This window comes from Sphingomonas olei (genome assembly GCF_045369765.1).
GTDB classification, from domain to species: domain Bacteria; phylum Pseudomonadota; class Alphaproteobacteria; order Sphingomonadales; family Sphingomonadaceae; genus Sphingomonas; species Sphingomonas panaciterrae.
Window position 1 is genome coordinate 1 of the sequence record NZ_JBIQEU010000016.1, and the last position, 55,247, is coordinate 55,247.

A 55,247-nucleotide genomic window follows, 5' to 3' on the forward strand; every position below is an offset into this window, starting at 1 on the left:
ATGCGTTCGCCGCGCGAGCATCGCGCACTGGTTTCTGCAACCGCTTAAATCCGTCCGGCGAAACGGGGGCCAGATCAGGCCACTGGCGCTACGCAACGGTGGTCGCCGCGGGAATGAACGGGGCTATCAGCCCGGGAAGCGCATGGTCCGCGGCTCGGCCTGGTCCGACGCGCGGGCGCCAAGCGGCTTTCGCGCGCGCTGCGGATCGATCGGCCGGTCGAAGGCGATCCCTGCCCGCCCCTCGGTCTGCCACGCCACGCGGCCGGAGACGAGGCCAATCCCGCGCAATTCGATCTGCACCGCAGACTCAGGCGACACAGGTTCGGGCAATTCCGCCATCAGGCCGCCGGCAGAAAGATTGCGAACCCGGACCGACAGGTCGTTCGGCATTCCTTCCACCTTCAGACGCGCCAGCAGCAACAGGCTGTCCCGACCACGATCGCCCGTGGCAGGCGTTTGGGAATCGTCGAGGAAGATGCTCGCGGAAGGGGAGTCCATGGGCGAGGATTATTCCAGCATGTGTTTACGAATTGCAAACAAACAGCCGTCAGACTGTCCCATTTAGGACCAATCCATCGTCTTTCGCCAACCGCCGGGCGGGTGGATGATCCCGCCGGAACCGCAGTCGGCTCAATCCTCGCGAGAAACCTTTTCGTTGCGCTCGTGCCGTTCCTGCGCCTCGACCGTCATGGTCGCAATCGGCCGCGCCTCAAGCCGGCCCAGGCTGATCGGCTCGCCGGTCACCTCGCAATAGCCATATTCGCCATCATCGATCCGGCGCAGCGCCGCCTCGATCTTGCCGATCAGTTTGCGCTGGCGATCGCGCGTACGCAGCTCGATCGACCAGTCGGTCTCGCTCGACGCGCGATCGTTGAGATCCGCCTCCCGCAGCGAGTCGACCTGAAGCTGTGACAGCGTGCCCTGCGATTCCCGGAGGATCGCGTCCTTCCAGGCCAGTAGCTTGGCCCGGAAATATTCCTGCTGTCGAGGGTTCATGAACGGTTCGTCCGGGCTTGGACGGTAACCGTCGTCGTTTGCAGCCCCTAGGTCTGCTGGGTCTATCTGATCCACGCGATTGTACGCCGTCGCCATCGACCTATCTCCCCGCCCGCGTCAGGGTGTCGTAGCACCACCGCGCCCCGGAAGGGGCCTATAGACGCGGAGCAGACAACCGACAAGCACTCGCAAGCGTATAAAAGTGCTTATTTGATATTCGGTTGCGACGACATGAACGAATTAACCGATCGCTGGATGTCCCGGAGTGACACGTCCGCCCCAAATTGTGCGCTGCACCTCATGTTTTTCGCGGTTATTGGATACAGGGACGAACCATTGCTGTTGTGTTTAAGGCTTTGTTCGGCACCTTGAGCCCACAAGGGCAGCAACGCCGTTGAAGAACAGGTGGCCCCTGGCCTCCAGCAGAATGAGAAAGTGACATCATGTCGGTGCGGATGGCTTTGGCGAAACTCTGCGCGTGCACCGTTGGCGGTGCAATCGTCGGCGGAGGCGCAGTGCATGTCGCCCAGACACAGAAAGCTCGCAGTTCCTATACCAAGTTCGTGAAGCAGGCGCCCAAGAAGGTCGTCCGGCGCCCACGGCCGACAACCCCCGTACGCCGAGTCGTTCAGGCTGCCACGCCGCCGACCTGCGCGCCGGCCGTGGTGACGGTCGCGTCGCAGGCAGCGCCCGTTCCGGTGCCGCTGCCCACGGCCCCTTCCGTCGTGTCCGGCGGCGGTGAGGTCGCGCCGATCGTCGGTGGTGGCTGGGGCGGTGGCTTTGGCGGCGGCGGCTTCTTTGCCGGCGGGTTCTTCGGCGGATCGGGCGGATCGGGCGGATCGGGCTCCAGCGGAATCGTGATTTCCTCGACGTCCAGTTCGAGCGGCGGGTCGACCTCCACGTCGTCGGGTGGCTCGTCCACCTCGACCGGCGGCTCCTCGACGTCGACCTCCACGGGCGGCTCGTCGACGTCCACCTCGACTGGCGGTTCGTCCACCTCGTCATCGACCTCTACCGGGTCGTCCACCTCCTCCTCGACATCGTCCTCCACCTCGGGCTCGACGTCGAGCTCCTCCTACGGTTCGTCGTCCAAGGGCTGGGGCTCATCGTCCAAGGGCTGGGGCTCGTCCTCCAAGGGGTGGTCTTCGAACGGCGGGCATCCCGGCACCAGCAGCGGCAACCCGTCGCCGGTTCCTGCTCCGCCGATGATGATCCTGTTCGGCGCAGCGGCGGCAGCGCTGATCGCCCGTCGAGGGTTCGCGAAGAGAGCGCAGCCGGCGGACTGACGGGGCAATCCCGCCGCGCCTGCCCTGACACAATGAAGGCGGCGTATCCCGTGGTGGGTACGCCGCCTTTCCTTACTTCTCTTCCGGGCCCTGGCCTCAGGCGTCGAGCAATGCCTTTTCGATGTCGGCGATCGGGTGGCCGGTCAGATCCTTGGCCAGTTCGCCCGACAGGCGATCGGTCACTTCCTTGTGGTAGTGTTTGCGCAGTTCGCCGAGCGTCTTGGGCGGCGCGATGACGATCAGCGAATCATATTCATTGGAGAACGCCCGCTTCTTCAGCAGTTCAGCCGCGTCCGCGGCAAAGCGATCCTCCTCGAGCTGATGGTAGTCGGTTTCACCCAGCGAGCCGCGCGAGGGGGCGAATTGTGCGCCCGCACCTTGCGCGTGGTTGGAACCGTTGCGCGCGATGGAGGGCGCACCGGGGCCCGACTGCGTGGAGGACGCCCGGCCTGCCTTGTCGGTCTTCTGATCGAGATCCGACGGGTTGGGCCGCTCCTCGGCATGTTCGACGGTCAGATTGGGGTGCACTTCATCGCCTTCGTTGCGCAGGAAGAGCAGCTTGCGGCCATCCGCGACCAGAACGACGGAATTGTACGGCACGTGCATGAGCAAGGTCTCCTGTTTTGCTTGTCACGAGAAACAACGCGCCGCCGCCGGGCCGGGTTGCCTCGCTGATCGCTGCCCGGCATAGCCCCGCGCCATGCTCGACATTCGCCTGATCCGTGACGATCCCGCCGCCTTCGACGCCGCCATGGCGCGCCGTGGCAAGCCGGCGGATGCCGCCACCATCCTCGATCTCGATCGCCGCCGCCGCGAGGTGGTGACGGAGCTTCAGGTCGGCCAGGCGCGCCGCAACGAGGCGTCAAAGGCGATCGGCGCGGCCAAGGCGAAGAAGGACGAGGAAACCGCCGCGGCGCTGATGGCGGAAGTCGCCACACTGAAGCAGCGGCTGCCCGAGCTGGAGGCAGAGGAAGCCCGCCTTGGCGGCGCGCTCGACAGCCTGCTCGCTGGCCTGCCCAACCTGCCGCTCGCCGACGTGCCCGATGGCGCGGACGAGAATGACAATCAGCTGATCCACGAACGCGGTCAGCGCCCGATGTTCGACTTTGCGATCAGCGAGCATGATGCGATCGGCCCCGCACTCGGCCTCGATTTCGAGACCGGCGCTTTGCTGTCCGGCGCGCGTTTCACGCTCGTGCGCGGCCATGTTGCGAAACTTGCTCGTGCGCTCGGCCAGTTCGGCCTCGACGTGCTGACGCGCGACTATGGCTATGAGGAAGTGATCCCGCCGCTCCTCGTACGTGACGAGGCGATGTTCGGCACCGGCCAGTTGCCCAAGTTCGCCGAGGATCTGTTCCGCACCACCGACGGTCGCTGGCTGATCCCGACCAGTGAGGTCAGCCTCACCAACATCGTGCGCGAGAAAATCCTCGCCGCCACCGATCTGCCGTTGCGCTTCACCGCGCTCACCCCGTGCTTCCGCTCCGAGGCCGGCGCGGCGGGGCGCGACACGCGCGGCTTCATCCGCCAGCATCAGTTCGACAAGGCCGAGATGGTCTCGATCGTCGAGCCCGATCAGTCGGAGGCGGAACATGAGCGGATGACGGCGATTGCCGAGGACGTGCTGACCCGGCTGGAGCTGCCGTTCCGCCGCATGAAGCTGTGCACCGGCGACATGGGCTTCTCGGCCGCCCGCACCTACGACATCGAGGTCTGGCTGCCGGGGCAGGATCGCTATCGCGAAATCTCGTCCTGCTCCACCTGCACCGATTTCCAGGCCCGCCGCATGAACGCGCGCTTCCGCCCGGAAGGCGAGAAGAACACGCGCTTCGTCCACACGCTCAATGGCTCCGGGCTGGTGATCGGCCGAACGATCGTCGCCATCCTGGAGAATTACCAGCAGGCCGACGGCTCGGTCGCGGTGCCCACCGTGCTTCAGCCCTATCTTGGCGGGCTGAACCGGCTGGAGCCGCGGCCCGTCCAGGGTTAATGCAGCGGTAATGACGAACCGTATCCCGCTTGCGCTGCCGCTCGCGATCGCGTTGGCGGGATGCATCCCTTCGGTCGACCGCCCGATCCGGCCAGCGCCCGCTGAGCCCGGCAGCAGCCCCACGCCGCACCGGGGCGGCGCGGCGCGTCCGCAGGATGAGGTGGAGCAGCTCCCCGCCCCGCCCCCGGCCTGGGAGCAGCGCGGCGTGGCCGGTGACGCGCGGCAGGTCGCCGAGCAGAGCTATGTCGTGCGCTCCGGCGATTCGCTGCGCGCCATCGCCGAGCGGACCGGCGCCGGATCGGAAGCGATCGCCCGCGCCAACGGCCTGTCCGCGCCGTTCGTCATCTACGCCGGCCAGCGGCTGCGCATCCCCGGCGGCCGCTATCACTTGGTGCGCTCCGGCCAGACCGGCATCGCCATCGCGCGCGCCTATGGCGTCGAATGGTCGCACATCGTCGCCGCCAACGACCTTAGCGAACCCTATATCCTGCGCACCGGGCAGCGTATCCTGATCCCGGGTGACGCACGCCCGCGCAGCGCCGCCGAGCGTGCCGCCGCCTTCCGCCTCGACATCGATGACATCATCACCGGTGGTGAGCCGGCGATCGCCGAGAACCAGGCACCGGCCAAGCCGGTCGCGACGCCGCGCCGTGTCCTGCCCGCCACCGCGGCGGTCGCGCCGCCCACCAGCAGCCCGGGCCGCTTCATGTGGCCGGTCGACGGTCGCATCGTCGGCCGCTTCGGCGCCGGCGCCAGCGGCCAGCGCAACAACGGCATCAAGATCGCGGTGCCGACCGAAACGCCGGTCCGCGCCGCCGCCGACGGAACCGTCGCTTATGTCGGCGACGGCATCGCCGCGCTCGGCGGGCTGGTGATCATCCGCCACGGCGAGAATTGGACCAGCGTCTACGGCCACGCCTCCAAGCTGCTCGTCCAGCGTGGCCAGGCAGTGAAGAAGGGCCAGACGATCGCGCTGTCCGGCGACACGGGCTTTGCCGATCAGCCCGAGCTCCATTTCGAGCTGCGCAAGGGCCGCAGCCCGGTCGATCCGGCGACTCAGCTCCCCCGGAAATAGCCGGCACACGCCTCCCGCTTGCGGGCGGGGCCGGGTGAGGGCATGTGCCGCTTCACTATGACCGACCATCAGTCCGATCTGCTCCGCGTCCTCACCGACCGCGGCTACATCCACCAGATGACCGACGCGGCCGCGCTCGATGCGCTCGCGACGAAGCAGGTGGTGCCGGGCTATATCGGCTTCGATCCGACCGCGCCGTCGCTCCACGTCGGCAGCCTCGTCCAGATCATGCTGCTGCGCCGGCTGCAGCAGACCGGACACAAGCCGATCGTCCTGATGGGCGGCGGCACCGGCAAGATCGGCGATCCGTCGTTCAAGGAAGAATCGCGCCAGCTGCTGACCGAGGACAGGATCGGCGCCAACGTCGCCTCGATCCGCCGCATCTTCGAACGCTTCCTGACGTTTGGTGACGGGCCCACCGACGCGGTGATGGTCGACAATGCCGACTGGCTCGACAAGCTCGAATACATTCCCTTCCTGCGCGAGGTGGGCCAGCATTTCTCGGTCAACCGGATGCTGTCGTTCGATTCGGTGAAGCTGCGGCTCGATCGCGAGCAATCGCTCAGCTTCCTCGAATTCAACTACATGATCCTGCAGGCCTATGACTTCCGCGAGCTGTCGCAGCGCCATGGCGTGCGGCTGCAGATGGGCGGCAGCGATCAATGGGGCAATATCGTCAACGGCATCGAACTCGCCCGCCGCATGGACGGGACCGAAGTGTTCGGCGTCACCACGCCCCTGCTCACCACCGCCGACGGGCAGAAGATGGGCAAGACCGTCTCGGGCGCCGTCTGGCTGCACGAGGATCAGCTGCCGCACTTCGATTACTGGCAGTTCTGGCGCAACACCGATGATCGCGACGTCGGCCGCTTCCTGCGCCTGTTCACCGACCTGCCGGAGGACGAGATCGCCCGGCTCGAAAAGCTCGAGGGCGCGGAGATCAACGAGGCGAAGAAGATCCTCGCCAACGAAGCGACCGCCATGTGCCGCGGCCGCGAGGCAGCGGAACAGGCCGCCGAAACCGCCCGCAAGACCTTCGAGGAAGGCGCCAGCGGCGACGCCCTCCCCACCTTCGCCGCCAGCGGAGAGGTGGCGCTGGTCGACGTCCTCGTCGGCCTCGGCTTCTGCGCCTCCAAGGGCGAGGCCCGCCGCCTGATCAAGCAGGGCGGCGCACGCGTCGCCGGCGAGAAGGTCTCCGACGAAGCCGCCACTGTCACCGCGGGCGGCGAGCCGGTCCGCATCTCCGCCGGCAAGAAGCACCACGGCCTGCTCGTCGCCGGCTGACCATCGGCGCCCTTCCCTCCTTACTCTGCGCGTTGCCGAGGCTTCACGGGAATGCGCAGATAGGTGACCCCATTGTCCGCCGCCTCGTGGAAGCGGCCGGCGCGGATGTTGACCTGGATCGACGGCAACAACAGCCGCGGCACGGCGAGGCCAGCGTCGCGCTGCTCGCGCATGGCGACGAACGCGTCCTCGCTTACCGCGTCATGAACATGCACGCTCGATCGACGCTGCTCGTCCACGGTCGTCTCCCAGCGATATTCGTCGCGACCGGACGCCTTATAGTCATGGCACAGGAACAGCCGCGTCTCGCCAGGCAGCGACAGCAGCCGGCGGATCGAGCGATATAAAGTACGCGCGTCACCGCCCGGGAAATCGGCACGCGCGGTGCCATAATCGGGCATGAACAAGGTATCGCCGACGAACGCGGCATCACCGATCAGATAGGCGACATCGGCCGGCGTATGGCCGGGCACGTGCAGCACCTCGACGGCAAGGTCGCCGATCTGGAAGCGCTCGCCGTCGTCGAACAGGCGGTCGAAATCCGATCCGTCGGTCTTCAATTCCGTCATCGCGAATACTGCGCGAAAGATGCGCTGCACGTCGCGGATGTGCGCGCCGATGCCAATCCATGCGCCCGTATGCGCCTTGATGAATGGCGCCGCGGACAGGTGATCGGCATGCGCATGGGTCTCGAGCACGATCGCGATCTGCCATCCGTCCTCATCGGCAAAGGCGAGGATCCGCTCTGCGGACCGGGTATCCACCTCGCCGCTCGCCAGGTCGAAATCGAGCACTGGGTCGATCACCGCCGCGATGCGCGTGGCCGGGTCGCCGACGAGATAGCTGATCGTGTTGGTCGGCTCATCGAAGAAGGCCTTGATAAAAGGCTGGGTCATATTCGGCTCCATCATGCCTTGCATATGTATTAGCGCTCTCTAAATTAGCAATATCTAATGGAGAAGCAGATGCTGAAGCCGCCGATGGATCTGGCGACGTTCGAGGAAAAGGCCGGCCAGGTTGCCGACACGCTGAAGGCGATCGGCAATCCCCGGCGGCTGATGCTGCTGTGTAAGCTGGTCGAGCATGGCGAGGTGACGGTCACCACCCTCGCCCGCGAGGTCGGCCTGTCGCAGTCCGCCTGTTCGCAGCATCTCGCGAAGATGCGGGACGAAGGCCTCGTCGCCTTCCGGCGCGAGAGCCAGACGCTCTGGTACGCGATCGCGGATCCCCGCGTCGAAACGCTTCTCGCCACCCTCTACCAACTTTACTGCAAGGACGTTGATTGATGCTTCCCACCCTGTCCCCGCGCGACGCGCGCGTCGCCCTCGATGGCGGCGCGCGGCTGGTCGACATCCGCGGCGCTGACGAATTCGCGCGCGAGCGCATTCCCGGTGCGGTCAATCTGCCGCTCGACCGCGTTGCCACCCTGCGGCGCGAAGAGCGCCCGGTGATCTTCCACTGCAAGTCGGGGATGCGCACGGCTGCCAACGCCAGCGCGCTCGCCGCCGCTGCCGCAGGCGCCCCGGCCTATATCCTGGATGGCGGCGTGGATGCCTGGCGCTCGGCCGGGCAACCGACGGTGGTCGATCGCGCCCAGCCACTTGAGGTCATGCGGCAGGTGCAGATCACGGCAGGCATGCTGGTGCTTGCGGGCGTGCTGCTGGGCCTGTTCGTCACTCCCGCCTTCTTCGGCCTGTCCGCCTTCGTTGGTGCCGGCCTGATGCTCGCCGGGGCGACCGGCTGGTGTGGGATGGCGAACCTGCTGCGCATGATGCCGTGGAACCGGCGCGCCGCGAGCTGAGCCGCTCATGACCGCCGCCGCCATCCTCGCCACGCTCGCGTCCGGCGCGGCGATCGGCCTGATCCTGGCGCTGGTCGGCGGCGGCGGGTCGATCCTCGCCGTGCCGTTGCTCGTCTATGTCGTCGGGACCGGGTCTGCGCATCTCGCGATCGGGACGGCCGCCGTTGCAGTCGCCGCCAGCGCGCTGGCCAGCCTTGCCGGCCACGCCCAGGCGGGCACGGTAAAATGGCCTTGCGCCACCGTGTTCGCGGCGGTGGGCGTCGCCGGGGCGAGCATCGGTGCGGAACTCGGCAAGGCAATGGATGGCGCGCGGCTATTGGCATTGTTCGGCCTGCTGATGGTCGGCGTTGGCCTCTCGATGCTCCGCCCCCGCAAGTCTGCGCCAGCGCGGGACGTTCGCCTGTCGCGAGAGTCCGCCGCGACGCTGCTGCCGAGGCTGATCCCGATTGGCCTTGGCGTCGGCCTTGCAGCCGGCTTCTTCGGTATCGGCGGGGGTTTCCTCATCGTCCCGGGCCTGATGCTGGCCACTGCCATGCCGATCGCCAACGCGGTGGGAACCTCGCTCGTGGTGGTGAGCGCACTGGGGCTGACCACCGCAGCGTCCTACGCCACCTCGGGCATGGTCGACTGGCCGATCACCGCGCTGATGATCGCGGGCGGCGCGATCGGCACCGTAGCCGGGATGGCCGCCGCTCGGGCCCTCGCCACGCGCAAGGGCCTGCTCGAACGCGGCTTTGCCGTGATGGTCATCGCTGTCGGCCTCTACGTCGCGCTGACCTCGTTCTGACGGCGCCGCTTGCCCGCGCATCCGGGACGCGGCGCGAAATCGTTGATCAGCCCGATCGCAGCAGGGCGACGCCGGCGTCGCGCTCGAACAGATACAGCGCCACCCGCGCCGCCTGCCCGCGCGGGCCGGAAAGCCCGCCGTCGCGATCGATCAGCAGCCGCGCATCATCATAAGCGATCGGCAGCAGCTCGTTGAGCAGTTCCGGTGTCGCCAGCCGGAACGCCGCCTCGCCCGATTGCCGCGTGCCGAGCAATTCGCCCCCGCCGCGCAGCCGCAGATCCTCCTCGGCGATCATGAAGCCGTCGTTCGTCTCGCGCATCAGCGCCAGTCGCGCGCGCGACGTCTCGCTCAGCGCATTGCCGCGCAGCAGCAGGCAGCGCGATTGCCCGCCGCCACGCCCCACCCGCCCACGCAGCTGGTGAAGCTGCGCCAGGCCGAAGCGGTCGGCATGCTCGATCACGATCAGCGTCGCATTGGGCACGTTCACGCCCACCTCGATCACCGTCGTCGCCACCAGCACGCCAAGCTCGCCGCCGGCGAAGCGCGCCATCACCGCGTCCTTCTCCGCCGGCCGCATCTTGCCATGCACCAGCCCGACGCGATCCCCGAAGCGCCCCGCCAGCGCCGCCGCCCGCGCCTCGGCGGCGGCAAGGTCGCTCTTCTCGCTCTCCTCCACCAGCGGGCAGACCCAATAGGCCTGCTTGCCCTCCGCCAGATGCCGGCCGAGCGCGTTGACCACCTCGTCCAGCCGCTCCTCGCTGATGACGCGCGTTTCCACCGGCTCGCGCCCCGGCGGCATTTCGTCCAGCCGGCTCTGGTCCATCTCGCCATGCTGCGCGAGGACGAGCGTGCGCGGGATCGGAGTCGCGGTCATCGCCAGCAGGTGCGGCGTCGTCTTGCCCTTGGCGGAAAGCGCCAGCCGCTCCGCCACGCCGAAGCGATGCTGTTCGTCCACCACCACCAGCCCCAGATCGCGGTAAGTCACCGCATCCTGGAAGATCGCGTGCGTGCCGATCAAAATGTCGATCGATCCATCCGCCAGCCCCATCAGCACGCCCTCGCGCGCCCGGCCCTTGTCGCGCCCGGTCAGTACCGCGATGTTCACCGGCAGGCCCGACAGCGTCTCGCGCAGCGTGTCATAATGCTGCCGCGCCAGGATCTCGGTCGGCGCCAGCAGCGCGCCTTGCGCACCCGCCTCCACCGCGATCAGCAGCGCGAGCGCGGCGACCAGCGTCTTGCCCGATCCCACATCGCCCTGCAGCAGCCGGAGCATCGGCGCTTCCTGCGCTAGGTCGCCCTCGATCTCGCGCGCCGTCCGTGCCTGCGCGCCGGTCAGCGCATAGGGCAGCCGAAGCATATCGCGCAGCCGCCCGTCGCCCTTCAGCGCCCGCCCGCGCCGACGCCGCGTATCCTGCCGCACCAGCGACAGCGCCAGCTGGTTGGCGAAGATCTCGTCATAGGCGATCCGCGCCCGCGCCACCGCATCGGCCGGATCGGCATGGACGCGCGCCAGCGCCTCCTTCCACCCCGGCCAGTCGCGCTGCGCCAACAGCCCCGGCTCGATCCATTCGCCAAGCTCGGGCGAGCGGGCGATCGCCTGCTCGACCAGCCCGCCCACCCGGCGCGACGTAATCCCCTCAGACAGCGGATAGATCGCCTCGCGCTCGCGAAAGCTGTCCTCCCCGTCGACGATCTCCGGGTGGATGATCTGCAATTCCTGGCCGTATGTCTCCAGCTTGCCGGAGACGCGAACCGGCTCGCCGACGGTATAGAGCTTGCGCACCAGCCCGCTCGATCGCCCGAAATAGACGAGGCTGACGATGTTGCCGTAGCCGTCGGCGGCCTGCACCCGCGTCGGCCCGCGCGGGCTTGAGGAGACGCGGATGTCGCGCACCGTCAGCGTGATCGCGATCGTGCGCCCCGCATCCTGCGCCATCAGCTCGTCGCGCGGCAGGCGATCGATCCAGCCGCTCGGCAGATGGAAAAGCACGTCCACCACCCTCGCGAGGCCAAGCCGATCCAGCGGCTTGGCCAGCCCTGCCCCCACGCCCTTCAGCGCGGTGACTTCGGCGAACAGTGGATTGAGGATATCGGGTCGCATGACTATCTCTGGCGCCACGCCTAGCCGTTCGCATCGATCCTGTCAGGCGAGCGGATGAATTATCGTCGCCGACCGTGCGAAACCACGGCCGGCCAAGTGTCGTTGGAGCCCCTGATGGATCAAGAAACTCGTTTGCGGCGCACCCGCTTCCGCGCCTGGCACCGGGGCACGCGCGAGGCCGATTTCATGATCGGCGGCTTCTTCGATGCGCATCATGCCAGCTGGTCCGAAGAACAGCTGCAATGGTTCGAACGCCTGTTGGAGGAACAGGACGTCGACATCATGGGCTGGGCGATCGGCTCCATCCCCTGCCCGCCCGAATGGGAAGGCGAGATGATGCAGACGATGCGCCGCGTCGATTTCGCGCTCGCTACCCCGGGCAGCCAGCCCGGCGCCTGACCCCACCCCTGCCTGTCGCCGCCCGATACGAACGGACCCGCCTTTGCCCGATCTGAAGACGATTCTCTCCGCCAAGACGCCGCTCACCCTCTCGGGCGTGCCGACCGGCTTCCTGCCCAGCCTGCTCGCCGATCTCGCCCGCGCGGCGACGACGCGGGCGGTGTTCATCGCGCCGGACGAAGCGGCGATGCGCGCGATCGCCGGCACCGCGCGCTTCTTCGCGCCGGAGATCGAGATCGTCGAATATCCCGCGTGGGACTGCCTTCCCTATGACCGGGCCTCGCCCTCCCTGCGCGTCATGGCGGAGCGGATCGGCGCGCTGCACAAGCTGCAGGCGACCCCCAAGACGCCGCAGCTTGTCCTCACCACCGTCAACGCCGCCACGCAGCGCACGCTCACCCCGTTCCGCATCCGCCAGCTGGTCGCGAACCTGAAACCGGGTGAGCGGATCGCACGCGACAAGCTCGCCGCGCTGCTTTCCGCCAACGGCTATGTCCGCACCGATACCGTCCACGATGCGGGCGAATATGCCGTGCGCGGTGGCCTGGTCGATCTCTTCCCCTCGGGCGAGACGCAGGCGCTTCGGCTCGACTTCTTCGGTGACGAGATCGAGAGCGTGCGCACCTTCGATCCCGCCGACCAGCGTACCACCGGCAAGATCCCCGGCTTCACCCTCCTCCCCGCGTCCGAGGCGCTGCTGGACGAGGAAAGCATCAAGCGCTTCCGCAGCCGCTATCGCGAAACCTTTGGCGCCACCGCGACGGGTGACCCGCTCTACCAGGCGGTCAGCGAAGGCCGCCGCCTGACCGGCATGGAACATTGGCTGCCGCTGTTCGAGGAGCGGCTCGAGACGCTGTTCGACCATATCGGCGAGGACGCGCTGGTCGTCCGCGACGGCGGCGTGAAGGCCGCCGGCGAGGCGCGGTTCGAGGCGGTCGCCGATTATTACGAGAACCGCAAGCGCGCCGAGGCAGCGCAGCCCGGCAGCTACCGCGCGCTTCCCGCCAAGACGCTCTACATGCCGCCCAAGGAATGGGAGGAAGCGCTCGCCACCGCGACCGCGCACGTTACCACGCCGTTCCACGAGCCCGAATCCGCCACCGTGGTCGACTTCGACGTCGACGGCCCGCGCGACTTCGCGCCCGAGCGCGCCGCCCATGCCAACGTCTATGAGGCGGTGGTCGATCACCTGAAGGCGCTGCGCAAGGAAGGCCGCACGCCCGTCCTCGCGAGCTACTCGACCGGCGCACGCGATCGGCTCGGCAATCTTCTCAAGGACCATGGCCTCACCGGCGCGAAGGCGGTCGACACATGGCAGGAGGCGCAGGGCGTCGGCGAGACGCAGACCGCGCTCATCGTCCTACCGCTCGACCATGGCTTCACCGCACCCAACGTAGCCGTCCTCACCGAACAGGACATGCTCGGCGACCGGCTCGTGCGCCGTGCCAAGCGCCGCAAGTCCGCCGACGCCTTCCTCGCCGAACTCGCCACGCTCTCGCCCGGCGATCTCGTCGTCCACACCGATCACGGCATCGGCCGCTACGTCGGGCTGACTCAGGTCCCGGTCGCCAAGGCGCCGCACGATTGCGTGCAGCTGGAATATGCCGGCGGCGACAAGCTCTACGTCCCGGTCGAGAACCTCGAGGTGCTCAGCCGCTACGGCTCCGGCGAGGAAGGCGCCAGCCTCGACCGGCTCGGCGGCGAGGCGTGGCAGCGCCGCAAGTCGAAGATGAAGGAGCGCATCCGCGAGATCGCGGGTGAGCTGATCGCCACAGCGGCCCTGCGCGCGCTTCGCCAGGGCGAGGTCGCCGAGCCCGACAGCAGCGGCTACCCCAGCTTCGTCGATCGTTTCCCTTATCAGGAAACCGACGATCAGGACCGCGCGATCGAGGAAACGCTGGCCGATCTCTCCGCCGGCAAGCCGATGGACCGGCTGATCGTCGGCGACGTCGGCTTCGGCAAGACGGAGGTCGCGCTGCGTGCCGCCTTCGTCGCCGCCATGGCCGGCATGCAGGTCGCGGTCGTCTGCCCGACGACGCTCCTCGCGCGCCAGCATTACAACAATTTCATGGCCCGCTTCGAAGGCTTCCCGATCCGCATCGGCCGCCTCTCCCGCCTCGTCACCGCGGCGGAGACCAAGCGCGTCAAGGAAGGGCTTGCCGACGGCACGATCGACGTGGTCATCGGCACCCACGCGCTGCTTGCCAAGAACGTCGACTTCAAGCGCCTCGGCCTTGTCATCGTCGACGAGGAACAACGGTTCGGCGTCACGCACAAGGAACGCCTCAAGACATTGCGCGCCGACGTGCATATCCTTACCCTCACCGCGACGCCAATCCCGCGCACGCTGCAGATGGCGATGTCGGGCCTGCGCGAGCTGTCCGTCATCCAGACGCCGCCGGTCGATCGCCTGGCGGTGCGCACCTATGTCATGCCGTGGGACCCCGTCGTCCTGCGCGAGGCATTGCTGCGCGAACATTATCGCGGCGGGCAGAGCTTCCTCGTCACGCCGCGCGTCGCCGACCTCCCCGACATTGAGGAGTTCCTGCGCAAGGAAGTGCCCGAAATCCGCTACGTCATCGCCCACGGCCAGATGGCGGCAAGCGAGGTCGAGGAACGGATGAGCGCCTTCTACGACAAGAAGTTCGAGGTGCTCGTCTCCACCACCATCATCGAAAGCGGCATCGATATCCCGTCCGCCAACACGATGATCGTCAACCGCGCCGACCGTTTCGGGCTGGCGCAGCTCTACCAGCTGCGCGGCCGCGTCGGCCGATCGAAGACGCGCGCCTATGCCTATATGGTCACCCCGCCCGAACGGATGATGACCGACTCCGCGGAGAAACGCCTCAAGGTGCTCAGCGATCTCGACAGCCTGGGTGCCGGCTTCCAGCTCGCCAGCCACGATCTCGACATTCGCGGCGCGGGCAATCTGCTCGGGGACGAGCAGTCCGGCCACATCAAGGAGGTCGGCTACGAACTCTACCAGTCGATGCTGGAAGAGGCGATCATGGACGCCAAGGCCGGCGGCCTCGCCAGCCGCCCGCGCGATTTCTCGCCGCAGATCACCGTCGACACGCCGATCCTGATCCCGGACGACTATGTCCCCGATCTCGACCTGCGGATGGCGCTCTATCGCCGCCTCAACGAGCTGGACGAGAAGCGCGAGCTGGAGGCGTTCGCCGCCGAGATGATCGACCGTTTCGGGCCGCTGCCTGAGGCGACCGACAATCTCATCAAGGTCATCGAGATCAAGATGAACGCCAAGAAGGCGTGCGTGTCGAAGATGGACGTCGGGCCGAAGGGCGCGCTCGTCAGCTTCCACGACGATACACCGCCCAACGTCCCCGGCCTGCTCGCCTATGTCGACAAGCTCGGCGGCATTGCGAAGCTGCGTCCGGATTCGAAGCTGGCGCTCACCCGCAACTGGGCCGATCCGGCCGCGCGGCTGCACGGCGCGCTGCAACTGTCGAAGGGGCTGGCGAAGGCGGCGGGGTAATCCCGCCGCTACTTGCGCCCGAACAGCTTCTCGACGTCGGACAGCGCCAGCTTCACCCAGGTGGGGCGGCCATGGTTGCACTGCCCCGAATGCGGCGTCGCCTCCATCTCGCGCAGCAGCGCGTTCATCTCGGCGACCGATAGCACCCGGCCGGCGCGCACCGATCCGTGGCAGGCCATGGTGCCCGCCACCGCATCGAGCCGCTCGCGTAGCGACAGCGCCTCGTCGAACGCGGCGAGTTCATCGGCCAGGTCGCGCACCAGCCCGGCAGGATCACCGCGGCCGAGCAGCGCCGGGGTTGCCCGCACCAGCATCGCACGGGGGCCGAAACGCTCCACATCGAGGCCAAGTTCGCTCAATTCCGGCGCGCGCGATTCCATCCGGTCGCATGCCGGCTCGTCCAGTTCGACCACCTCGGGGATCAGCAGCGCCTGCGCCGCCACGCGCCCCCCAGCCAGCGCGGCGCGCATCCGTTCCAGCACCAGCCGCTCGTGCGCGGCGTGCTGATCGACGATCACCAGCCCGTCCGCCGCCTCCGCCACGATATAGGTTTTCGCGACCTGCCCCCGCGCCACGCCCAGCGGGTGATCCCCGGTGTCCGGCAGCGGCGCCGTCGCCGGCTCGGCACGCGCTTGCGGCGGCGGCGCGAAGAAGGTCGGCCGCTGGTCACGCACCACATTGCCGCCCGCGAAAGGCGCGCCGCCAGGAGTGACAGCCGCCTGCCCCTGCCCGCCAAAGAGGGCCGATGGTTCCGCCCCGCCGCCACTCGGCTCCGGACGAAACATCGCCATCGCGTCGGCTGGCGCGCGATGCGCCACGCGATGTCCGGCCATGTCGAGCGCGCGGCGTAGGCCGGACACGATAAGGCCGCGCACCATCGCCGGATCGCGGAAGCGAACCTCCGTCTTGGCCGGATGCACGTTGACGTCGACTTCGCTGGGCGGAACGTCGAGGAACAAGGCGACCACGGCGTGCCGGTCACGCGGCATCATCTCGGCATAAGCGCCGCGGATCGCGCCGGTGAGCAACCGATCCTTCACCGGGCGCCCGTTGACGAACAGATATTGGTGATCGGCAACGCCGCGATGGAAGGTCGGCAGGCCAGCGACCCCGCCGAGCACCAGCCCCTCGCGCTCCATGTCGATCGCAACGCTGTTCTCCTTCAGCGCGCGGTCGGTGAGCGCCGCGACGCGGGCGGGGCGATCCTCCGGCTGGAGCGCCGCAAGGACGCGGCGGCCATCATGTTCGAGAAGAAAGGCGACGTCCGGCCGTGCCATCGCAAGACGCCGCACCACGTCCAGGCAGGCGGCATATTCGCTGCGGCCCGAGCGCAGGAACTTGCGGCGGGCGGGCACGCGCGCAAACAATTCCTCCACCATGACCCGTGTGCCCGGCGGCAACGCGGCGGGGCCGTCCCCCACCACTGCGCCATTGTCGATGACGCGCGACCAGCCATCGGCGCCGCGCACCCGGCTTTCGAGCGTCAGCCGCGCAACGCTGGCGATCGAGGGCAGCGCCTCGCCGCGGAACCCCATCGTGGCGACCTGATCGATCTCATCGGTGGGAAGCTTGGACGTGGCATGGCGTTCCAGCGCGAGCGCCATATCGGCCGCGGTCATGCCGCAGCCGTCGTCGACCACCTCGATCCGCGACAGGCCACCCTCTGCCAATCGCACGGTGACTCGGGCGGCGCCCGCGTCAAGCGCGTTCTCCACCAGTTCCTTCAACGCACTAGCCGGTCTTTCCACCACTTCACCGGCGGCGATGCGATTGATCAGATGTTCAGGGAGGCGACGTATTGACACCATCAGCCCCCTAGCCCAATCGGCGCCATCCCGCGACCCCGTGACAGCACGATCAAAGCCCTAGAAGCGACTTGCGGCCGCGGCGGCGGGATGATTGATGTACCTCGCTCCGGCGACTCGGGGACGGAATTAAGCTGAACATGGCCTTCTCGCGTTTCTTCAAGTTCATGTCCCATGACATGGCGATCGATCTCGGGACTGCGAACACCGTGGTCTATCTTCGTGGCCGCGGTATCGTGCTCAATGAACCGTCCGTTGTGGCGGTCGAGACGATCAACGGCATCAAGAAGGTCAAGGCCGTCGGTGAAGACGCCAAGTTGATGATGGGCAAGACGCCCGGCAACATCGAGGCGATCCGTCCGCTGCGCGATGGCGTTATTGCCGACATCGATGTCGCCGAGCAGATGATCAAGAGTTTCATTTACAAGGTCCATGGGCAGCGCAAGTTCATGCGCTGGCCGGAGATCGTGATCTGCGTGCCGTCGGGCTCGACCAAGGTTGAGCGCCGCGCGATCCGCGACGCGGCGTCGAACGCCGGCGCGAGCCAGGTGTGGCTGATCGAGGAGCCGATGGCGGCCGCGATCGGCGCGGACATGCCGGTGACCGAACCGATCGGCAGCATGGTCGTCGATATCGGCGGCGGCACGACCGAAGTCGCCGTCCTGTCGCTGCGCGGCCTCGCCTACACCACGTCGGTGCGCGTCGGCGGCGACAAGATGGACGAGGCGATTGTCAGCTACGTACGCCGCAACCACAATCTGCTGATCGGCGAAGCCACCGCCGAGCGGATCAAGCAGGAAGTCGGCATCGCCAAGCCGCCAGTCGATGGCATCGGCATGACGATCCACATCAAGGGTCGCGACCTGGTGAACGGCGTGCCCAAGGAAATCCAGATCAACCAGGGCCAGATCGCCGAGGCGTTGTCCGAGCCGGTCGCCACGATCGTCGAGGGTGTTCGCGTGGCGCTTGAGAATACCGCGCCCGAACTCGCCGCGGACATCGTCGATCAGGGCATCGTGCTCACCGGCGGTGGCGCGCTGCTGCAGGGTCTGGACGAGGTGCTTCGCGACGAGACCGGCCTGCCGGTGACGGTGGCGGAAGATCCGCTGACCTGCGTCGCGCTGGGCACGGGTCGCGCGCTCGAGGATCCGATCTATCGCGGCGTGCTGCAAAGCGGCTGATCTGAAGGAATAGCGAATGGCGCCGCCGCGGGACCGGCGCCCGGGTTTCTCGCGACGGGCGCAATATACGCTCTTTATGAGCTACATCCTGGCCGTCGCGGGAGCGCTGGTCGGTGCGGTGTTGCTCGTCCTGTCGCAATTCAATCCGCCCGCCTTTGCCGCGCTGCGGTCGGCCGCGACCGAGGTCACCGCGCCGGCTTCCACCGCGGGGGCCGCGGTCGTGCGCGGCATTGCCTCCGTGCCGGAGACGATCGCCACCTATTTCCGCGTCCATAACGAAAATGCCGCTTTGCGCGCCGAAGTCGCCCGCACCAGGGAGGCGCTGACCCAGGCGCGGATCATCGTGCGCGACAATCGCCGCCTGCGCGGGCTGCTCCAACTGCGCGAGGCGACGCCCGATACCGTGGCGACGGCGCGGATCGTCAGCTCCAGTGCATCGAGCACGCGGCGCTTCGGGATCCTGAACGCCGGGCGCTGGCAGGGCGTGCGGCCCGGCATGCCGGTGCGCGGCCCCGACGGGCTCATCGGCCGCATTGTCGAGGCCGGACCCAATTCAGCGCGCGTGCTGCTCACCATCGACGCGGAAAGCGTCATCCCCGTGCAGCGCATCGGCGACGGGCTGCCCGCCCTCGCCGCCGGGCGCGGCGATGGCCTGCTCGATATCCGTTCGGTCGGCACCACCAATGCGCGGCTGAAGCCAGGCGACCGCTTCATCACGTCCGGCATCGGCGGCCTCTACACCCCCGGCGTGCTGGTCGCCCATGTGCTGAAGCCGGGCGCCGACAGCGCCCCCGCCAAGCCGTTTGCCGAGGCCAATACGTTCGATTTCGCCATCGTCAGCGCGCCGTTCCTGCCGCCCCCGCCCCCGGCGCGGCCCGACCCTGCCGACCCCCAGGCAACCGGCAGCCAGCCCGTCGGGAGCGCGGCGGCGCAGTGAGCACTGCGCCCAAACCCTTCCAGGCGCCGATGCAGCAGTCGCCGGCGCGTGCGCTGCCATGGCTGACCGTCATGGGCGGCTCCCTGGTAACGATCATCCCGGTGGTGGCAACGCTGCCACTGCTGCCGCCGTTCGGCCTCCTCATGCTCCTTTCGTGGCGCTTGCTCGCGCCGCTTGCGCTGCGCCGCTGGGCACCGGCGCTGCTCGGCCTGTTCGACGATTGCCTCAGCGGCCAGCCGCTCGGCAGCGCGATGCTGCTGTGGACGCTGACCTTTTTCCTGGTCGATTTGTTTGATCAGCGCACCATCTTCCGCGCCTTCGCACAGGATTGGCTGATCGCGGCCGTGGGTATCGCCTTCTGCCTGATTGCCGGTCGTTTTCTGGCCACCCCCCTCGGCGCGCAGGTTGATAGCGTGTTAGTGGTCCAGATCATCGTGTCGATTCTTCTTTTCCCCCTAGCCGCGCGCGCCGTCGCCTGGGTTGATCGCCGTCGCGTTGCCGAATGAACCGGACACCGCGGATCGCCACGGAGGCGCAGCAGGGCTACACGTTTTCGCGCCGGGCTTGGCTGCTCGGCGCGATGCAGATCGGCGTGGGCAGCGTGCTGGCCGGTCGCATGGGCTGGCTGTCGATTGCCGAGAACGAACGCTATAACCTGCTGAGCGAGAACAACCGGGTCAACATGACCCTCATTCCGCCGCGTCGCGGCTGGCTGGTTGATCGCCATGGCCACGCCATTGCGGACAATCGCACCGACTTTCGCGTCGACCTGATCCCCGATCGGATCGTTGACGAGGAACGCACGCTGGCGGCGCTTCGTGATCTCCTGGCGCTGACCGACGACGACCTGCTGCGCGTGCGCGCCGACCTGAAGCGGGCGGCCGGCTTCCAGCCGGTCAAGGTGGCCGAGAATGTGAGCTGGGAGCGGTTCGCAGCGGTGCAGGTGCGCCAGCCCGAACTGCCCGGCGTCGCGCCCACGCGCGGGTTCGCGCGCAACTATCCCGCCGGTGCCGCGGTCGCGCACCTTACCGGCTATGTCGGTGTCGCGACGGCGGAGCAGTACAAGCAGACGCGCGACCCGCTGCTGCTGACACCGGGTTTCAAGGTCGGCAAGGACGGCCTTGAAAAGACGATGGAAAATGAGCTCCGCGGCATGCCCGGGGCAAAACGGATCGAGGTGACGGCGCGCGGCAAGCTGGTCGCGGAGCTTGCCACCCGTCCCGACGTGCCCGGCAAGACGCAGAAGCTGACGATCGATTCCGGCTTGCAGGAATATGCCGCGCGCCGGCTTGGCACGAACTCCGGCTCCGCGGTGGTGTTCGACTGTCACACCGGCGAGATGCTCGCGATGGTCTCCATGCCGGCCTATGATCCCAACAGCTTCTCCGACGGGATCAGCCACATGGAGTGGAAGATGCTGTCGGCGGACGATCACGTCCCGCTGATGAACAAGGTGACGCAGGGGCTGTATCCGCCGGGTTCGACGGTGAAACCGATGAACGGCCTTGCGCTGCTGGAAGCAGGGATCAGCCCCGACGAGCGGGTGTATTGCAGCGGAGCGATGCGGGTCGGCAGCGGCGTGTTCCACTGCCACAAGCGGCGTGGGCATGGCCCGATGGACCTGCGCGGCGCCGTCGCGCAGAGCTGCGATATCTATTTCTATGAGATGATCCGCCGCCTTGGTTACGACAAGGTGGCGCCGGTCGCCCGCTCGCTCGGCATGGGCGAGAAATTCGACTTGCCCTTCGCGACGCAGCGCTACGGCACCGTGCCCGACAGCGTGTGGAAGGAGCGCAAGTACAAGACGAAGTGGACCGTCGCCGACTCGCTGAACGCATCGATCGGCCAGGGCTATGTCCTGTCCAATCCGCTCCAGCTTGCGGTGATGGCGATGCGCATTGCGTCGGGACGGCAGGTCCAGCCCAGCCTGTTGATGGATCGCGTGCACGGCAACGCCCCTTTGCTGCCGTACAAGGAAGAGCATCTTCAGATTGTTCGCGAATCGATGTGGAAGGTGGTCAATGGCGGCGGCACGGGCGGCGCCTCCCGCTTGTACCTGCCTGGCATCGATCTGGCGGCGAAAACCGGCACCGCCCAGGTACGTCGTATCACCATGGCCGAACGTCGCACCGGCGTGCTCCGCAATTCACAGCTCCCCTTCAAGTTGCGCGACCACGCCTTGTTCATCTGCTTCGCGCCGTCGGACAAGCCGCGCTACGCCGCGGCCATCGTGCTCGAGCATAACGGCCACGTCATCCGCAACCTCGACACGCCAATGATCGGCAAGGACATCATGACCTATCTGTTCGACAAGGAGCGTGCGCTGAAGGCGCTCGCCGAGGTCGAACCGACATGGGGCGGCGACATCCGGACGCGCATGGCCGCGCAGGAAGCCGCCTACCGCGCCGCCGCCAATGCGCCGTCCCCGGCGCAGGGCGCCGCCACCGAAACCGATGCCCCCGCCCCGACGCGCGCGCCGGCCGTTCGCCAGGCGACCGACGCCTCGAACGCGGCGCAGGAGGCGACCGTCAGCGACATCGCCAATGGCGCAGGTCCCGCGAGCGTCGGCACCACCGAACCATCGGATCCACAATGAGCCGACCGTCGATCGTGCCTGCGCCGCTGGCGCGGCTACCGTGGCGGATGCTGCTGCTGGTGATCGCGCTTGGCGGGTTCGGCCTCGTCATCCTCTACTCCGCCGCGAGCGGCAACATGCGTCCCTGGGCACTCTCGCAGGGAATTCGCTTCGTCATCTTCCTGTGCGGGTCGATCGTGATCTCCCGCGTGCCGGAGGACGTGTGGCGACGTGGCGCGCTGCCCGGCTATGTCCTGATCGTCATTCTGTTGTTTGCGGTTGAACTGCTCGGTGCGGTGCGCGGCGGCAGTCAGCGCTGGCTGGATTTCGGCTTCATCAGGTTGCAGCCGTCGGAGCTGATGAAGCCGGCGATCGTGCTCGCCTGCGCGCGCTTCTACGAGTTGCTGCCGCCCAACGAGACGCGGCGCTTCGGCGCGATCTGGCCGGCGGCAATCCTCATTGGGCTGCCGGCCGGCCTGGTCATGCTTCAGCCCGATCTCGGGACGGCGCTCATGATCACTGGCGGCGGCCTGACGGTGATGTTCCTCGCCGGCGTCCCGTTGCGCCTGTTCGTCGGCGGCGCGCTCGGCCTCGCCGTCGCCGCGCCGCTCGCGGTGACTTATCTGCTCCACGACTATCAGCGCAATCGCGTGCTCATCTTCCTTGATCCCGAAAGCGATCCGCTCGGCACCGGCTATCACATCAGCCAGTCGAAGATCGCGATCGGCTCTGGCGGCATCACCGGCAAGGGCTTCCTCAACGGCACGCAGAGCCACCTCGATTACCTGCCGGAGGGGCACACCGACTTTGTCTTCGCGACCATGGCGGAGGAATGGGGCCTGCTCGGCGGCCTGTTCATCATCGTCGCCTATCTGATGGTGATCCGCTGGGGCATCAATGTCGGCCTGCGCGCCCGCACCCGCTTCGCCAAGCTCACCGCCGCGGGCCTCGCGACGACGATCTTCTTCTACGTCGCGATCAACCTGGCGATGGTGATGGGCCTCGCCCCAGTGGTCGGCATCCCGCTGCCGCTCGTCAGCTTCGGCGGATCGGCGCAGATGACCGTGTTCCTGTGCCTTGGCATCCTCATGTCGATCGACCGCAGCAATCGCGGCGAACAAAATTGGTGAAACTCGAAAAAAGTGGTTGCGTCCCGCCGGAGCAATGCTAATGACGCGCCTCCCGGCGGCGAGGCACCAGCCTACACCGGAACGGACGCATAGCTCAGTTGGTAGAGCAGCTGACTCTTAATCAGCGGGTCCTTGGTTCGAGCCCAAGTGCGTCCACCACCCTCCTCCGAATAGTTTCAATGCCTTAGGGCGCAACGCTTCGGTGGAGTGGCATGTCCGGCTGAGATGGCAGCCCCCCCCCGATCGGGCGCGGACCGGCCGGATGTTTGGTTCACCAATCCCCAACACCACCACTCCCCGCCCCGCTACGGGCAATTGCGCAATGCATGTTGCTGCGGGAGGGGTGATGACTCCTGCGCCGCATCCGTGACGGCGACGAAGGAAGGGCCAGCCATGTCGAAAATCACCGGCACTGACGCTCTGATTTTCCTGGCGGCCATCGGCCTCTGTCTGGTGGTCCTGCTTTACTTCGTTCTCTGACACGGTCGCCCCCGCCCTAAGGCACGATCGCAATCGTATCGACAGCCGCCCGGACCCGATCGTCGTTTTGCGTGCCCGGCCCATTGACTTGCCCGCCGCGCCGCTCGTACCTGTCAGGCGATTAGGTCGATCGACTTAATCCATACCGATCGCGCTGCCCACGATGGCCGCCGACGGCAGGAGAGCGTGCATGACATACGACCTCATCATCGTCGGGGGCGGCATCGGCGGGTCGGCGCTGGCGGCGACCATGGCGCGCGCCGGCCGGTCCGTGCTGCTGCTGGAAAAAACGACGGTCTATGAGGACAAGGTGCGCGGCGAATGGATCGCGCCCTGGGGCGTGACCGAAACCAAACGGCTCGGCCTGTATGATACGCTGGTCGCCGCGGGCGGCCATCACCTGACCAGCCACGTCACTTATGACGAGACGCGCGATCCCGCTGCGGCGGAGGCAGCGGCGATGCCGCTCGGCATGTTCGCGCCCGACGTGCCAGGCCCCTTATGCCTACGCCACCCCGTCCATTGTCAGACGCTGTTCGACACCGCCGCCGCATCGGGCGCGACGGCGCATCGCGGCGTCACCATCACCTCCATCACGCTGGGCGCATCGCCCGCGGTCAGCTACCTCCTCGATGGCGCCGAGCATACGGCGCGTGCCCCGCTGATCGTCGGGGCCGAGGGGCGGCAATCCGGGGTGCGCCGCGCCGCCGGGCTGACGTTGCATCAGGACAAGCCGCACCATTGGTTCGCCGGGCTGCTGGTCGATGGCGTCGCCGGCTGGGACGATACGCGCCAGGCGATCGGCACGGAGGATGATTTCGGCTTCCTCGCCTTCCCGCAGGGCCAGGAGCGGATGCGCGTCTATGGCGGCTGGTCGCTCGCCGATACCAAGCGGTTTGCCGGAAAGGACGGGCCAACCCGCTTCCTCGAGGCGTTCCGGATGAAATCGGCGCCGCATAATGAGGCGATCGCTGGCGGCACCCCCGCCAGCCCGCTGTTCGCCTATTACAATAACAGCAGCGCCGCGCAGCGCGCCTATGCGCCCGGCGCCGTGCTGGTCGGCGACGCCGCCGGGTGGAACGATCCGATCCTGGGCCTCGGCCTGTCGATCACCTACCGCGACGTTCGCCTCGTCAGCGACATCCTCAAGGAAACGGCGCCGGAAGAAGCGCCCGATTTTCGACCCTATGCAGAGGAACGCGCGGAGCGGATGCGCCGGCTGCGCATCGCGGCGGAGATGCAGGCGACGCTCGACATGGAGTTTGGCGAGGCCGCGCGTGCGCGGCGGCATCGTTACTATGAGGCAAGCGCCGCCGATCCGATGCTCGGCCTCCACGGCGTCGCGACGCTCGCCGGTCCCGAAGCCGTCCCGGCAGAGATTTTCGAGCCGGCGCATGTCGCGCGCGTGGTGGGAGCCTGATCGATGGATATCGCGCGCTACAATGCCGATTGGCTGGCCGCCTGGACCGCCAAGGACGTCGAGGCGCTGCTCGGCTTCTACGCCGAGGATTGCCGCTATTTCGATCCGCAGACAGCGGGCGGGATCACCGGGCACGACGCGCTGCGCGCCTATCTGACCGGCCTGTTCGCTGCGACCCCGGCGATGACCTACACCCCGGACGAGACCTGGCCCATTCCGGGCGGCTTCTGCGGCCGTTGGTATTGCGATGTTGAAGGGGCGGGTCGGATGCGCGGGTTCGACATGGTCCTGCTCGATGGCGACAGGATCACCCACAACGAAGTCTATGTGCACCAGCTGCCACAGGAATAAGAGGGAGGGGATCGATGCAGTTCGATTTCAACGAACAACAAAATGAATTCCGTCAGGAAGCACGGCGCTTCCTGACGGCGGAATGCCCGCCGGACCGCGTGCGCAAGGCGCTGGAGGGTGGCGGCTTCGATCGCGACCTGTGGCGCGGGGTGGCCGAGATGGGGTTCCTCGGCATCGCCATCCCGGAGGAGCATGGCGGCCTTGGCCTTGGCTATCTTGAGCTGTGCGCCGTGGCGGAGGAATTCGGCCGGGCGCTGGCGCCGCTCCCGATCCTCTCTTCGGTCTATCTGGTGGCAGAGGCGATCAAGTCGTTCGGCACGGCCGAGCAGCAGGCGTCATGGCTCCCCCGGATCGCGGCCGGCGCAGCGATCGGCTGCGTCGCCGCCGCGGAGGGTGAGCGATTGAGCGAGACCTCGGTTCGCACGACCTTCGCGGGCGGCACCGTCTCGGGCAAGAAGGCTCCGGTGCTCGACGGCGAGATTGCCGACGTGGCGCTGGTGCTGGCCAAGGAGGGCGATCGGCTGAGCCTGGTGCTCGTCGATCTCGCGCAGAAGGCGGTCGAACGGCGCGCGCTCGACACGATCGATCCCACGCGTGCCCAAGCCGAACTGACCTTCAACAGCGCAGCGGCCGAGCGGCTGGGCGAGCCGGGCGAGGGCTGGTCGCAATATCAGACCCTGCTCGACCGCGCGGCGGTGCTGGTGGCGTTCGAGCAGATCGGCGGCGCGGACCGCGCGCTCGAAATGGGCCGCGACTATGCGCTGGAGCGGATGGCCTTCGGTCGCCAGATCGGCAGCTTCCAGGCCATCAAGCACATGCTGGCCGACATGTACGTCTCCGCAACGCTCGCCCGGTCGAACGCTTATTACGGTGCCTGGGCGCTTTCCACTGGGGCGGCCGAACTGCCGCGCGCGGCAGCGACGGCGCGCGTTTCGGCCACCAACGCCTTCCGCCATTGCGCGAAGAACAACATCCAGGTGCACGGCGGCATGGGCTTCACGTGGCAGATGGATTGCCACCTCTACTACCGGCGCGCGAACCACCTCGCGCTCGCGCTCGGCAGCCAGCCCGACTGGGAAGAGAAGCTCGTCAGCCGCCTGGCTGCCGCCAACCAGCCGATCGCCGCCTGAGCCACGTAACGGACAAGACCGGAGGCCCCGTGCCATGAACTTCGACGACACTCCCGAAGAAGCCGCCTTCCGCGCCGAGGCTCGCGCGTGGATTGATGCCAATGCCCCCAAGCACCTGTACCCGATCCTTTCGGGGTCGGGGCACGGCACCGCCGGCGACATCGCCGATTTCGACATGCTGGCCGAGAGCAAGGCGTGGCAGAAGAAGAAATATGACGCCGGCTGGGCGTGCCTTCACTGGCCAAAGGAATATGGCGGGCGCGGCGCGACGCCGATGCAGCGGGTGATCTGGAACCAGGAGGAAGGCGTCTATGCCACCCTCTCCTTCACCTTCATCATCGGTCAGGGCATGTGCGGCCCGACGGTGATGGCGTGGGGGCGTGAGGAGGACAAGCAGGCGCTGCTGCCGCCGCTCGCCGCGGGTGAGGACATCTGGTGCCAGATGTTCTCCGAACCGTCGGCCGGCTCGGACCTCGCGGGCCTTCGCACCCGCGCGGTCAAGGATGGTGACGAATGGGTCATCAACGGGTCCAAGATCTGGACCTCCGGCGCGCATATCTCGCAATATGGCATCCTGCTGACCCGCACCGATCCCAGCGTCGCCAAGCACAAGGGGCTGACGATGTTCTGGGTCGACATGCGCTCGCCCGGCATCGAAGTCCGCCCGATTCTTCAGGCGCACGGCCAGTCGGGCTTCAACGAGGTGTTCTTCACCGACCTGCGCGTTCCCGACAGCCAGCGGCTGGGCGGCGTGGGTCAGGGCTGGACGGTGTCACTGACCACGCTGATGAACGAGCGGCTGTCGATCGGCTCGGGCATGTCGACCGGCTTCGAGACGCTGCTCGATTATGCCGTCCGCGCGCCGGGTCGCGACGGCGGCCGGCTGGTCGATGATCCGTCGATCCGCTCGCGCCTCGCCGATTGGGCCACCAAGGCCAGCGGCCTGAAATACACCTCGATGCGCGCGCTGACCGCCTTGTCGAAGGGACAGGAGCCAGGCCCGGAGAATTCGATCGGCAAGCTGGTCGCCGGCGCGACGAGCCAGGATATTGCGACCTTCGCCATCGACCTTCAGGGCGAGGCCGGCGTGCTGACGGATCCCGCACAGGCGGCGCATGCGGCACGCTTCCAGGCGACGCTGATGCGCAGCCCGGCAACCCGAATCGAGGGCGGGACGGACGAGATCCTGCGCAACATCATCGCCGAGCGCGTCCTTGGCCTGCCCGGCGACGTGCGCGTCGACAAGGACGTCCCGTTCGAGAAGATCCCGACCCGCGCCTGACCGGGCGCGCGGGTCAGCGACCGTCCCCTGCCCCCGGCAGGGGACGGGCCGCGCTCTTGGCATGGCAAATGGTCCGTGTCCTTGCTCCCATCTGTCGCCTTGAACGTTGAAGGGCGATACGAATGAGCAAGAAAGGAACCTTGCGTGATCCGTGCTTCCGTTGCCGGCCTCCTGCTGGCCGCCTCCCCCGCCGTTGCGCAGGAGGCTCCTGACGATCCTTCCTGCGCGAATGTCCGGGTCGCGATCCCGGCAGAGCTTGCCGCCTGGTCGAAGCAGACGCCCGTCGCGGCAGGGATCAAGGCCGGCGGCGGCGCATCGGTGACGCCCGGCCAGGCGCTGCTGGTCGCGCTTCATCCGGCGAATCTCGTCACACTGGCGCCCGTGCCGAAGGAAAACGGCGGCCATGCCGGAACACTGACGCTGACCGTGCAGGAAGCAGGCAATTACCGCGTGGCACTGGGTGGACGCGCATGGGTCGATCTGGTCGACAAGGGGCGTGCGCTCTCCTCCAGCGCGCATGGTCATGGCCCCAAATGCACGGGAATTCGCAAGATGGTGGACTATACGTTGAAGCCCGGTCGCTACACGATCCAATTGTCCGGCAGTCAGGCGGACAACATGCCGCTGCTGGTGGCGAAGGTCGGCTGATGCGGATGATCGCCCTCGCCGCCGCGCTCCTCCTTCCCACCGGCGTCGCCGCGCAGGATGTTCCTGCGGCTGCGCCGGCCACCACCAGCGCTACGCCCCCTGCTCCGGCAAAGGCAGCGACCACGATCGTCACGCTGTCGACCGCCGCTGGCCCGATCGTGCTGGAAATCGAAACGGAGAAGGCTCCGGTCACTGCCGCCAACTTCCTCAAATATGTCGATGGAAAGCGGCTCGACGGGACGGTTTTCTACCGCACCGTAAAGGTGCAGGCGGAACAGCGCTACGGCTTCATCCAGTTCGGCACGCAAAACGATCCGAAGCGCACGCTGCCGCCGATCGCGCATGAGCCGACCAGCAAGACCGGGCTCAGCCATGTCGATGGCGCCATCTCCATGGCGATGGCCGAACCCGGCACCGCACGCGGCGATTTTTTCATCATCGTCGGCAACACGCCGGCGATGGACGCCGACGGAACGAACCCCGGCTATGCGGTCTTCGGCCGCGTCGTGCAGGGCATGGATGTTGTCCATCGCATCATGGACATGCCCACGTCGCCAACCAAGGGAGAGGGAATTATGAAGGGCCAGATGCTCGAACCGACCGTGCCGGTCACCACCGCGCGGCGCACGCCGGCCCAGGCGAGCAACCCGCAATGAGGGCGATGACACTGTCGGCGCCCGGCGGCCTCGATCGCCTGAACCTCGCCGATGCATCGGATCCGGGCCAGCCCGGCCCCGGAGAGGTTCGCGTCGCGCTTCATGCCAGCTCGCTGAACTTCCACGATTATCTGGTGTGTTCGGGCAAGTCTCCGGCTGCCGATGGCCGTATCCCCCTGGCGGACGGCGCCGGGGTGGTGGAGGCGGTCGGCGAAGGCGTGACCGAGTTCAGCCCCGGCGATCACGTCGTCTCGGTCTTCTTCCCGGACTGGCAGGCCGGACCTGCGCAGGCGAGCGATTTCCGCCGCGTACCCGGCGACGGCATCGACGGCTTTGCCCGCGATGCCGTCGTACTGCCGTCCACCGCCTTTACCCGGGCACCGCGCGGCTGGAGCCATAAGGAAGCGGCGACGATCACCACCGCTGGCCTCACCGCCTGGCGCGCGCTCGTCGTCGACGCCGGCCTGCGCGCTGGCGACACCGTGCTGCTGCTCGGGACCGGCGGCGTGTCGATCTACGCGCTGCAACTCGCCCATGCGATGGGCGCCGAGGTGATCGTCACCTCCTCCTCGGACGAGAAGCTGGCGCGCGCGAAGGAACTCGGCGCCAATCATGTGATCAATTATCGTCAGGAGCCCAAATGGGGCCGCAAGGTCCTGGATCTGACCGGCGGCCGCGGCGCCGACATCGTGGTCGAGGTCGGCGGCCCGGGAACGCTCGCCCAGTCGATCGAGGCGGTGCGGATCGGTGGCCATATCGCGCTGATCGGCGTCCTCACCGGGGTCGGGGGCGACGTGCCGACCGCGTTCCTCATGGCCAAGCAGGCCAAGCTGCAGGGATTGATCGTCGGCAGCCGCCAGGAGCAGGAGGACTTCGTCCGCGCCCTCGAGGCGACCGGTATCCGACCCGTCATTGATCGGACATTCGCGCTCGAGGATCTGGGCGACGCGTTCCGTCACCTCGAATCCGCCAGTCATTTCGGGAAGATTGCAGTCGCCTGGTAGCCGCGCGCGCACTCATCTGGCCACGACCGCCGGCGCAATGGCCGATTTGCGCCGGCGGCGATCCGTTCTAGGTACGAAGCAAGGAAAGGATCGCCCATGAACGCTCCCCTCACCCGCAACGATTGGCAGGCCGCCGGCGTGGCGCAGCTCGACGACACGATCGCCCTGCGACGCGCCATTCATGCCGAGCCAGAGATCGGCCTCCACTGCCCCAAGACGACCTCAAAGCTGAAGGCGGCGCTTGCCGGCCTGCCGCTCGAAATTCACGACAGCACCTCCACCACAGGCTTCATCGCCATCCTTCGCGGCGGCCGTAGCGGCGCGGGCGACAACACCCGCACCGTGCTGTTGCGCGGCGACATGGATGCGCTGCCCCTGTCCGAAGACACCGGCCTGCCCTTCGCCTCCACCATCCCGGGCGCGATGCACGCCTGCGGCCACGACGCCCATTCCGCCATGCTCGCCGGCGCCGCGCGCGCCTTGTGCGCGCGCAAGGAAGAGTTGCCCGGAACGGTGGTCTTCATGTTCCAGCCCGGCGAGGAGGGCCACCATGGCGCCCGCTGGATGATCGATGACGGGCTGCTCAACGTCGCGCGCGCCGACGCGGCCTTCGCGCTCCACATCTTCCCCAACGCGCCCGCCGGTGTGTTCGTCGGACGCGAAGGCCCGCTTCTCGCCTCCACCGACACGCTGATCGCGACGATCCGTGGCAAGGGCGGTCACGCCGCCATGCCGCACGATTGCATCGATCCGATCCCGGTCGCTTGTGAGATCGTCACCGCGCTGCAGAGCTTTGTCGCGCGCCGTATCCCGGTGTCTGATCCCGCCGTCCTGACCATCACGCAGATCCACGCCGGCAGCAGCCACAACATCATTCCCGATGAAGTGAAGCTCATGGGAACGCTGCGCACCCTGTCGGATGCGACCCGGGAGAAGGCACGTGCCGCCTTCCATCAGATCGCCGGGAACATCGCTGCGGCGCATGGCTGCGAGGCGGATACCAGGATCGAGGAAGGCTATCCGGTCACCTTCTGCGACCCGCGCGCCACGGCGATGATCCGTGAACTGTCACAGGACATCTCCGGGGAACGCGGCTGGACGACCATGCCGGCACCGATGATGGGCGGGGAGGATTTCTCCTACGTCCTGCGCGAAGTGCCCGGCGCCATGGCGTTCATGGGCGTCGCGCCGGAGGGCAGCGACCCGCGCACCAATCCGCCGCTGCACAATGTGAAGATGACGATCGAGGAGCAGGTCATGGCCAGGGGCGTCGCGATGCACTGCGCCTTGGCCGACCGCTTCCTCAGTCGTGGTTTCGATTAAGGCTGCGCCGTGTTGCCCCTCCCGCCATTTTCGGCGGCAGGAGGGGCTACGATCATTCCACGGTCACCGATTTGGCAAGATTACGCGGCTGGTCCACGTCCGTGCCCTTTGCGACCGCGACATGATACGCCAGCAACTGGACCGGCACCGCATAGACCAATGGTGCGATCAGCGGATGCACCTTGGGCATTTCGATCGTCGCGATCGTGTTCTCGCCCGCCTGTGCGATACCATCGGCATCAGAGATCAGCACAACCTGAGCGCCGCGTGCCTGCGCCTCCTGCATGTTGCTGACGGTCTTGTCGAACAACGGACCGGACGGCGCGATGACGACCAGCGGCACCGCCTCGTCGATCAAGGCGATCGGACCGTGCTTCATCTCACCCGATGCGTAACCTTCCGCATGGATGTAGCTGATTTCCTTTAGCTTTAGCGCGCCCTCCAGTGCCAGCGGATATTCCGGTCCGCGGCCCAGGTACAACACGTCGCGCGCAGCTGCGATCTTCGGCGCCATCGCCTCGATCTCGGCATCGTGCGCGAGCGCCATGCTCATGGCCTCGGGCACGTGCTGCAGCTGCTTGACGATCTCCGCCTCGTTCGCCAGCAGGCCACGGGCGCGCGCGAGGTTCGTGGCAAGTGCGGCCATGACCGCGAGCTGACAGGTGAATGCCTTGGTGGAGGCGACACCGATCTCCGGCCCCGCATGCGTCGGCAGCAACAGATCGACCTCACGCGCCATCGAACTGGTCGGCACGTTGATAATACCGCCGGTCGTGACGCCGCCTGCCTTCATGTGGCGCAGAGCAGCAAGCGTGTCCGCGGTCTCGCCCGACTGCGAAATCACCAGACCGAGCGTGTTGGGCAGCAGGACGGGATCACGGTAGCGATATTCGCTCGCCACATCGACCTCGACCGGAATGCGGGCCAGCCCCTCGATCCAATATTTGCCGATCATGCCGACATAGCTGGCCGTGCCGCACGCAACGATGACGACGCGCTCGACCGTCGAAAGGTCGAACTCGATGTCCGGCAGCGAGACCTGCGATTCCAACGGGCGGAGATATGAGCGGAGCGTCTGCGCCACGACGACCGGCTGCTCGTAAATCTCCTTCTGCATGAAGTGGCGATGGTTGCCCTTATCCATTAGCTGGCCGGAAGCGCCGGAGTTGACGATCGGGCGTGACACGCGCTGGTTGGCGCTGTCGTACACCTCGACCTCCTCATGGGTGATGGCAACCCAGTCACCCTCTTCCAGATAGGCGATCCGCTGCGTCAGCGGCGCAAGGGCAAGCGCGTCCGAGCCCAGGAAGTTCTCGCCATCCCCATAGCCGACCGTGAGCGGTGCGCCGAGGCGGGCACCGAGCAGCAGATCCGGGTGTGTGCGGACCATGACGCCCAGCGCAAAGGCGCCATGGAGCCGCGGCAGGACAGCCGCCAGCGCGGCACGCGGCTCTGCGCCATTCTCGACCTCACGGGCGATGAGATGCGCGACGACCTCGCTGTCAGTCTGGCTGAGGAAGGTGCGTCCCTCCGCGATAAGTTCGTCGCGTAAGGGCTTGAAGTTCTCGATGATTCCGTTGTGCACGACAACCACATCGCCAACGATATGGGGGTGTGCGTTGTCCTCGGTCGGTGCGCCGTGCGTCGCCCAGCGGGTGTGCGCAACGCCGCTCTCGCCGCCCAACGGCTCCTCGGCCAGCCGCTGCGCCAGGTTGCGCAGCTTGCCCGGCGCGCGGCGGCGATCGAACGAACCATCAGTCACGGTGCAGATGCCGGCGGAGTCATAGCCACGATATTCCAGCCGCTTCAAACCATCCAGGAGACGATCAGCGGCCGGCTCCTTGCCGATTATTCCAACAATCCCACACATCTATCGAGATTCCTTCCGAGCACGCATCACGTTCCTGAACTTCGCTGCCCAACCGGGCTTTTCGGTCTGCGGCGGTCGCACGAGCGCCAGCGCATCGGCCTCCACATCGCTTGTAACGGTAGATCCCGCTGCCACGATCGCGCCATCGCCGATTGTCACCGGTGCTACCAGTGCCGAGTTCGAGCCGATGAAGGCGCCTGCGCCGATCCGGGTCTTGTACTTGAAGAAGCCATCGTAATTGCACGTGATCGTGCCGGCGCCGATGTTCGCGCCCGCGCCGACCTCCGCGTCGCCGAGGTAGGTCAAATGGTTCGCCTTGGCGCCCTCACCCAGCACCGCCTTCTTCATCTCCACGAAGTTGCCGACGCGTGCGCCCTTTTTCATCACCGCGCCTGGCCGCAGCCGTGCATAGGGGCCAACCGATGCGCCCTCGCCGATCGTCGCGCCTTCGACATGGCTGAATGCGTGGATCACGACCTTGTCGGCCACGGATACGCCAGGGCCGAACACCACATTGGGCTCTACAATGACGTCTCGGCCAACAACCGTGTCGTAGCTGAACCAGACGGTCTCAGGCGCGATGAGGGTGACGCCATCGTCCATCGCCTGCTTGCGCCGGCGTTGCTGCCAGACCAGTTCGAGTGCGGCGAGCTCAGCACGGCTGTTCACGCCGGTCACTTCCTCGGCATCGGTTTCGATGACCGCAGAGGAGCGGCCGTCGGCGCCCGCCAACATCACGATATCCGGCAGATAATATTCGCCAGCAGCATTGGCATTGTCCACGCGCCGCAGCAGATCGAACAGGTCCTCCGATCGAACCGCCATCAAGCCTGAGTTGCAGAGTGTCTCGGCGCGTTCCTCCGCTGAGGCGTCCTTGAACTCCACCATGCGCGCGATACGACCCTCGGCGTCGGCGATCACACGCCCGTAGGCACCCGGATCGGACGGGCGGAAGCCCAGGACGACGACAGCCGGCGCTTCCTCGGCATGCAGGCGATCGATCATCCGGCGCATCGTCGCTTCCGTTACAAGCGGGACGTCGCCGTAGAGGATCAGAACGTCACCGGCGAACCCGGCCAAAGCCTGCTCGGCCTGCTGCACCGCATGGCCAGTGCCAAGCTGCTCCTGCTGCTGCGCGACGGCCACGCCCAGCGGCACCACCGCGGCCTCCACCTGTTCGCGCCCCGCGCCGACGACCACGACGGTTTTTGCCGCGCCCAGCCCCTCCGCCGCAGCCAGCAGATGATGCAGCATCGGCCGCCCCGCGAGAGGATGGAGCACCTTGTGCGTGTCAGATTTCATCCGCGTGCCCTTGCCAGCGGCAAGCACGATTACGGCGAGAGGTCGGCTCGTCATGGCGCGCCTGTGCCATCGTCGGCTTGCCAATTCCATAGCGAGCCGTCACCGCGCATGACGATGGAACGATTTCACTTCGACACGGTCGGTTTCGACCTCGACGGCACGTTGATCGACACAAGCGGTGACCTGGCTGCGGCGGTCAATCACGCGCTGGCGCAGGACGGCCGGCCGCCGCTCAGCGTCGACGCGATCAAGCCCATGATCGGGGGTGGCGCACGCCATATGCTCGCCCAGGGGCTGGCCGCGACCGGCGGGGGTGCCGACCCCCTTCTTGATCAGCTGCACCGTGTCTTGCTCGAGTATTACGAGGCCAACATCTACGTTCACAGCGTACCGTTTCCCGGCGCTTTGCGGGCGCTGGACGAACTTGCACGAAGGGGCGTGCAGGTCGCGGTCGTCACCAACAAACTCGAGCGTTTCGCGCTTGAGGTACTCCGCGACGCCGGCCTGCTTGATCGGCTGACCTGCGTGATCGGCGGGGACACGCTGGGGCCAGGCAAGTCAAAGCCGGCGGCCGATCCGATTCTCGAGATGATCCGGCGATCAGGCGGCGGAACGGCAGCATTCGTCGGGGATTCGATCTACGATGTCGCCGCGGCCCATGCGGCGGGCATTCCGGCGGTCGCCTGCCGATTCGGCTTTCTGATGCAACCGGTGGAAGAACTGGGCGCCAACGCGATCATCGATCATTTCGACGAGCTCGTCCCCGCGTTGAACGGGCTGCGGTAATGGTAACATCCCGATTGATCTGGCGGCTGATCCTTCTGGCCGCCCTCGTCTTTGCGGTGACCATGGCGCTGCTGCCGCACCCGCCGAAAGTGCCGATCGATAGCGACAAATATCAGCACATGCTCGCGTTCGGCACGCTGACGATCCTGTCGGTCCTCGCATTTCCACAGACACCGTTGCTGCGGATCGGCGAGCGGCTGTCCTTTCTCGGCGCGATGATCGAAGTGGTTCAGTCGATCCCCGTGCTTCACCGCGACTGCGACATCATGGACTGGGTGGCCGACACCGCGGTCATCATCGGCGTGCTTGTCGTGGTCGCGATCAGCCGACGGCTCCGTTCTTCCGCCACTTGATCCACAAGTGCCGCGCCAGCATCAGCGGCGGCATCCGCAGCGCGTGGGAGCGGACGTAAAACGTCAGCCGGGTGGCAGGGTGGATGGCGCGACCCCAGCCATCGCGACCGAGCAATCGTCGCAGGTACAGCCGGTCGGTCACTTCCGTCCGGCGAAATGCAAGCGGCACGGGCGTGTCGAACAGGCGATGCGTCAGGCGAAGTGCGCGCGCCAGGACCGGGGAGACGCCGTGGTCCCGCGCCCGGGCCGTAAGCCGATCCCAATAGCCGGGATCGTCATCGGCGAACTCACGCAACAGACGATCGATGTCCCACAGGTTGCGCAGTCCACCGGCGAGATCGCCATCCGCCAACAGGTGAATGGCGGCGTGCAGCACGACATCCTCGTTCGACAGCATTGCCAGACCATTGCCCAGCGGCCGCGCTCCTTCCAGCAATCGCGCGGCATCCGGTCGCAGCCGCGCCGTCAACGGCAGGATCGTGTGGTGCACGTCGATCATCCGGTCGCGCTCGCGATGGATCATGGGGGGCAGTTCATGCATCCACCGCCGGTAGTAGCTGTCGTCATAGGGATCGGGCTTCACCCACGCCCATCCATGCGCCAGCAGCGCCGCCTCCACGTCTGCAAGCGCGGCAGCGGGAACGAGTATGTCGAGATCTCCGATCGCTCGCCCGCTTCCCGCCGCAAGGCCCGCGGCAGCGAAGGCCGTGCCCTTCAGCAGGATCAGCGGCGCCACAACACCTTCCAGCGCCCGGCGCGCCATTTCCGCTTCCCATAACGCCTGCCGACGCCCCTCCAGCGAGGTCGCCCTGGCATCGGCCAGGATGGCCGCCACGCGCGGCGGCGCCAGATCGCCGACGCGGCAGGCCAGCGCTCCCATCATCTGCTCGGCCAGCGCCACGGCCAATAGCGCCGTCCACCTTCGGTCATCGAGGCCGGGCGCTCGTGATGGATCCACGAGGACGGCGATCAGGTCGCGCGCCGCGCTCACCAGAGATCCTCGATCATCGACGCTGCGGTCTCAATATCGGGATAGTCGATCGCCGCGCGAGTAACGCCCCTCACCAGTCCGCTTAGCGCGCGATAGCCGCGCTCGCCCAGGCCCACATAATTGGTCGAAGCCTGCGTCAGCCTGACGAACGCTTCCCCTGCCCCGACGGGCCGCTGATCAGCCACGTGGCCAAAGCGGGGAAACAGCAACAGCGCCGGCGTCGCGGGAACGTTCGCCATCGCCAGTGCCGCGCCCTCGGGAACGAGATGCTGGATCGTGCCCTTGGGCGTGTCCGTCATCGCCGGTCCCCAGCGGCCATCCGGTAGCGCCGCCTTCACGACCGGGATTGCAGCATTCTTCACGCTCACCGGCCGCGGGAATGGCCATATCGCCCCGGTATCCGGATCGACGAGGACGAACTCATCGGCCATCAGCCGCCATCCGCGCGCCTGCAGCAGCGCCGCGAGGGTCGACTTGCCGGCTCCTGACTCGCCGGTCATGACCACTGCCCGTCCGTCGCGCTCCACCGCAGCGGCGTGGAGCAGGAGGAAGCGGCGCAGCCCCAGCGCCAATTGCAGGTTCATCGCCATCTCCGCCGCCAGCAACCCCTGCGGCAAGGGGAGCGGGGCGGCATCCGGAATGACGAAGTCGCCGGCGATGCGCACGGCGGGGCGAAGGAACCGGCGCCAGGGCCGCGATGGCTCAAGACGAACGGTAAAATCAGGCACCGACACGTCGGTCGGATAGTCGCGGTACAGCGTACGCATCTGATCAAGCGGCCGCCGCCATGCCGATCCAATCCGAAAGCTGACCGGTCCAACCTGAACGCGGAATTCGCTGGTCATGCGCGCTCGATCAAGCCGGTGACCGCAAGCTCATCAAGGAGCGCGATCAGTTCCGCGCGACCGCCTTCCACGATGTCGAACGCGGCCTCAATCTCGGCAATCGCCATCCAGCGCCCGGCAAGTACCTCCAGCACCTCAGGCACTGGCGATGCCACCAGGTGCGTCATGCCGGATGTACGGTGAAACAGCGCTACGATGTCGTCCAGCGGCGTGACAATCAGGTCGGCCGCCGGCGGCGCGCGATAGCGCGTCGCGTCCACTGGCTACCGCCGCGGCATCTGCAACGAGGCAAAACAGGTGAACCCCGTCGTTCCGCTCCGCAGGCTCTGGACATATTTCAGATAGGCGCGGCTGCGTTCGTAATCGACACCCGGCAGGTTGCCGCCAGACGCCAGCGCGCGCCGAATGTCCTCGCCCCTGAGCGGTCGGCCGGGCGGCGCATAGGCGCCCGGGGTGCCCGGCGGTACCACCTTGCCATTCTTGTCGATGAAGCTGCCCGCGCGGCCCGGATCGGGAACGGGAATATCGCACGTCATCACCGAACCATAGGCTTGCGCCATTGCCGGGCGGATCGACACGATCGCCACCGCGCCGACGGCACCCAGGCGCAGGGCGCGTCGCCGCCCGGGCTGCTCGGGTTGATCCTGATCGCTCATGACGGGCACCTATCCACGACCGAGCCCTTCCATAATCCTAATGCCGGCACAAGCATCGCCGCGGCAGCGTGTCGTAGCGGGACACTGCCGGCGCGCGCCGCCGGCACCCTCGTACGTCGCGCGGCGCTCACCAGCGTGCTGGACAATCGTTCTTTCGCGTCCATAACTGACCGCAACTGCGTCATTCGCCGCCAAGGGACCTATGGACGAGATCATCTCTCCACGCGGCTGGACCGCGCTTGCCATCGTCGTTGTCACCGCCGTCATTCTAGGCGTCATCGGTGCGGGACTGGATGCTGTGGCGGTCAGCATCGTCGGCGGCATTGTCGCGGTGCTGACGATGACGGGCGGCGGCCAGCATGCGGGTGAACATCCTGCCGGATCGACCACGCCCGCGCCGTTTGGCGAAATCGAGCCGGTGCTGGATGCGCTGGCCGAGCCGATCCTCATCCTGGAGGGGCCACGGGTCGCCCACGCCAACAAGGCGGCCCGCGCATTGCTGGGCGCGCATATTATCGGCGAGGACGCGCGCACCGGCATCCGCCATCCGGCCGCCGCACGGCTGCTTGGCGAGGATGCCGCCGACGCCGTCGCGTCGCTCGCGGGCCTCGGCGCGCCGGATCAGCGCTGGGAAATGCGCCTTGCCCCGTTCAGCGACGGTCGCCGCCTCGTCCATCTTTCCGACCGCAGCGGCAGCCATGCCGCAGAGCGGATGCGGGTGGATTTCGTCGCCAATGCCAGCCATGAGCTGCGCACTCCCCTCGCCTCGATCCTCGGCTATGTCGAAACGCTCGCCGACACCGCGGGCGAGGATCCGGTAACGCGCGCCCGCTTCCTCAAGATCGTTTTCGACGAGGCGCAGCGAATGGATAGGCTGGTCGACGATCTGATGAGCCTGTCTCGGATCGAGGCCGACAAGTACCGTGCACCCGCCAGTTCGATCGACCTCGCGGCCCTGGTCGACAGGACGCAGCAGGAGCTTGCCGATGCGCATGACGGCCGCGGCAAGGACATCATCCTTGAACGCGATCCGGGCGAGATCATGGTGCAGGGCGATGCCGCGCAGCTTTCCCAACTGCTGCACAATCTGATCGGCAATGCGATGAAATATGGTCGGCCCGGCACGCCGATCCGCGTCTCGATCACCCGGGCCGACGACATGGTTCGGCTGGTCGTCGCCGACCAAGGGGAAGGCATCCCGCCCCAGCACCTGCCGCGGCTTACCGAACGCTTCTACCGTGTCGATCCGGGCCGTAGCCGCTCGATCGGCGGGACGGGTCTGGGCCTGGCAATCGTCAAGCATATCGTGGAGCGCCATCGCGGCCGGCTCGATATCGCCAGCCAGGTCGGCGAGGGTACCCGCGTCACGGTCATGCTGCGTGCGGCAGGTTCCGTTACTCTACCGATTGATGCGCCGGGAGCCGCTGTCATCAAGCAGTAATGCTCGTGTCACACAGGCGCGAACGCCGCGTCGTGCGGCGCTCTCGGGATGTTGAATGATTCGCGCCGCTGTGATCGTCGCGCTGCTTGCGCTCTCTTCCGCCTGCCATGACCAGGCCAGCGGTGGTGCTGGCGCGCGCGCGCAGATCAAGGCGGTGGGGTCGTCCACTGTCTATCCGTTCACGACCATCGCGGCCGAGCAATATCTGGCCAACAATCCAGATGCGCGCCCGCCGGTGATCGAATCCACCGGCACTGGCGCCGGCATGCGCCTGTTCTGCGCCGGGATCGGCGCCGCTTACCCGGACATCGTCAACGCCTCTCGCCGGATGAAGCGCAGCGAGTTCGAGGACTGCCTGCGCCACGGCGCAAAGGAGATCCTTGAGGTGCAGATCGGCATCGACGGCGTCGCCTTTGCCGAAGCGAAGAACGGGCCCAAGATGGCGCTTACCTCGGCGGACCTTTACCGGGCGCTCGCCGCTACGCCGGGGGGCAAGCCCAACCGCTACCGCACCTGGCGGGACGTCAATCCGGCGTTGCCGGCCATTCCGATCCAGATTTACGGTCCGCCATCGACCAGCGGCACACGCGATGCGTTGGCGGAGCTCATCATGGCGCAGGGCTGCCTCGACACCGATCCCGAAGCGCGGCGGCTGAAGGAGACGGATGAGGATGCGTTCAAGGCACGCTGCCAGCGCGTGCGCGAGGACGGCGCCTATATCGACGCCGGCGAGAACGATAATCTCATCGTGCAGAAACTGACCGCCAATCCCAATGCGATCGGCGTGTTCGGCTATTCGTATCTGGAAGAGAATGGAGGATCGGTCGTGGGTGTGCCGATCGGCGGCGTTGCGCCGACCACCGAGACCATCGTCGACGGCCGCTATCCCGGCGCCCGGCCGCTCTACATCTACGTCAAGAAGCAGCACATGGACGCCGTGCCCGGGCTCCGCGCCTTTGTGCAGCAATATACCGGCCTTTGGGGTGCCGGCGGGCCGCTCGCGCGTCGCGGCCTGATCGCTGCGCCTGCCGAGGTCCAGCAGCAGTCGGCCGACCTGGTTCGCACCGAAACCCCGCTGGCGTCGGACGCACTGAAATGAGCGCTGGCGCATTGCTGTTCGTCATTGTCGCACTGGGCCTGATCGCCTGGTTTGTCGCGCGCGCCCGCGCCGCGGCCTTCCGCGTGGGCGGCACGCAGCGCTTCAGTGCGCTGCCCGGCCACCACGCGTCCTATGTGGCGCTCTGGACCCTGGTGCCGGCGCTCGTCTTCCTCGGCATCTGGTGGTTCGTGTCGCCGGCACTGGTCACCGATGCGGTGCTGGCGACGCCCGCCGCGGCCGCTCTGCCGGCGGCAGGCTTCGAGCGTGCGGCGATCCTCTCGGAAGCGCGCAACCTGTCGCGCGGTGAGGCATTCGGCGCGTTCCACGATCTGGCGGAGGTGCTCGCCCCAGCCTACGCCAGCGCGCAAAGCCGCTACAATTGGATCGGCACGATCCTCGCGGCGGTGCTCGCCTTTGCCGGCTTCGCCTATGCCTTTGCGCGGGTACGGCCGGGCTTTGCCGCCCGGACGCAGGTGGAGCGCATCGTCATGCTGCTGCTCCTGCTGGCGTCGCTGATCGCCATCCTGACCACCGTCGGCATCGTCGGCAGCCTGTTGTTCGAAAGCGCGCGCTTCTTCTCGATCGTCCCGATCACCGACTTCCTGTTCGGCACCCACTGGTCGCCGCAGGTTATCGACCCGCGCGACCCCGGCGCGAGCCTGGGCGCCGTGCCGTTGTTCTGGGGCACCTTCTTCATCGGCGCGGTGATCGCGATGCTGGTCGCGATCCCGTTCGGCCTGATGAGCGCCATCTACCTGACGCAATATGCCCGCCCGGCGACCCGGCGGTGGATGAAGCCGGTCCTCGAGGTGCTCGCCGGTGTGCCCACCGTCGTGTACGGCTATTTCGCCGCGCTGACCGTCGCGCCCGCGGTGCGCGATTTTGCCGTGTCGATCGGCATCACCTGGGCGAGCAGCGAAAGCGCGCTCGCCGCAGGGCTCGTCATGGGCGTCATGATCATCCCGTTCGTGTCGTCCATGGCCGACGATTCGCTGGCCGCGGTGCCCGGTTCGATGCGCGACGGCAGTCTGGCGCTGGGTGCAACCCCCTCCGAAACGATCAGCCGCGTGCTGGTGCCGGCCGCGCTGCCGGGAATCGTGGGCGGCGTGCTTCTGGCGGTGAGCCGGGCGATCGGCGAGACCATGATCGTCGTCATGGCCGCCTCTGGCGTCGCGCAACTCACGCTCAACCCGTTCGCCAGCACCACCACCGTGACCAAGCAGATCGTCGACCTGCTGACCGGCGAAGCGGAATTCGACAGCGCAAAGACGCTGGCAGCCTTCGCGCTGGGCCTGACGCTGTTTGTCGTCACGCTGCTGCTCAACATTTTCGCCCTCATGATCGTGCGGAGGTACCGCGAGGCTTATGACTGATCGCGCGCCCACCGACTGGCGGACCGACGCCATGCGGCGCCGGATTGCCCGCCGCTACCGCTCCGAACGTCGCTTTCGCGCGCTTGGCCTTGGCGCCATCATCATGTCGGCTGGATTCCTGGCCTTCCTGATCGTGACCATGCTGGCGCAGGGGCTGGGCGGGTTTACCGAGACGCGTCTCGCGTTGCCGATCAATTTCGCCGCCGCTGACCTGCAGGTGCAGCCGGATCAGCTGCGCGGCAATCGCGCCGATCTGGCCCTTGCCGGCGCCGGGCTGGAAAGTGTCGTCGATGCGGCCGCGACCGCGGCGTTCCCGCGCGAGGGCGGCGCTGCGCTGCTGTCCGACGGCGCCTGGTTGCGGGTGCGCGATGCGGTGAAGGCGAATCCTGCCCTGCTGCGCGGCACCGCCGTGGTCGAAGTGCCCGTCGCCAGCGATATCGACATGGCGTTCAAGGGCGATGGCACCCCCGCCGCCCGAAAGACCGTCACTGCGCTCGGCGATCATTTGTCGCGCGGGATCAACTGGGACTTCTTCGTCAATGCCGACGCGACCGATCCGACCCGCGTGGGGATCTGGGGCGCGCTCAAGGGCTCCCTATTGACAATGCTGGTCACGCTGTCGCTCGCGTTTCCCATTGGTGTTCTTTCCGCGCTGTACCTTGAGGAATATGCGCCCAAGAACCGTTGGACCGACCTTATCGAGGTATCGATCAACAATCTGGCCGCCGTGCCCTCGATCATCTTCGGGTTGCTTGGACTGGCGGTGTTTCTGGGCACCTTCGGACTGCCGCGATCGGCGCCGATCGTCGGTGGGCTTACCCTCGCGCTGATGACCATGCCGGTGATCGTCATCGCGGGCCGGAACGCGATCAAGGGGGTGCCGCCGTCGATCCGCGACGCCGCGCTCGGCATCGGCGCCAGCCCGGTACAGGTGGTCTTTCACCACGTCCTCCCGCTCGCGCTGCCCGGCATCCTGACCGGCACCATCATCGGCATGGCGCGTGCGCTCGGCGAAACGGCACCGCTGCTGATGATCGGGATGCGCGCATTCATCGCCGCCCCGCCGCAGGGCCTGACCGATCCCGCCACCGTGCTTCCGGTTCAGATCTTCCTCTGGTCCGACGAAGTCGCACGCGGCTTCGTGGAAAAGACATCTGCCGCTATCATCGTCCTGTTGGTCGTGCTGCTCTCGATGAACAGCCTGGCCATCTATCTTCGCAACCGCTTCGAGACCCGCTGGTGACCCACAAGATCACGGCCCGTGACGTCAACGTCTTCTACGGTGACAAACAGGCAATCCGTCACGTATCAATCGATATCGATCAGGAGGATGTGACTGCCTTCATCGGCCCGTCGGGGTGCGGCAAGTCGACCTTCCTGCGGACGCTCAATCGCATGAACGACACGGTTCCGAACGCACGGGTCGAAGGCGACATCCGGCTGGACGGGGAGGACATTTATTCCAAGGACATGGACGTCGTTCAGCTGCGCGCCCGTGTCGGCATGGTGTTCCAGAAGCCCAATCCGTTCCCGAAGTCGATCTACGAGAATGTCGCTTATGGCCCGCGCATTCACGGGCTAGCGAGCGGCAAGGCCGATCTCGACCGGATCGTCGAACAGTCGCTGACCCGCACCGGCCTGTGGAACGAGGTCAAGGATCGCCTGCAGGACAGTGGCACCGCTTTATCCGGCGGGCAGCAGCAACGGCTGTGCATCGCCCGCGCCATTGCCGTCGATCCTGAGGTGATCCTGATGGACGAGCCGTGCAGCGCGCTCGATCCGATCGCCACCGCCCGGATCGAGGAACTGATCCACGATCTGCGCGGCCGGTACGCGATCGTGATCGTCACGCACAACATGCAGCAGGCGGCGCGCGTCAGCCAGAAAACCGCCTTCTTCCACCTTGGTGAACTGGTGGAATATGGCGATACCAACAACATCTTCACCAACCCGCGCGAACAGCGCACCACCGATTATATCACTGGCCGCTACGGCTAAGGGACGGGGCTATGCCAGAGCATACGGTAAAGGCGTTCGACGAGGATATCGGCCGGCTGCGCGGGCTGATCAGCCAGATGGGCGGTCTTGCCGAACAGGCGATCGATCGCGCGATGCGCGCGCTCCAGCGCGGCGATCTCGAACTCGCCAAGCGCGTCCGCAAGGACGACAAGCAGATCGACGCGATCGAGGCGGAGGTTGAGCGGCTGGCAGTGCGCATCATCGCGCTGCGCGCGCCGATGGCCAACGACCTTCGCGAAGTGGTCGCCGCACTGAAGATCGCGGCCGTGGTCGAGCGGATCGGCGACTATGCCAAGAACATCGCCAAGCGCGTGCCGATGATCGAGGGCGAGCATCGGATCGAGCCCATTTCCGTCATTCAGGCGATGGCGCGCATGGCAGCGGAAATGGTGCACGACGTGCTCGACGCCTTCGCCGCGCGCGATGCCGCCGCGGCGGTCGAGATCTGTGAGCGCGACAAGGCGCTGGACGATTTCTACGATGCGATCTTCCGCACCCTTGTCACTCACATGGTCGAGAACCCCAAGACCATCAGCGAGGTCGCGCACCTCCTGTTCGTCGCCAAGAACCTGGAACGGGTCGGCGACCATGCCACCAACGTCGCAGAAATGGTGTATTTCGCCGCCACTGGCACCCAGATGGCAGATCGCGAAAAGGGGGAATGATGCCACGCGCACGCATGCTCTTGGTCGAGGACGACGCCGCGCTCGCGGAATTGCTGGTTTGGCATTTCAAGCGCGAGGATTTTGACGTCGTCCACACCATCGACGGAGAAGAAGCGCTGCTCCTGGCACGCGAGAAGGTGCCAGACATCGTTCTCCTCGACTGGATGGTGGAGGGTCTATCCGGCATCGAGGTGTGCCGCCGGCTGCGCCGCAATGCCGAAACCGCCAACGTTCCGATCATCATGCTCACCGCACGCGGCGAGGAGGAGGATCGCATTCGCGGGCTCGAAACCGGCGCGGACGATTATGTCACCAAACCGTTCAGCCCGCGCGAGCTGGTGGCGCGCGTTTCGGCCGTGCTCCGTCGCGTCCGCCCTGCACTTGCAGGCGAGGCCCTTACCTATGCGGACCTCGAGATGGACACCGTCGGCCACAAGGTACGCCGCAGCGGGGAGGTTATTCCCCTTGGTCCCACCGAATTCCGGCTGCTGAAGCACTTCCTGGAACATCCCGGCCACGTCTTCTCGCGTGAACGGCTACTCGACAGCGTCTGGGGGCATGACAGCGATATCGAGAGCCGCACCGTCGATGTTCACATTCGGAGGCTGCGCAAGGCAATCAACGAAGGTGGCCGACCTGATATCATCCGAACCGTGCGGTCGGCCGGTTATGCGCTGGATGCAGGCCATTAGTCGGCGAAAACAGGCCGATTAGAGCCGCCGACTAGGGACTTTCCTTAGGGCTGGAGCGTCGAATCGCCACCGAAACAAAGGATACATCCGTCACCCAGCGCGTTGGATGGGCTGCGTTTGTGCGCAATCGAGCGTTTTCACAGGAGATTTCCTCATGAAGTCCTTCCTTTTCGCCGCTGCCGCCACTCTCGCCGCTCCTGCGATTGCACAGGATCAGTCGGCGATGGCGGATCAGGCACCGACCACCCAGTCCGGCGGCCAGGTTCAAACCAGCACCGATCCCGACGGCATGCGCATCGTCGAGACTCCGGGCGGCTATGAGCCCGCCGGCTCTCCGCTGAAGGGCACGCCGGAGCCGGGCTCAAAGGTCGTGTTCCAGCCTGCGCCGCCACCGTCGGTCGCCTTCCCGCCGCCCCCGCCGCTGCCGAGCTATCCGCCATGCAAGAAGGGACAGTTCAACAATTGCATGCAGCGCGGCGGCAAGTGATCGTCTGAGCGGATGGTCTACCCGACGGGCAGTTGCACCCGTTTGAATGTCGAGTATGGGAGGGCGCTTCTATCCAAGTGAGGGAGCGCCTTTTCCATGTCCATTCGTTTCGATGACAAGGTAGCCATCGTCACCGGCGCCGGCGGCGGTCTTGGCCGTGAATATGCGCTCGAGCTCGCGCGGCGCGGCGCAAAGGTCGTGGTCAACGACCTCGGCGGCGATCGCACCGGCTCTGGCGCGTCCGACGCCGCCCACAAGGTGGTCGAGGAGATCAAGGCGGCTGGCGGCGAGGCGATGGCGAACGGCGCCAGCGTCACCGAATATGATCAGATGGTCGAGATGGTGGCCAAGGCCAAGGAAGCCTGGGGCGGTGTCCACGTCCTGATCAACAACGCCGGCGTACTGCGCGACAAGTCGTTCGCGAAGATGGAGCCGGCCGACTTCGCCTTCGTCGTCCAGGTTCACCTGCTCGGTTCGGCTTATGCCACCAAGGCAGTGTGGGAGACGATGCGCGAGCAGAATTATGGCCGCATCCTGATGACCGCGTCGTCGACCGGCCTCTACGGCAACTTCGGTCAGACCAACTACGGCGCGGCGAAGCTTGGTCTCGCCGGCTTCACCAAGTCGCTCTACCTCGAAGGCGCGAAGAACAACATCAAGGTCAACACGCTGGCTCCCGTGGCAGGCACCCGTATGACCGAGGATCTGTTTCCCGAGCAGCTGTTCCAGGCCTTCTCGCCCGACAAGGTCGTCCCCGCCGCGCTGTATCTCGTCAGCGAGGATGCACCGACCAACCAGATCGTCGGCGCCGGCGCTGGCGTGTTCCAGGCTGCCTATGTCACGCTGACGCCCGGCGTTGCGCTGAGCGGCGACGAGCTGTCACCGGAAGGCATCGCCAAGCATTGGGCGGAAATCACCGATCGTACCGGTGAGATCGTGCCTGATTCGGGCGCCGGCCAGTCGATGATGATCGGCAAGAAGCTGCAGGGCGGCTGATCCTCAACCACCGGCGCGTGTCACCAGCGCGCGCCGGTGTTTGACTTGCTTGTCACCGGCAATTGGAAGCGGTGGCGGTCACCGCAGCGTAGCCGCTCAGCCGTCGACCAGCTTCATCAGACGTCGCTCGACAGGTGCCAGCACCGGGCCCAGTTCGTGCCCGCGCTTCACGATCTGGCCTGCCTCGCCGTACAGCGCCCACATGCCCTGCCGGTTGCGCAACGAGGGCCGCTTTTCGATCCGGAACTCCGGCCGCTCGGCCGTCCGCCGGAACGCCGCGAACTCGGCAGCGTCGCGTCCCAGGCTGATCGCATAATCGCGCCAATGCCCGGCCGCCACCATGCGCCCGTACAGATCGAGAATACGGTTCAGCTCGCCCCGGTCGAAGCCGATCTGACTCGGTTTGCCCTTCAGCGGAAAGGGTGTGACGACCCCCATCAGGCGCGGTTACGCTCCCGCCCCTCGCCCTGCTCATCCACCAGGGCGTCGAGCCGCTTCTTCATCGCCTCCAGTTCGCAACGCAGGATTTCCACCTTCTGCGTCGCCGGATCGAACATCTCGCTGCACGGCGTGCCATAGGCCATGAACTTGCGCTCAGGCGCCTGACCACCCTCCACCACCGTCGGCCGCGCGGGAATACCGACCATCACCGCGCCCTCGGGAACGTCGCGCGTGACCACCGCATTGGCGCCCACCCGCGCCCGGCGCCCGACGGTAATTGGGCCCAGCACCTGCGCGCCCGATCCGATGATCGCCCCGTCACTGATCGTTGGGTGCCGCTTGCCCGCTATGCCATTGTCGGGGCTGGTCCCGCCCAGCGTCACGCACTGATAGATGGTGACGTTGTCGCCGATCTCCGCGGTCTCGCCGATCACCACGAACCCGTGGTCGATGAAGAAGTTGCGCCCGATCTTTGCACCCGGATGGATGTCGATCGCCGTCAGGAAGCGGGAGAGATGATTGACCGCGCGCGCCAGGAAGAACAGCCGCGCACGATACAGGCGGTGTGCAATCCGGTGCCAGCCGAGCGCCCACACGCCAGGATAGGTCAGGATCTCCAGCCGCGAATGCGGTGCTGGATCACGCGCGCGGATCGAATCGAGATAAACCGCCAAACGCCCCATCACGCGTCCCCTTTCGAACGCGCGATCTAGGATGTCGTGCGCACGATTTCCAGCACCGCAAAGAATGAACATGGCCGGCGAAAGCATAGCAATCTTGTGGGATTTGCTCTCGTGCGGCATGGCATTCGCGTCAGTCACTAGGGGATGAGTGTGGATTTTTCGTCGCTGACCTTGGAAGCGCTGCTGCCGTTCATCCTCGTCGGCTTTGGCGCCCAGATCGTCGACGGGGCGCTCGGCATGGCGTTCGGGCTGATTTGCAACACGTTGCTGGTCGCGGTGATCGGCCTGTCGCCCGCACGCGCTTCAGCCAACATCCACATCGTCGAAACCTTCACCACTGCCATTTCCGGCATCAGCCATGTGCTGCACGGCAACGTGGACAAGCGGCTGTTCTTCCGGCTGCTCGTGCCCGGCATCATTGGCGGGGTAAGCGGCGCGTATCTACTGACCAATCTGGACGGTGAAACGGTGAAGCCCTTTGTGCTGGGCTATCTGATCTTTGTCGGCATCTACCTGCTCGTCCGCGGGCTGCTGTTCTCTGCGCCGCGCGGCAAGCCCAAGGTGGTGGAGCCGCTCGGCCTCGTCGGCGGCTTCCTCGATGCGGCTGGCGGCGGCGGCTGGGGCCCGATCGTCACGTCCAACCTGCTGGTGCAGGGGCTGGAGCCACGCCGAGTGGTAGGAACGGTCAATGCGGTCGAATTCTTCCTGACACTGACGGTATCGGCAACGTTCATCTGGCATCTCGGCCTGGAGGATTTCGCCACCGCTACGGTCGGCCTGCTGATTGGCGGCGTCATCGCCGCGCCGCTTGGCGCCGTCATGGCGAAGCGCATCCCGACCACCGTGATGCTGGTTCTGGTCGGCGCCGTCCTGACGATCACAAGCACTTACGGTTTTATCCGCGCGGTTCTGTAACCTCTGCGGTCGATCTCGCATGATCGACCGAATGCACTATATCATGGCCATTGATCGATCGGACCGATTATATGGCGAACATCTATCTACCGACGCTGAAGCAGCTTCAATATCTCGTTGCGCTCAAGGATCAGGGGCATTTCGGCCGCGCGGCGGAGACGTGCTACGTCACGCAATCGACGCTGTCGGCGGGCATCCGTGAACTGGAAACGCTGATCGGGGTGACGCTGGTTGAACGCACTCGCCGCGTGGTCCGCTTCACGCCGCTGGGTGATCAGATTGTCGCCAAGGCACGGCGTATCCTGCGCGAGGCGGAGGAGCTTGGCGACATGGCACGGGCTGCCGGCCGCCCCCTGTCGGGCGAGATGCGGATGAGCGTGATCCCGACCATCGCGCCGTTCCTGCTCCCCCGGGTGCTGCCCCGGCTGCGCGCCGATTATCCCGATCTGAAACTCTACCTGCGCGAGGAACCCAGCGCCCAGGCGTGCGAGGCGCTGCACAGTGGCAGGGCCGACTGTGTCCTACTCGCCCTGCCCTACGCCTGCGGCGACGTGACGACCGAACCGTTGTTCGACGATCGCCTGTTCCTCGCCTTTCCGACCGGCGAGCTTCCGGACAGCGTCCAGCCCGTGTCGCCGCTGGAAATCGATGAAACCCGCCTCCTGATGCTGGAGGATGGCCATTGCCTGAAGGATCATGTGCTCGCCGCCTGCAACCGGCCGGAGTTGCGCGCGGAGGCGACCATGATGGGTACGTCGCTTCACACCATCGTACAGATGGTCGACAATGGCCTGGGCCTGACGATGCTGCCCGAGATCGCGCTTACCGCGGGCATCCTCGACCATACGAGGATCACGGCCCGGCCGCTCGGCGGCGACAATCCGAAACGGACGATTGCGCTCGCCTGGCGCCGCGCCTCCCCGCGTGAAAAGGATTTTCGCCACCTCGCCGAAATACTGTCATCCGTCAGGGATCGGCCGATTTGATCTTCTAACGACCTCATCTTTCGCGTTAGGTGTCGTGAAACGACGCAGAACATGCGCGAGGGAGAGGATGATGCCGCTGTTTTCAACGCCTGCATTGCGGGCGGCGCGTGCATGACAGGCGCACGACTTACCGACGTTTCGCCACGCCACCAGTTCGATGAACCGCGTCTGGCGGCATGGCTGGGCCGCCATGTCGAGGGTTTTGGCAGCGACATGCGGGTGCAGCAATTCGTCGGCGGCGCATCCAACCCGACGTTCATGCTGTCCACTGACGCCGGCGACTATGTGCTGCGCAAGAAGCCGCCTGGGCAGCTGCTGGCGAGCGCACATCAGGTGGAGCGTGAGTTCCGCGCGATGGCGGCGCTGCGGGAAACGGACGTCCCGGTTCCCAGCATGCGCGCGCTCTGCGACGACCCCAACGTGATCGGGACTGCCTTTTACGTCATGGATTATCTCGAAGGGCGCATCTTCCGCGATGCGACGCTCCCCGATCTGACCCCGGCGGAGCGATCGGCCGTCTATGACCAGCTCAATCAGACGCTGGCTGCACTCCATCAGGTCGATCACCGCGCCGTCGGCCTCGAAGATTACGGTCGCCCGACCGGCTATTTCGATCGCCAGATCGCACGATGGATCAAGCAATATCGCGGGGCGGAGACGGAGCCGATCCCCGCGATGGAGGCGCTGATCGCAGAACTGCCCGCACGCGTTCCGAAGGATGAGGCGGTCAGCATCGCGCATGGCGACTACCGGCTCGAAAACGTCATGTTCCATCCAACCGAACCGCGGCTGATCGCGGTGCTCGACTGGGAATTGTCGACCATCGGACACCCGCTCGCCGACCTCGGTTACAATTGCTTCATGTGGCATTCGACGTCGCCCAGCTGGGGCACGCTGGAGGGCGTCGATTTTGCGACCAGCGGCATCCCCCGCGAGGAGGATTATGTCGCCGCCTACAGCCGCCGAACGGGACGCGGCGACGCGATCGAGGACTGGAACTTCTACCTCGCCTTCGCGGTGTTCCGCCTCGCCTCGATCAGCCAGGGCGTCTACGCCCGCGCGCTTGCCGGGGTGACGCCGAACGCCGGGGAGGCCGTGAACGGCACCCCGATGCTGGCGGAACAGGCACTCTCCCTCCTCCGGCGCGGATGACCCCGATGGACGATGCGATCACTCCCTTCACCCTCGCCATCCCACAGGCGGATCTTGATGATTTGAGGGATCGGCTGGCGCGCACCCGATGGCCGGAGCGCGAAACCGTCGACGATTGGCAACAGGGTGTGCCGCTCGCCGCCGCGCGCGCGCTCGTGGATCATTGGCAGCACCGCTACGATTGGCGCCGGTGCGAGGCGGCGCTCAACGCGGTGGGCCAGTTCACGACCCCGATCGACGGGTTGAACATCCACTTCCTGCACCGTCGCTCCCCTAACCCCGACGCCTTGCCGCTCATCCTGACCCATGGCTGGCCCGGCTCGGTTGTCGAGTTCCTGAAGGTGATCGGTCCGCTTACCGATCCGGCGGCGCATGGCGGCGATCCCGCCGATGCGTTCCACGTCATCTGCCCCTCACTCCCTGGCTACGGCTTTTCCGATCGCCCCGCTGAAGCGGGCTGGGGTGTGCCGCGGATCGCCGCCGCGTGGATCACGCTCATGAAGCGGCTCGGCTATCAGCGTTTCGGCGCCCAGGGCGGCGATTGGGGATCGGCCGTCACTACTGCAATCGGGGCCAGCGGTGACCCTTCCGTGGCCGGCATACACCTGAACATGGTGACGGTAAGGCCGACGCCGGAGGATGTCGCCAACGCGACCGAGGCGGAAAAGGCGGCCCTGGCGGACCTGAAACGTCATTCTGACGAGGGCACCGGCTATTCGAAACAGCAATCCACCCGGCCCCAGACGCTTGGCTACGCCTTGGTCGATTCGCCGGTGGGGCAAGCCAAGTGGATCTACGAGAAGTTCCACGAGTGGACAGATTGCAACGGGGTGCCGGAGAACGCGCTGACCCGGGATGAAATGCTCGACGACATCATGATCTACTGGCTGACCGGCACCGGCGCCTCGTCAGCCCGGCTCTATTGGGAGAGCTTCGGCGCCTTCGGCGGACAGAAGGTCACGGTGCCAACCGGGTGCAGCATCTTCCCCAAGGAAATCCTGCGGCCGTCCCGCCGCTGGGCGGAGAAGAGCTATACCAACATCATCCACTGGAACGAGCTAGACCGCGGCGGGCATTTCGCCGCGCTCGAACAACCCGAATTGTTCGTGGAAGAGGTGCGCGCCACCTTCCGCTCGCTGCGCTGACGCCGCACCAGCACAACGCTGGCCATCACCCCGGCATCCGCCGCCGGGGTGACGCGCCGATCAGCCCAGCGCCTTCTTCAGCAACTCGTTGACGACACCCGGGTTGGCCTTGCCGCCCATCGCCTTCATCGTCTGCCCGACGAAGAAGCCGAACAGCGCGACCTTGCCACCGCGATACTGTTCCAGCTGGTTGGGGTTCTTCGCCAGCACCTCGGCAATCACCGCCTCGATCGCGCCGGTATCGCTGGTCTGCTTCAGCCCGCGCTCCTCCACGATCTTGCCCGGCGCATCGCCGGTTTCCAGCATCACCTCGAACACCTGCTTCGCCAGACTGCCCGACAGCGTGCCGTCCGCCACCAGTGCCAGGAGCTCCGCCGCCTGCCCCGGCGTCACGGGCGACTCGGTGATGTCCTTGCCGATACGGTTCAGCGCGCCAAACAATTCACCGGTCACCCAGTTGGATGCCGCGACCGGCGCCGTGCCTTCTTCCAGCAGCGCATCGAACCAGCGCGCCGTCTCAACCTCCGCGGTCAGCACTGCGGCATTATACGGGGTAACCCCTGCCGCCTCATAGCGCTTGCGCTTCGCATCCGGCAGTTCCGGCAGCGACGCACGGCATTCCTCGAGGAACGCGTCGTTCAGCTCTAGCGGCAACAGATCGGGATCGGGGAAGTAACGGTAATCGTGGGCGTCTTCCTTCGACCGCATCGACCGCGTCGTGCCTGTATCGGCGTTGAACAGCCGCGTTTCCTGAACGATCTTCCCGCCGCTCTCCAGCACGTCGACCTGGCGGTTCGCCTCATGTTCGATCGCCGCCATCACGAAGCGGACGGAGTTGACGTTCTTCGTCTCCGTACGCGTGCCGAATTCCTCGCCCGGCCGGCGCACGCTGACGTTGACGTCCGCGCGCATGGAGCCTTCCTCCATGTTGCCGTCACAGCTGCCGACATAGCGCAGGATCGCGCGCAGCTTGCGCAGATAGGCGCCAGCCTCTGCCGGCGAGCGCATGTCCGGCCGGCTGACGATCTCCATCAGCGCCACGCCCGACCGGTTCAGGTCGACATAGGACCGCGTCGGATGCTGATCGTGCATCAGCTTGCCGGCGTCCTGCTCGACATGGATGCGCTCCACCCCGATCGTCTTGACCGTCTCGCCATCCTCGATCTCAATCGAGCCTTCACCGACAAGCGGATGATAAAGCTGCGAAATCTGATAGCCCTGCGGCAGGTCGGCGTAGAAATAATTCTTGCGGTCGAACCGCGACCATTTGTTGATCTGCGCATCGATCGCCATGCCCGTGCGCACCGCCTGGCGGATGCACTCGCGGTTCGGTACCGGCAGCATGCCGGGCATCGCCGCGTCGATCAGGCTGACCTGCGAATTGGGCTCCGCGCCGAACGCGGTGGCCGCCCCGGAGAACAGCTTGGCGTTGGAGGTTACCTGTGCGTGCACCTCAAGGCCGATCACGACTTCCCAGTCGCCAGTGGCGCCCTTGATGCGATATGGTGCGGTTGCGTCAGCCATTGGCCAGATTCCCGAATTCGAACGTCATTACCACCACGCCTGCGGCCGGGCGACGAAGCCCGCGCGCTCCTCGATCGCGAGCGCCGCGTTCAGCACGCCCTGCTCGTCCAGCGCCCTGCCGATCACCTGCAGCCCCAGCGGCAGCCCCTTGCGATCCAGCCCGCCCGGCACGCTCATCGCCGGCAGCCCGGCGAGGCTCGACGGCACGGTGAACACGTCGTTGAGGTACATCGCCAGCGGATCGGCGCTCTTCTCGCCCAGTGCGAACGCCGCCGACGGTGCGGTCGGCGTCAGCAGCACGTCGCAGCTTTCCCAGGCCTTCTCGAAATCCTGCGCGATCAGCGTGCGGACCTTCGACGCCTGCGTGAAATAGGCGTCGTAGAAGCCAGCCGATAGCACATAGGTACCGATCAGGATACGCCGCTTCACCTCGTCGCCGAATCCGGCGGCGCGCGTCGCTGCGTACATTTCCTGCAGGTTCGCGCCGTCCGGCAGCTCGCGCAGACCATAACGCACGCCATCATAGCGCGCGAGGTTCGACGACGCCTCGGCCGGCGCGATGATGTAATAGGCCGGCAGCGCGTATTTGGTGTGCGGCAGCGACACCTCGACGATCTCCGCCCCCGCATCCTTCATCCAGGCGATACCCTGCTGCCAGAGCGCCTCGATCTCCTCCGGCATGTTGTCGACGCGATATTCGCGCGGAATGCCGACGCGCTTGCCTGCCATGCTGGCGTTCAGCGACTGCTCCCACTGCGGCACCGGCAGGTCGAGCGAGGTGGCGTCCTTCGCGTCGAAGCCGCTCATCGCCTCCAGCATGATCGCGCAATCGCGCACGTCGCGCGCCATCGGCCCGGCCTGATCCAGCGACGAGGCGAAAGCGATCGTGCCCCAGCGCGAGCAGCGGCCATAGGTCGGCTTGATGCCCGAAATGCCGGTGAAGGCCGCCGGCTGACGGATCGAGCCGCCCGTATCGGTGCCGGTCGCACCCGGGCACAGCCGCGCCGCCACGGCGGAGGAAGAACCACCCGACGAGCCACCCGGCGCCAGCGGCGTTGTGCTGCCGTCGTTGCTGCGCCAGGGCGAGATGACATTGCCGAATGCGCTGGTCTCGTTGGACGAGCCCATGGCGAACTGGTCCATGTTCAGCTTGCCGAGCATCCCGGCGCCCGCGTTCCACAGGTTCTGCGACACCGTCGATTCGTACTGCGGCGTGAAGCCTTCCAGGATGTGGCTGGCAGCGGTGGTCGGCACGCCCTTGGTGCAGAACAGGTCCTTCATGCCGATCGGCACGCCGGCCAGCGGCTTCAGCTCATCGCCCGCCGCGCGCGCGGCATCGGCGGCATCGGCGGCGGCCAGTGCATGGTCCGGCGTTTCGACCAGAAAGGCGTTCAGCGGCTTGGCGCGGCTGACCGCGTCGTTGAAAGCGGTGGCAACGTCGCGCGCGGAAAAGGTGCCGGCACGCACCCCGTCGCGAATATCGCGAATGCCAAGATCGGTGAGGTCAGTCATCAAAACACCGTCACGCCGGCGATCGCCGGCTGTTCAAGGAATAGGAGCGCCTTCGGGCGCCGTGCGGCCACGATCGCCATCATTCGATCACCTTGGGCACGGTGAAGAAGCCATGCTCCGCCTGCGGCGCATTGGCGAGCACCGCGTCGCGGATGCCGCCACCGGTCAGCGGAT

Annotated in this window: 54 protein-coding genes and 1 tRNA gene (1 of these 55 running past the window's edge); 37 read left to right on the forward strand and 18 right to left on the reverse strand. The window is 66.6% G+C overall.

The window, feature by feature from the left end; translation table 11 throughout:
• Positions 1-126: 126 nt before the first annotated feature.
• From ACH0BU_RS14350 to ACH0BU_RS14365, 4 genes are all read right to left on the reverse strand, one after another.
• On the reverse strand, positions 127-498 hold the full coding sequence (locus ACH0BU_RS14350; RefSeq protein WP_046410746.1) for a PilZ domain-containing protein: 372 nt from the start codon (positions 496-498) through the stop codon (positions 127-129).
• A 132-nt stretch (positions 499-630) separates the two neighbouring features.
• A complete protein-coding gene (gene dksA, locus ACH0BU_RS14355; RefSeq protein WP_046410748.1) occupies positions 631-1,092 on the reverse strand; it encodes an RNA polymerase-binding protein DksA in 462 nt (153 codons plus the stop codon).
• 532 nt (positions 1,093-1,624) lie between these two features.
• Positions 1,625-2,047, reverse strand: coding sequence for a hypothetical protein (locus tag ACH0BU_RS14360; RefSeq protein WP_500264224.1), 423 nt, complete (start codon positions 2,045-2,047; stop codon positions 1,625-1,627).
• Positions 2,048-2,378: 331 nt separating this feature from the next.
• Positions 2,379-2,888 carry a host attachment family protein gene (locus ACH0BU_RS14365; protein WP_046410749.1) on the reverse strand — a complete coding sequence of 170 codons (510 nt, stop codon included), beginning with the start codon at positions 2,886-2,888 and terminating at the stop codon, positions 2,379-2,381.
• Between the two features lie 94 nt (positions 2,889-2,982).
• On the opposite strand from ACH0BU_RS14365, the gene serS reads away from it, so the two are divergent.
• From serS to tyrS, 3 genes are read left to right on the forward strand one after another with little or no spacing between them, the layout of a single operon-like run.
• Positions 2,983-4,272, forward strand: coding sequence for a serine--tRNA ligase (serS, locus tag ACH0BU_RS14370; RefSeq protein WP_314469897.1), 1,290 nt, complete (start codon positions 2,983-2,985; stop codon positions 4,270-4,272).
• A 10-nt stretch (positions 4,273-4,282) separates the two neighbouring features.
• On the forward strand, positions 4,283-5,347 hold the full coding sequence (locus ACH0BU_RS14375; protein ID WP_046410751.1) for a peptidoglycan DD-metalloendopeptidase family protein: 1,065 nt from the start codon (positions 4,283-4,285) through the stop codon (positions 5,345-5,347).
• 57 nt (positions 5,348-5,404) lie between these two features.
• Positions 5,405-6,631 (forward strand): tyrosine--tRNA ligase, encoded by a 1,227-nt coding sequence (gene tyrS / locus ACH0BU_RS14380; RefSeq protein WP_314469942.1) that lies wholly within the window; start codon positions 5,405-5,407, stop codon positions 6,629-6,631.
• A 20-nt stretch (positions 6,632-6,651) separates the two neighbouring features.
• Here tyrS and ACH0BU_RS14385 read toward each other — a convergent pair whose 3' ends face one another.
• On the reverse strand, positions 6,652-7,527 hold the full coding sequence (locus ACH0BU_RS14385) for an MBL fold metallo-hydrolase (protein ID WP_136451252.1): 876 nt from the start codon (positions 7,525-7,527) through the stop codon (positions 6,652-6,654).
• A gap of 69 nt (positions 7,528-7,596) precedes the next feature.
• On the opposite strand from ACH0BU_RS14385, the gene ACH0BU_RS14390 reads away from it, so the two are divergent.
• Genes ACH0BU_RS14390 through ACH0BU_RS14400 form a run of 3 tightly spaced genes read left to right on the forward strand, consistent with a single transcriptional unit; the run spans position 7,597 to position 9,219 of the window.
• Entirely contained in the window at positions 7,597-7,917 is a 321-nt protein-coding gene (locus ACH0BU_RS14390; protein ID WP_206430521.1) for an ArsR/SmtB family transcription factor, read from the forward strand.
• Positions 7,914-8,432 (forward strand): rhodanese-like domain-containing protein, encoded by a 519-nt coding sequence (locus tag ACH0BU_RS14395; RefSeq protein ID WP_046410754.1) that lies wholly within the window; start codon positions 7,914-7,916, stop codon positions 8,430-8,432. The genes ACH0BU_RS14390 and ACH0BU_RS14395 overlap by 4 nt, the downstream gene beginning before the upstream one ends.
• 7 nt (positions 8,433-8,439) lie before the next feature.
• Positions 8,440-9,219 carry a sulfite exporter TauE/SafE family protein gene (locus ACH0BU_RS14400; protein WP_296221746.1) on the forward strand — a complete coding sequence of 260 codons (780 nt, stop codon included), beginning with the start codon at positions 8,440-8,442 and terminating at the stop codon, positions 9,217-9,219.
• Between the two features lie 46 nt (positions 9,220-9,265).
• Here ACH0BU_RS14400 and recG read toward each other — a convergent pair whose 3' ends face one another.
• Positions 9,266-11,320: an ATP-dependent DNA helicase RecG gene (gene recG, locus ACH0BU_RS14405; RefSeq protein ID WP_296221748.1), complete on the reverse strand. Its 2,055-nt coding sequence runs from the start codon at positions 11,318-11,320 to the stop codon at positions 9,266-9,268.
• A 114-nt stretch (positions 11,321-11,434) separates the two neighbouring features.
• Here recG and ACH0BU_RS14410 point away from each other — a divergent pair, with 114 nt between their 5' ends.
• On the forward strand, positions 11,435-11,719 hold the full coding sequence (locus ACH0BU_RS14410) for an FAD assembly factor SdhE (protein ID WP_046411778.1): 285 nt from the start codon (positions 11,435-11,437) through the stop codon (positions 11,717-11,719).
• Between the two features lie 43 nt (positions 11,720-11,762).
• On the forward strand, positions 11,763-15,218 hold the full coding sequence (mfd, locus tag ACH0BU_RS14415) for a transcription-repair coupling factor (protein WP_500264225.1): 3,456 nt from the start codon (positions 11,763-11,765) through the stop codon (positions 15,216-15,218).
• Between the two features lie 8 nt (positions 15,219-15,226).
• Here the strand turns inward: mfd and mutL are convergent, their stop codons facing one another.
• The gene (gene mutL / locus ACH0BU_RS14420) at positions 15,227-17,023 is read right to left on the reverse strand and encodes a DNA mismatch repair endonuclease MutL (RefSeq protein ID WP_296222749.1); all 1,797 of its coding nucleotides are present in this window, start codon (positions 17,021-17,023) and stop codon (positions 15,227-15,229) included.
• A gap of 140 nt (positions 17,024-17,163) precedes the next feature.
• Between mutL and ACH0BU_RS14425 the strand changes: the two genes are divergently transcribed.
• The 14 genes from ACH0BU_RS14425 (at position 17,164) to ACH0BU_RS14490 (ending at position 31,140) form a co-directional block, all read left to right on the forward strand.
• Positions 17,164-18,204, forward strand: a complete 1,041-nt coding sequence (locus tag ACH0BU_RS14425) for a rod shape-determining protein (RefSeq protein WP_046410758.1) — start codon at positions 17,164-17,166, stop codon at positions 18,202-18,204.
• A gap of 16 nt (positions 18,205-18,220) precedes the next feature.
• Positions 18,221-19,141, forward strand: coding sequence for a rod shape-determining protein MreC (locus ACH0BU_RS14430; RefSeq protein ID WP_046410759.1), 921 nt, complete (start codon positions 18,221-18,223; stop codon positions 19,139-19,141).
• Complete coding sequence (gene mreD, locus ACH0BU_RS14435; protein ID WP_498343175.1) at positions 19,138-19,647, forward strand: rod shape-determining protein MreD; 510 nt, start codon at positions 19,138-19,140, stop codon at positions 19,645-19,647. Before ACH0BU_RS14430 ends, mreD begins: the two co-directional genes overlap by 4 nt.
• Entirely contained in the window at positions 19,644-21,737 is a 2,094-nt protein-coding gene (mrdA, locus tag ACH0BU_RS14440; RefSeq protein WP_296221266.1) for a penicillin-binding protein 2, read from the forward strand. Before mreD ends, mrdA begins: the two co-directional genes overlap by 4 nt.
• A complete protein-coding gene (gene rodA, locus ACH0BU_RS14445; RefSeq protein WP_046410764.1) occupies positions 21,734-22,846 on the forward strand; it encodes a rod shape-determining protein RodA in 1,113 nt (370 codons plus the stop codon). Before mrdA ends, rodA begins: the two co-directional genes overlap by 4 nt.
• An 83-nt stretch (positions 22,847-22,929) precedes the next feature.
• A tRNA-Lys gene (locus ACH0BU_RS14450) sits at positions 22,930-23,005 on the forward strand.
• 511 nt (positions 23,006-23,516) lie between these two features.
• Positions 23,517-24,746: an FAD-dependent oxidoreductase gene (locus ACH0BU_RS14455; RefSeq protein WP_296221270.1), complete on the forward strand. Its 1,230-nt coding sequence runs from the start codon at positions 23,517-23,519 to the stop codon at positions 24,744-24,746.
• 3 nt (positions 24,747-24,749) lie between these two features.
• Positions 24,750-25,097: a YybH family protein gene (locus ACH0BU_RS14460; protein WP_296221272.1), complete on the forward strand. Its 348-nt coding sequence runs from the start codon at positions 24,750-24,752 to the stop codon at positions 25,095-25,097.
• A 14-nt stretch (positions 25,098-25,111) separates the two neighbouring features.
• Positions 25,112-26,227, forward strand: coding sequence for an acyl-CoA dehydrogenase family protein (locus ACH0BU_RS14465; protein ID WP_136451260.1), 1,116 nt, complete (start codon positions 25,112-25,114; stop codon positions 26,225-26,227).
• A 34-nt stretch (positions 26,228-26,261) separates the two neighbouring features.
• Positions 26,262-27,509 (forward strand): acyl-CoA dehydrogenase family protein, encoded by a 1,248-nt coding sequence (locus tag ACH0BU_RS14470; protein ID WP_046410772.1) that lies wholly within the window; start codon positions 26,262-26,264, stop codon positions 27,507-27,509.
• Positions 27,510-27,653: 144 nt separating this feature from the next.
• The gene (locus ACH0BU_RS14475) at positions 27,654-28,157 is read left to right on the forward strand and encodes a hypothetical protein (RefSeq protein ID WP_052742603.1); all 504 of its coding nucleotides are present in this window, start codon (positions 27,654-27,656) and stop codon (positions 28,155-28,157) included.
• A 5-nt stretch (positions 28,158-28,162) separates the two neighbouring features.
• Positions 28,163-28,813, forward strand: coding sequence for a peptidylprolyl isomerase (locus tag ACH0BU_RS14480; RefSeq protein ID WP_500264228.1), 651 nt, complete (start codon positions 28,163-28,165; stop codon positions 28,811-28,813).
• A complete protein-coding gene (locus ACH0BU_RS14485; protein ID WP_296220068.1) occupies positions 28,810-29,817 on the forward strand; it encodes a zinc-dependent alcohol dehydrogenase family protein in 1,008 nt (335 codons plus the stop codon). Before ACH0BU_RS14480 ends, ACH0BU_RS14485 begins: the two co-directional genes overlap by 4 nt.
• A 96-nt stretch (positions 29,818-29,913) precedes the next feature.
• Positions 29,914-31,140 carry a M20 metallopeptidase family protein gene (locus ACH0BU_RS14490; protein ID WP_296220070.1) on the forward strand — a complete coding sequence of 409 codons (1,227 nt, stop codon included), beginning with the start codon at positions 29,914-29,916 and terminating at the stop codon, positions 31,138-31,140.
• 52 nt (positions 31,141-31,192) lie between these two features.
• Here ACH0BU_RS14490 and glmS read toward each other — a convergent pair whose 3' ends face one another.
• Together glmS and glmU are read right to left on the reverse strand one after the other, a co-directional pair.
• Entirely contained in the window at positions 31,193-33,010 is a 1,818-nt protein-coding gene (gene glmS, locus ACH0BU_RS14495; RefSeq protein ID WP_125945041.1) for a glutamine--fructose-6-phosphate transaminase (isomerizing), read from the reverse strand.
• On the reverse strand, positions 33,011-34,366 hold the full coding sequence (glmU, locus tag ACH0BU_RS14500; RefSeq protein WP_046410780.1) for a bifunctional UDP-N-acetylglucosamine diphosphorylase/glucosamine-1-phosphate N-acetyltransferase GlmU: 1,356 nt from the start codon (positions 34,364-34,366) through the stop codon (positions 33,011-33,013).
• A gap of 60 nt (positions 34,367-34,426) precedes the next feature.
• On the opposite strand from glmU, the gene ACH0BU_RS14505 reads away from it, so the two are divergent.
• Complete coding sequence (locus tag ACH0BU_RS14505) at positions 34,427-35,098, forward strand: HAD hydrolase-like protein (protein WP_136451601.1); 672 nt, start codon at positions 34,427-34,429, stop codon at positions 35,096-35,098.
• A complete protein-coding gene (locus ACH0BU_RS14510) occupies positions 35,098-35,451 on the forward strand; it encodes a VanZ family protein (protein ID WP_046410782.1) in 354 nt (117 codons plus the stop codon). The genes ACH0BU_RS14505 and ACH0BU_RS14510 overlap by 1 nt, the downstream gene beginning before the upstream one ends.
• On the opposite strand, the gene ACH0BU_RS14515 is transcribed toward ACH0BU_RS14510, so the two are convergent.
• The 4 genes from ACH0BU_RS14515 to ACH0BU_RS14530 are packed head-to-tail and all read right to left on the reverse strand — an operon-like array spanning position 35,420 to position 37,943.
• Positions 35,420-36,442, reverse strand: coding sequence for a nucleotidyltransferase family protein (locus ACH0BU_RS14515; protein WP_136451580.1), 1,023 nt, complete (start codon positions 36,440-36,442; stop codon positions 35,420-35,422). The two genes, ACH0BU_RS14510 and ACH0BU_RS14515, sit on opposite strands and share 32 nt — an antisense overlap.
• Positions 36,439-37,287, reverse strand: a complete 849-nt coding sequence (locus ACH0BU_RS14520; protein ID WP_296220077.1) for an HprK-related kinase A — start codon at positions 37,285-37,287, stop codon at positions 36,439-36,441. The genes ACH0BU_RS14515 and ACH0BU_RS14520 overlap by 4 nt, the downstream gene beginning before the upstream one ends.
• Positions 37,284-37,547, reverse strand: a complete 264-nt coding sequence (locus tag ACH0BU_RS14525) for an HPr-rel-A system PqqD family peptide chaperone (protein ID WP_046410788.1) — start codon at positions 37,545-37,547, stop codon at positions 37,284-37,286. Before ACH0BU_RS14525 ends, ACH0BU_RS14520 begins: the two co-directional genes overlap by 4 nt.
• Before the next feature lie 3 nt (positions 37,548-37,550).
• Positions 37,551-37,943, reverse strand: a complete 393-nt coding sequence (locus ACH0BU_RS14530; RefSeq protein WP_046410790.1) for a hypothetical protein — start codon at positions 37,941-37,943, stop codon at positions 37,551-37,553.
• Between the two features lie 202 nt (positions 37,944-38,145).
• Here ACH0BU_RS14530 and ACH0BU_RS14535 point away from each other — a divergent pair, with 202 nt between their 5' ends.
• The 9 genes from ACH0BU_RS14535 (at position 38,146) to ACH0BU_RS14575 (ending at position 46,715) form a co-directional block, all read left to right on the forward strand.
• On the forward strand, positions 38,146-39,384 hold the full coding sequence (locus ACH0BU_RS14535; protein ID WP_296220081.1) for an ATP-binding protein: 1,239 nt from the start codon (positions 38,146-38,148) through the stop codon (positions 39,382-39,384).
• 55 nt (positions 39,385-39,439) lie between these two features.
• A complete protein-coding gene (locus ACH0BU_RS14540; RefSeq protein WP_296220084.1) occupies positions 39,440-40,483 on the forward strand; it encodes a substrate-binding domain-containing protein in 1,044 nt (347 codons plus the stop codon).
• On the forward strand, positions 40,480-41,856 hold the full coding sequence (gene pstC / locus ACH0BU_RS14545) for a phosphate ABC transporter permease subunit PstC (protein WP_136451576.1): 1,377 nt from the start codon (positions 40,480-40,482) through the stop codon (positions 41,854-41,856). Before ACH0BU_RS14540 ends, pstC begins: the two co-directional genes overlap by 4 nt.
• Positions 41,849-43,099 (forward strand): phosphate ABC transporter permease PstA, encoded by a 1,251-nt coding sequence (pstA, locus tag ACH0BU_RS14550; protein WP_296220088.1) that lies wholly within the window; start codon positions 41,849-41,851, stop codon positions 43,097-43,099. The genes pstC and pstA overlap by 8 nt, the downstream gene beginning before the upstream one ends.
• Positions 43,096-43,854, forward strand: coding sequence for a phosphate ABC transporter ATP-binding protein PstB (pstB, locus tag ACH0BU_RS14555; RefSeq protein ID WP_136451575.1), 759 nt, complete (start codon positions 43,096-43,098; stop codon positions 43,852-43,854). Before pstA ends, pstB begins: the two co-directional genes overlap by 4 nt.
• 11 nt (positions 43,855-43,865) lie before the next feature.
• On the forward strand, positions 43,866-44,540 hold the full coding sequence (gene phoU / locus ACH0BU_RS14560) for a phosphate signaling complex protein PhoU (protein WP_125945049.1): 675 nt from the start codon (positions 43,866-43,868) through the stop codon (positions 44,538-44,540).
• Complete coding sequence (gene phoB, locus ACH0BU_RS14565; RefSeq protein ID WP_046411787.1) at positions 44,540-45,232, forward strand: phosphate regulon transcriptional regulator PhoB; 693 nt, start codon at positions 44,540-44,542, stop codon at positions 45,230-45,232. The genes phoU and phoB overlap by 1 nt, the downstream gene beginning before the upstream one ends.
• A 154-nt stretch (positions 45,233-45,386) precedes the next feature.
• Positions 45,387-45,719, forward strand: coding sequence for a hypothetical protein (locus tag ACH0BU_RS14570; RefSeq protein WP_500264226.1), 333 nt, complete (start codon positions 45,387-45,389; stop codon positions 45,717-45,719).
• Positions 45,720-45,815: 96 nt separating this feature from the next.
• Positions 45,816-46,715 (forward strand): SDR family NAD(P)-dependent oxidoreductase, encoded by a 900-nt coding sequence (locus ACH0BU_RS14575; RefSeq protein ID WP_046410804.1) that lies wholly within the window; start codon positions 45,816-45,818, stop codon positions 46,713-46,715.
• Positions 46,716-46,811: 96 nt separating this feature from the next.
• On the opposite strand, the gene ACH0BU_RS14580 is transcribed toward ACH0BU_RS14575, so the two are convergent.
• Both ACH0BU_RS14580 and epsC read right to left on the reverse strand, forming a co-directional pair.
• Positions 46,812-47,153, reverse strand: coding sequence for a DUF2794 domain-containing protein (locus ACH0BU_RS14580; protein WP_046410806.1), 342 nt, complete (start codon positions 47,151-47,153; stop codon positions 46,812-46,814).
• On the reverse strand, positions 47,153-47,839 hold the full coding sequence (epsC, locus tag ACH0BU_RS14585) for a serine O-acetyltransferase EpsC (protein ID WP_314469905.1): 687 nt from the start codon (positions 47,837-47,839) through the stop codon (positions 47,153-47,155). The genes ACH0BU_RS14580 and epsC overlap by 1 nt, the downstream gene beginning before the upstream one ends.
• 144 nt (positions 47,840-47,983) lie before the next feature.
• On the opposite strand from epsC, the gene ACH0BU_RS14590 reads away from it, so the two are divergent.
• The 4 genes from ACH0BU_RS14590 to ACH0BU_RS14605 all read left to right on the forward strand — a co-directional run bounded on the left by ACH0BU_RS14590 (position 47,984) and on the right by ACH0BU_RS14605 (position 52,037).
• Positions 47,984-48,754 (forward strand): sulfite exporter TauE/SafE family protein, encoded by a 771-nt coding sequence (locus ACH0BU_RS14590; protein WP_046410810.1) that lies wholly within the window; start codon positions 47,984-47,986, stop codon positions 48,752-48,754.
• Positions 48,755-48,825: 71 nt separating this feature from the next.
• Positions 48,826-49,740 (forward strand): hydrogen peroxide-inducible genes activator, encoded by a 915-nt coding sequence (locus tag ACH0BU_RS14595; protein WP_296218032.1) that lies wholly within the window; start codon positions 48,826-48,828, stop codon positions 49,738-49,740.
• Positions 49,741-49,851: 111 nt separating this feature from the next.
• Positions 49,852-50,892 carry a phosphotransferase family protein gene (locus ACH0BU_RS14600; protein WP_296218024.1) on the forward strand — a complete coding sequence of 347 codons (1,041 nt, stop codon included), beginning with the start codon at positions 49,852-49,854 and terminating at the stop codon, positions 50,890-50,892.
• Positions 50,893-50,897: 5 nt separating this feature from the next.
• The gene (locus ACH0BU_RS14605) at positions 50,898-52,037 is read left to right on the forward strand and encodes an epoxide hydrolase family protein (RefSeq protein ID WP_125945092.1); all 1,140 of its coding nucleotides are present in this window, start codon (positions 50,898-50,900) and stop codon (positions 52,035-52,037) included.
• Between the two features lie 60 nt (positions 52,038-52,097).
• Here ACH0BU_RS14605 and gatB read toward each other — a convergent pair whose 3' ends face one another.
• The 3 genes from gatB to gatC all read right to left on the reverse strand — a co-directional run.
• On the reverse strand, positions 52,098-53,561 hold the full coding sequence (gene gatB / locus ACH0BU_RS14610; protein WP_296218020.1) for an Asp-tRNA(Asn)/Glu-tRNA(Gln) amidotransferase subunit GatB: 1,464 nt from the start codon (positions 53,559-53,561) through the stop codon (positions 52,098-52,100).
• 27 nt (positions 53,562-53,588) lie between these two features.
• Entirely contained in the window at positions 53,589-55,073 is a 1,485-nt protein-coding gene (gene gatA / locus ACH0BU_RS14615) for an Asp-tRNA(Asn)/Glu-tRNA(Gln) amidotransferase subunit GatA (RefSeq protein ID WP_314469909.1), read from the reverse strand.
• 79 nt (positions 55,074-55,152) lie between these two features.
• Positions 55,153-55,247 carry the 3' end of an Asp-tRNA(Asn)/Glu-tRNA(Gln) amidotransferase subunit GatC gene (gatC, locus tag ACH0BU_RS14620; RefSeq protein WP_046411790.1) on the reverse strand. 208 nt of this gene lie beyond the right edge of the window, so 95 of the gene's 303 nt are visible here — the last part of the coding sequence; its start codon lies off the right edge, out of view; the stop codon is at positions 55,153-55,155.

What these genes read in the sequence shown, in the direction of transcription:
- ACH0BU_RS14350 (WP_046410746.1), bottom strand. Translation starts at nt 498, where the DNA reads ATGGACTCCCCTTCCGCGAGCATCTTCCTCGACGATTCCCAAACGCCT.
- dksA (WP_046410748.1), bottom strand. Translation starts at nt 1,092, where the DNA reads ATGGCGACGGCGTACAATCGCGTGGATCAGATAGACCCAGCAGACCTA.
- ACH0BU_RS14365 (WP_046410749.1), bottom strand. Translation starts at nt 2,888, where the DNA reads ATGCACGTGCCGTACAATTCCGTCGTTCTGGTCGCGGATGGCCGCAAG.
- serS (WP_314469897.1), top strand. Translation starts at nt 2,983, where the DNA reads ATGCTCGACATTCGCCTGATCCGTGACGATCCCGCCGCCTTCGACGCC.
- ACH0BU_RS14375 (WP_046410751.1), top strand. Translation starts at nt 4,283, where the DNA reads ATGACGAACCGTATCCCGCTTGCGCTGCCGCTCGCGATCGCGTTGGCG.
- tyrS (WP_314469942.1), top strand. Translation starts at nt 5,405, where the DNA reads ATGACCGACCATCAGTCCGATCTGCTCCGCGTCCTCACCGACCGCGGC.
- ACH0BU_RS14385 (WP_136451252.1), bottom strand. Translation starts at nt 7,527, where the DNA reads ATGACCCAGCCTTTTATCAAGGCCTTCTTCGATGAGCCGACCAACACG.
- ACH0BU_RS14390 (WP_206430521.1), top strand. Translation starts at nt 7,597, where the DNA reads ATGCTGAAGCCGCCGATGGATCTGGCGACGTTCGAGGAAAAGGCCGGC.
- ACH0BU_RS14400 (WP_296221746.1), top strand. Translation starts at nt 8,440, where the DNA reads ATGACCGCCGCCGCCATCCTCGCCACGCTCGCGTCCGGCGCGGCGATC.
- recG (WP_296221748.1), bottom strand. Translation starts at nt 11,320, where the DNA reads ATGCGACCCGATATCCTCAATCCACTGTTCGCCGAAGTCACCGCGCTG.
- ACH0BU_RS14410 (WP_046411778.1), top strand. Translation starts at nt 11,435, where the DNA reads ATGGATCAAGAAACTCGTTTGCGGCGCACCCGCTTCCGCGCCTGGCAC.
- ACH0BU_RS14425 (WP_046410758.1), top strand. Translation starts at nt 17,164, where the DNA reads ATGGCCTTCTCGCGTTTCTTCAAGTTCATGTCCCATGACATGGCGATC.
- ACH0BU_RS14430 (WP_046410759.1), top strand. Translation starts at nt 18,221, where the DNA reads ATGGCGCCGCCGCGGGACCGGCGCCCGGGTTTCTCGCGACGGGCGCAA.
- mrdA (WP_296221266.1), top strand. Translation starts at nt 19,644, where the DNA reads ATGAACCGGACACCGCGGATCGCCACGGAGGCGCAGCAGGGCTACACG.
- rodA (WP_046410764.1), top strand. Translation starts at nt 21,734, where the DNA reads ATGAGCCGACCGTCGATCGTGCCTGCGCCGCTGGCGCGGCTACCGTGG.
- ACH0BU_RS14455 (WP_296221270.1), top strand. Translation starts at nt 23,517, where the DNA reads ATGACATACGACCTCATCATCGTCGGGGGCGGCATCGGCGGGTCGGCG.
- ACH0BU_RS14460 (WP_296221272.1), top strand. Translation starts at nt 24,750, where the DNA reads ATGGATATCGCGCGCTACAATGCCGATTGGCTGGCCGCCTGGACCGCC.
- ACH0BU_RS14465 (WP_136451260.1), top strand. Translation starts at nt 25,112, where the DNA reads ATGCAGTTCGATTTCAACGAACAACAAAATGAATTCCGTCAGGAAGCA.
- ACH0BU_RS14470 (WP_046410772.1), top strand. Translation starts at nt 26,262, where the DNA reads ATGAACTTCGACGACACTCCCGAAGAAGCCGCCTTCCGCGCCGAGGCT.
- ACH0BU_RS14480 (WP_500264228.1), top strand. Translation starts at nt 28,163, where the DNA reads ATGATCGCCCTCGCCGCCGCGCTCCTCCTTCCCACCGGCGTCGCCGCG.
- ACH0BU_RS14485 (WP_296220068.1), top strand. Translation starts at nt 28,810, where the DNA reads ATGAGGGCGATGACACTGTCGGCGCCCGGCGGCCTCGATCGCCTGAAC.
- ACH0BU_RS14490 (WP_296220070.1), top strand. Translation starts at nt 29,914, where the DNA reads ATGAACGCTCCCCTCACCCGCAACGATTGGCAGGCCGCCGGCGTGGCG.
- glmS (WP_125945041.1), bottom strand. Translation starts at nt 33,010, where the DNA reads ATGTGTGGGATTGTTGGAATAATCGGCAAGGAGCCGGCCGCTGATCGT.
- glmU (WP_046410780.1), bottom strand. Translation starts at nt 34,366, where the DNA reads ATGACGAGCCGACCTCTCGCCGTAATCGTGCTTGCCGCTGGCAAGGGC.
- ACH0BU_RS14505 (WP_136451601.1), top strand. Translation starts at nt 34,427, where the DNA reads ATGGAACGATTTCACTTCGACACGGTCGGTTTCGACCTCGACGGCACG.
- ACH0BU_RS14510 (WP_046410782.1), top strand. Translation starts at nt 35,098, where the DNA reads ATGGTAACATCCCGATTGATCTGGCGGCTGATCCTTCTGGCCGCCCTC.
- ACH0BU_RS14520 (WP_296220077.1), bottom strand. Translation starts at nt 37,287, where the DNA reads ATGACCAGCGAATTCCGCGTTCAGGTTGGACCGGTCAGCTTTCGGATT.
- ACH0BU_RS14530 (WP_046410790.1), bottom strand. Translation starts at nt 37,943, where the DNA reads ATGAGCGATCAGGATCAACCCGAGCAGCCCGGGCGGCGACGCGCCCTG.
- ACH0BU_RS14535 (WP_296220081.1), top strand. Translation starts at nt 38,146, where the DNA reads ATGGACGAGATCATCTCTCCACGCGGCTGGACCGCGCTTGCCATCGTC.
- ACH0BU_RS14540 (WP_296220084.1), top strand. Translation starts at nt 39,440, where the DNA reads ATGATTCGCGCCGCTGTGATCGTCGCGCTGCTTGCGCTCTCTTCCGCC.
- pstC (WP_136451576.1), top strand. Translation starts at nt 40,480, where the DNA reads ATGAGCGCTGGCGCATTGCTGTTCGTCATTGTCGCACTGGGCCTGATC.
- pstA (WP_296220088.1), top strand. Translation starts at nt 41,849, where the DNA reads ATGACTGATCGCGCGCCCACCGACTGGCGGACCGACGCCATGCGGCGC.
- phoU (WP_125945049.1), top strand. Translation starts at nt 43,866, where the DNA reads ATGCCAGAGCATACGGTAAAGGCGTTCGACGAGGATATCGGCCGGCTG.
- phoB (WP_046411787.1), top strand. Translation starts at nt 44,540, where the DNA reads ATGCCACGCGCACGCATGCTCTTGGTCGAGGACGACGCCGCGCTCGCG.
- ACH0BU_RS14570 (WP_500264226.1), top strand. Translation starts at nt 45,387, where the DNA reads ATGAAGTCCTTCCTTTTCGCCGCTGCCGCCACTCTCGCCGCTCCTGCG.
- ACH0BU_RS14575 (WP_046410804.1), top strand. Translation starts at nt 45,816, where the DNA reads ATGTCCATTCGTTTCGATGACAAGGTAGCCATCGTCACCGGCGCCGGC.
- ACH0BU_RS14580 (WP_046410806.1), bottom strand. Translation starts at nt 47,153, where the DNA reads ATGGGGGTCGTCACACCCTTTCCGCTGAAGGGCAAACCGAGTCAGATC.
- epsC (WP_314469905.1), bottom strand. Translation starts at nt 47,839, where the DNA reads ATGGGGCGTTTGGCGGTTTATCTCGATTCGATCCGCGCGCGTGATCCA.
- ACH0BU_RS14590 (WP_046410810.1), top strand. Translation starts at nt 47,984, where the DNA reads ATGAGTGTGGATTTTTCGTCGCTGACCTTGGAAGCGCTGCTGCCGTTC.
- ACH0BU_RS14595 (WP_296218032.1), top strand. Translation starts at nt 48,826, where the DNA reads ATGGCGAACATCTATCTACCGACGCTGAAGCAGCTTCAATATCTCGTT.
- ACH0BU_RS14600 (WP_296218024.1), top strand. Translation starts at nt 49,852, where the DNA reads ATGACAGGCGCACGACTTACCGACGTTTCGCCACGCCACCAGTTCGAT.
- ACH0BU_RS14605 (WP_125945092.1), top strand. Translation starts at nt 50,898, where the DNA reads ATGGACGATGCGATCACTCCCTTCACCCTCGCCATCCCACAGGCGGAT.
- gatB (WP_296218020.1), bottom strand. Translation starts at nt 53,561, where the DNA reads ATGGCTGACGCAACCGCACCATATCGCATCAAGGGCGCCACTGGCGAC.
- gatA (WP_314469909.1), bottom strand. Translation starts at nt 55,073, where the DNA reads ATGACTGACCTCACCGATCTTGGCATTCGCGATATTCGCGACGGGGTG.